This window comes from Pseudomonas sp. NFACC32-1 (assembly GCF_900101215.1).
Taxonomy (GTDB): domain Bacteria; phylum Pseudomonadota; class Gammaproteobacteria; order Pseudomonadales; family Pseudomonadaceae; genus Aquipseudomonas.
Genome location: NZ_FMUL01000012.1, coordinates 111095 through 167451, shown reverse-complemented (window position 1 = coordinate 167451; position 56357 = coordinate 111095). Strand labels below are relative to the sequence as shown.

The window sequence follows — 56357 nt, the reverse complement described above, 5'->3', positions numbered from 1 at the left end:
GACGAACTGGGGCTGGATGCGCAGCAGACGGCGCTGGTCATGAGCCGTCCGCCGCTGCGGGTGCTGGTGGACGGGCGCCTGCGGGTGCCGCTGGACGCGCCTTTCTTCAAGGCCGGTCCGGCGCTGGTCGCCACCTGCATGGCGGTTGAAGAACAGTATGCCAATGGCCCTGAGTGCATGATCGTGGCGGGGGATGACGGCCAGGTCGATCTGCATCGCCTGCTCAAGGCACTGGCGGCCCGTGGCGTCAATGAAGTGCTGGTGGAGGCCGGTCCGCGCCTGGCGGGGGCATTTGCCCGGCAAGGGTTGGTGGACGAATTCCAGATTTTCATCGCCGGCAAGTTCCTGGGCTCTTCGGCGCGACCGTTGCTGGACTGGCCGCTGGCGCAGATGAAGGACGCTGCGGAACTGAAAATCACCGAAATCCGTGCCGTGGGCGATGACTGGCGAGTCATCGCCATTCCCGTTCCGCTGGCCAGCGTATAATTGCCGGCCTTCGCTCAAGCGGCGGCCTGTTCTCGAGGAGGACTCCATGTTTACCGGCATCATCGAATCCATCGGCAGCATCCGCGCACTCACCCCCAAGGGCGGTGATGTGCGGGTCTACGTCGAAACCGGCAAGCTCGACCTGAGCGACGTCAAGCTGGGCGACAGCATCGCCGTGAACGGCGTGTGCCTGACGGCCGTCGAACTGCCGGGCAACGGTTTCATGGCCGATGTCAGTCGCGAGACGCTCGACTGCACCGCCATGAACGACCTCAAGAGCGGCAGCCCGGTCAACCTGGAAAAGGCCCTGACTCCCACCACGCGACTGGGCGGGCATCTGGTCAGCGGTCATGTGGATGGCGTCGGCGAAGTGGTTTCCCGCACCGATAACGCCCGGGCGGTGGAGTTTCGCATCCGCGCCCCGAAAGAACTGGCCAAGTACATTGCCCATAAAGGCTCGATCACCGTCGACGGCACCAGCCTGACGGTCAACGCGGTGGATGGCGCCGAGTTCCTGCTGACGATCATTCCCCATACCTTGAGCGAAACCATCATGGCCTCGTATCGGCCGGGGCGCCGGGTCAACCTGGAAGTCGACCTGCTGGCCCGTTACCTGGAGCGCCTGCTGCTGGGGGACAAGGCCGCGGAGTCGGGCTCCTCGCAAAAGCCTGGCAACATCACTGAAAGTTTTCTGGCCGCCAACGGCTACCTCAAATCCTGACCCAAGGGGGTGCCGCGTGGCGCTCAATAGCATCGAAGAACTGGTTGAAGACATCCGCCAAGGCAAGATGGTCATCCTCATGGATGACGAAGACCGCGAGAACGAAGGCGACCTGATCATGGCCGCCGAGTGCTGCAAGGCCGAGCACATCAACTTCATGGCCAAGCATGCCCGTGGGCTTATCTGCATGCCGATGACCCGCGAGCGCTGCGAACTGCTGAAGCTGCCACTGATGGCGCCGCGCAATGGCTCCGGCTTCGGCACCAAGTTCACCGTCTCCATCGAGGCCGCCGAAGGCGTGACCACCGGCATTTCCGCCGCGGACCGTGCGCGTACCGTGCAGGCCGCCGCCGCAAAGGACGCCAAGGCCGAAGACATCGTCAGCCCCGGTCACATCTTCCCGCTGATGGCCCAGGCCGGCGGCACCCTGGCCCGCGCCGGCCACACCGAAGCGGCTTGCGACCTGGCGCGCATGGCCGGTTTCGAGCCTGCCGGGGTGATCTGCGAAGTGATGAACGACGACGGCACCATGTCCCGTCGCGCGGAACTGGAAGCCTTCGCCGCCGAACACAACATCAAGATCGGCACCATCGCCGACCTGATCCACTACCGGATGATCCACGAACGTACCGTTCAGCGGATCGCCGAGCAGCCGCTGGACAGCGAGCTGGGCCATTTCAACCTGGTGACCTACCGCGACTCGGTGGAGGGTGACGTGCACATGGCGCTGACCCTGGGCACCGTGTGCGCCGAAGAGCCGACCCTGGTCCGGGTGCACAACATGGACCCGCTGCGCGACCTGCTGATGGTCAAGCAGCCTGGCCGCTGGAGCCTGCGCGCCGCCATGGCCGCGGTGGCCGAGGCCGGCAGCGGCGTGGTGCTGCTGCTCGGACATCCCCTCGACGGTGACGTGCTGCTGGCCCACATCCGTGAAACCGCCGATCAGACCGCCGTGAAAAAACCGACCACCTACAGCATCGTCGGTGCCGGTTCGCAGATCCTTCGCGACTTGGGCGTGCGTAAAATGCGCCTGATGAGTGCGCCGATGAAGTTCAATGCGATATCCGGTTTCGATCTGGAAGTTGTAGAATACGTGCCCTCCGAATAAAGGCCCGGAGATTTCAGCATTGTTGTTCAGGCTTGTCGGATTATTGTGGCGAGGGGATTCATCCCCGCTGGACTGCGCAGCAGTCCCAGAAAAAGGGGCCGCTTCGCAGCCCAGCGGGGAACCCCCTCGCCACAAACGTGACGCAAGCGAGCGGCAATGGCGGGATCTGCGGTGCTGTAATTCGAAGCTAATATCACTGAAAGAGCGCGTATAGAACGCGCTCTGGCTCTTTAAGAGATCTGACGAATGACCCTGAAGACCATCGAAGGTACCTTCATCGCCCCCAAAGGCCGCTACGCTCTGGTAGTGGGCCGTTTCAACAGCTTCGTGGTCGAGAGCCTGGTTGACGGTGCGGTCGATGCCCTGGTTCGCCACGGCGTGAGCGAAAGCGACATCACCATCATCCGTGCCCCTGGCGCCTTCGAAATTCCGCTGGTTGCGCAGAAAGTCGCTCAAAAGGGCGAGTTTGCGGCAATCATCGCCCTCGGCGCGGTCATTCGCGGCGGTACTCCGCACTTCGAATACGTGGCCGGCGAGTGCACCAAGGGCCTGGCCCAGGTCTCCATGGAGTTCGGCGTGCCGGTCGCCTTCGGCGTGCTGACCGTTGATTCCATCGAGCAAGCCATCGAGCGTTCCGGCACCAAGGCCGGTAACAAAGGTGCCGAAGCTGCCCTGTCCGCCCTGGAAATGGTCAGCCTGCTGGCGCAGTTGGAGGCCAAGTGATTAGCGACGAAAGCGATCGTTTCAACCCGCGCGATCCCAAGCCGGCCGATGCCGGCAAGCCGTCGAAAAGCGCCAAGCGTCGCGAAGCCCGTCAGCTCGCGACCCAGGCCTTGTATCAATGGCACATGGCCCGGCAATCGTTGAACGAGATCGAAGCTCAGTTTCGGGTCGATAACGATTTCAGCGATGTCGACGGTGCGTATTTCCGCGAGATCCTGCACGGCGTCCCGGCTCACAAGACCGAGATCGACAAGGCCCTGGCCCCTTGCCTGGACCTGACCATCGAAGAGCTGGATCCGGTTGAGCTGGCGGTATTGCGGCTGTCCACCTGGGAACTGATGCACCGCGTCGATGTACCCTATCGTGTGGTGATCAACGAGGGGATCGAGCTGGCGAAGGTCTTCGGTTCCACCGATGGCCACAAATTTGTCAACGGCGTACTCGACAAGCTCGCACCGCGTCTGCGCGAAGCCGAAGTGAAGGCGTTCAAGCGCTGAATGGGTGAGTTTGAGCTGATCCGCAGCTACTTCGCCGCCGCGCCTTGTGCGCAGGGCGGCGAGGGCGTTGCGCTGGGGATCGGCGACGATTGTGCCTTGCTGGCGGTCCCTGCCGGGGAACAGTTGGCCGTTTCCACCGACACCCTCGTGGCCGGTGTGCATTTTCCCGACCCTTGCGATCCCTATCTGCTGGGCCAGCGCTCGCTGGCCGTGGCCGTCAGTGACCTGGCTGCCATGGGGGCGACCCCGCTGGCCTTTACCCTTGCCTTGACCTTGCCGACGGTGACCGCCGATTGGTTGCAGGCCTATGCCCGCGGCTTGAACCAGATGGCCCAGGCCTGCGGTGTCGGGTTGGTGGGCGGGGATACCACCCGAGGGCCGCTGAGCCTGACCATGACCGTGTTCGGCCGCGTGCCGACCGGCCAGGCCCTGACTCGAAGCGGCGCGCGCCCCGGCGACTGGCTGTGTGTCGGTGGTGAACTGGGTAACGCTGCCGGCGCGCTGCCCCTGGTGCTCGGCCAGCGAGCAGCCGAACCGGCGGTCGCCGAGCCATTGCTGGCGCAGTACTGGTCGCCACGGCCCCAGGTCGACCTGGGCCTGGCGTTGCGAGGCCTGGCGAGTGCGGCGATGGACATTTCCGATGGACTGCTGGCCGACTGCGGGCATATCGCATTGGCGTCCGGCGTCGCATTAAAGGTTGAACGGGACCGCCTGCCGTTGTCCAAGGCTTTGCTGGCATTGCTTGGGCGTGCCCAGGCCGAACAGGCCGCGCTGAGTGGTGGGGACGACTATGTGCTGCTCTTCACCCTACCGCCTGTCCGATTGTCGCAATTGCAGGCGCAAGGTTGGCCCGTCCACGTGGTCGGCCGTGTCGAAGCAGGGCAGGGCGTCAGCCTGGTCGACCCGGACGGACGCGACATCACCCCGCAAATCCGGGGTTATCAACATTTTCGGGAGACACCGTGACAGATCATCCCAACCAGGTCCCGGCTGAATTCGTACCCCCGTCGGTCTGGCGCAATCCCTGGCATTTCGTGGCGTTTGGCTTCGGTTCCGGCACGTTGCCCAAGGCCCCGGGCACCTGGGGCTCGCTGGTTGCGCTACCCTTCATACCGTTGTGGCAGATGTTGCCGGACTGGGGCTACTGGCTGGCGCTGGGCATCACCATGCTGTTCGGCTTCTGGTTGTGTGGCAAGGTCGCGGACGACCTGCGGGTGCACGATCATGAAGGTATCGTCTGGGACGAAATGGTCGGCATGTGGATCACCCTGTGGCTGGTGCCGGAGGGCTGGTACTGGTTGTTGACGGGGTTTTTGGTGTTCCGCTTCTTCGATATCCTCAAGCCATGGCCGATTCGCTGGGTCGACCGTCACGTACACGGCGGTGTCGGTATCATGCTTGACGATGTGTTGGCGGGTGTTTTCGCCTGGTTGGCAATGCAGGGGTTGGTGTGGTGTTTCACCTGAGGGATTCAGGCATGGGCGTAAGCCGCGCACTGTTGCTGTTGCTGTGTCTAGGAGCTGGCCTTGGCATCCGGGTGGCCGACTCGGCGCCGCTGCCCGACAAGGTCCGTGCCGCCAGCGAGGAATGGTCCGACTACACCCAGGCTGATGGCAAGGGCATGGCTTGGGACATCCTGCGGGAAGTGTTCGAGCCCGAAGGCGTCCGGTTGGAGATCCGCAGCGTGCCCTACACCCGTTCGATCGGGTTGGTGCAGCGCGGCGAGGCCGACGTGCAGGTCGGCGCGTACCTCGATGAGTCCGAGGGCGTGCTGTACCCGAAGTGGCATTACGATGTCGATCACATCTATGCCCTGGGGTTGGCCTCCAAGCCAACGCCGACCCTGGCGACCATAGGCAATTATCGCCTGGTGTGGATGCGCGGGTACGAATACAACAACTACCTGCCCAATATCCGGCGCTTCAATGAAATCCACCGCTCCGTGGGCATCCTGCCGATGTTGCTGCATGATCGGGCCGACTTCTACATCGACGCCTTGATGGAAATCGAGGATGTACTGTCCAAGGCCGATAACCCCCAGCAGTACAAGCTCTCGCCGCTGATCAACCTGCCGTTGTACCTGGGCTTCGCCAACACCGAAAACGGAAAGGCGTTGAGCGCGCTGTTCGACCGCCGCATGGAGATCCTGGTCAGGAGCGGCCAGTTGAAACCGATTTTCGAGCGTTGGAAACAACCTTATCCTTTCGACGCACACGGCAAGCCGCCGAAACCGTGATCAACCTTTTCGATGGTAATGGCCGATAATTCAGCCTAAGCGTCCATCGGAAGCTGCTGTTACAATGCCCCCCTCTGCGAATCTCCAGTACTAGATCAGGAGCACACCGGTGCCTGTCGTTTTTGTTGCCGCTTCCAAGCTGCCAACGCCCTTTGCGCAATTCACCATGCATGGTTTCCTCGATGAAGCCACCGGTCGCGAACACGTCGTGCTGAGCCTGGGTGATGTTGCCGATGGTGCGCCGGTGCTTGGTCGCCTTCACTCCGAATGCCTGACGGGCGATGCCCTGTTCAGCCAGCGCTGCGACTGCGGTTCGCAACTCGAAGCCGCGCTGCAGGCCATCGCCCGGGAAGGCCGCGGCGTGCTGTTGTACCTGCGCCAGGAAGGGCGCGGCATTGGCCTGTTGAACAAGATCCGCGCCTATGAATTGCAGGATGGTGGCGCCGATACCGTGGAAGCCAACGAGCGCCTCGGGTTCGCCGCCGACCTGCGCGACTACAGCATCTGCCAGCCCATGCTCGAACACCTGGGCATCAAGTCCCTGCGGTTGATGACCAACAACCCGCGCAAGGTCAAGGCGCTGACCGACATGGGCATCGTGGTGGCCGAGCGTGTGCCGCTGCACACCGGCCACAATCCTCACAACAAGCTCTACCTGGCGACCAAGGCCAGCAAGCTCGACCATATGATGGGCAACGAGCACCAGGGCGAGGTCGACCGCGCGTGACGCGGGGTCAGGTCCGCAGGCGGCTGGCCGTCAGTTGGTGGAAATACCTGGCGCTGGCCTTGCTGCCGCTGTTCGTGATCAACGCGGTGTTTGGTCAGGGCGAGGCGATCCTGCCGGTGCTGGCGATGCCGCTGTTCATCGCCGGCGTGGCCTCGATGTTCGTCAGCCTGCGATTCTTCGGCGCGTACAAGCTTGCCCTGATTGCCACGCAGAAGTCTCTCGACACCCCTGAAGAGCCCCAGGCCTGGATCGAGCTGGCGGCCCGCCGCCGTGCCGCTTTCCTGGCCGCCGGCTTGCCGGCCTGGATCGGTGCGCTGGCGGTGTTCGTCGGCCTGGAGGCCGTGCCGTTGATGCTGCTGGCCTTGTCTACTGCGGTGCTGTTCTACCTGTATCGCCTACCGCGCCAACTCGGCTGATGGGCCGCTGGCTGGCGGTCTTGCTGCTGGTCGCCAGCGCCTCGACTGCCGCGGCCCCGCGGGTGGTCAGCCTGGCGCCGTCAATGTCGGAAATCGTCGTTGAGCTGGACTCCGCCGACCTGCTGGTGGGGGTGCTGGATGGCGGTGAGCGTCCGCCCGTGCTGAAGGATCTGCCTTCCGTAGGACGTTACGGGCAGCTGGATATGGAGCGGTTGCTCAGCCTGCGGCCCGATCTGCTCCTGCTCTGGCCCGGCAGCGTCGGCAAGGCGCAACGCGAGCAGCTCAAACGCCTGGCTATCCCGGTCTATGTGGCCGAGCCCCACAACCTCGACCAACTCATCGGTCAGATCGAAGACATTGCCGCGCGGCTCGGCCGTCCCGAACGAGGGCAGCAGCGAGCGGCGCTGTTGCGCGAGCGTCTCGAGGCGTTGCGCCGCCGCTATCGGCGCGCTGAGCCATTGCCGGTGTTCTACCAGGTCTGGGATCGGCCGCTGTACACCGTCGGCGGTGGGCAGGTCATCAGCGATGCCCTGGCGGTTTGCGGGGCGCGTAACGTCTTTGCCGACCTGACCCTGCCGGCGCCGCAGGTCAGCGTGGAATCGGTTTTGCAGCGCGATCCCCAGGTCATCCTGGCCACCGAACAGGCCCAGCTCGACGCGTGGAAAGCCTGGCCGCAGCTGGCGGCGGTGAAGCAGGGGCGCTTGTTGCGGGTCAGTGACAAGGGCCTGGAGCGGCCCAGTGGGCAGATGATCGAGGCGACGGCGGGGTTGTGCGGGTTGATCGCGCCAGACCGTTAGAGCGCGGTGCGCCCTTGGCGAGCATGCCCGCTCTTGCATGGGCGTTTTGCAATGCATGGCATGTTGGATTTTTTGCCAGCCCCAGGTCCGTGGGAGCTTGCTCGCGAAAGGGGCGCTGCCGGCACTGAAGATCGTGGATCAGAGTGACGGTGTCCAAGTCACCCCGAACAACCAGGCCCGACCTTCCTCCCGATACCCATACTGCCCACCTTCATGGCTGTACAACGCCCGGCTGTAAGCCTTGTCCAGCAGGTTATCCACCTTCATCTCCAACTTCACTTCCCGGGTCAGTGCCCAGCTGCCGCGCAGCCCGAGCAGGGTATAGCCGCCGAGGGTGTTGCGGTTGCCTTCGTCGTCATAGCTGCTGCTGACCGCTTGCCAGGTGGCACCCAGGCCCAGTCGGTCGAATTGCCGGTCCAGGTCCAGGCTCAAGGTCCGGCGGGCGCGACGGGCCAGGGTGTGGCCGCTGTCCCGGTCCCGTGGGTCGATCACCGCCAGGCCCAGGTTGCTTTGCCAGCCGTGAAAGTCCTGCAGGAGTGCCATTTCAAACCCGTCGATGCGCGCCGAGGCGACGTTCTGGGGACGTGAGTCGCTGCCAAAAATGATCGCGTCTTGCAGGTCGGTACGGTACAGCGAGGCCTCCAGGCGGGTGTTATCGGCCAATTGGCTACGCCATTGCAGCTCGTAGCTTCTGGCGGTCTCGGGCTTGAGGTCCGGGTTGCTGAATTGTGGGTAGTAGAGATCATTGAAGGTCGGCGCGCGAAAGCTTTCGCTGTAGGTCAGCAGCAGGTCGTTGCGCGGGTCAACCGGCAGGGTGGCGGTAGCGCTCCAACTGTTCTGGCCGCCGAATTGCTGGTTCTGGTCGCGGCGCAGGCCCAGTTCGGTGGAAAAGGTTTCAGCCTGGAAACGATGCTGGATAAACGCCGCGCGGTTCCAGCGGCTGTCTTCGTCGAACGGTGTGCTGCTGTTGACCCGGTCCTGGTACCAGTCGCCTCCCAGGATCAGGCTGTTGCGAGCATCCAGCGCCAGGTCGTTCTGCCAGGTCAGCGAGTCACGGTAGGTATTGAATACTTCCCGGACATCGCTGAGCTTGTCGAAGGTCTTCTCGCGGTTCTCGCTGTGACCCAGTTCCAGGCGGGATTTCCAGGCGTCGTTGATCCGGCCATCCACGTAACTGCTGAAACTGCTCACGGCAAAATCGCTGTAGGGCTGCTGGAGCAGTGATTCGAATGCAGTCGGGTCGAAGCGGCCGAACGGGTTGTCGAACTCGTTCTTGCCGCGGTTATCCAGCAGGTTCAGGCCGACTTCCACGTTCTCGTCGATGACATGGCTCAAGCTCAGGCTCAAGGACTGGTTGCGATTGGCGTCACGGTCCCGGTCGCTGCCATAGGAGTCATGGGTGCGATTGGCCCCGGCGGTTTCAGTCAGGCTGGCGCCGAGGTTGACGCGGGTCCGCTCGTCCCCACCGGACAGGCCCAGGCTGCGCTCCCAGGTCCGGTGGCTACCGGCCCCCAGGTGCAGGCGCGGTTGCAGGCCGGGTTCATTGCCGCGTCGGGTGAAGATCTGGATCACCCCGCCCACCGCGTCGGCGCCGTAGATCACCGAGCGCGAGCCGCGCAGCACTTCTACCCGTTCGATCTGGTTGATGTCCAGGCGCTGCAGGTTGCTGTCGCCGGAGGTGGCATTGCCGATGCGCTGGCCATCCACCAGCACCAGGCTTTGGGCCGACTTGGTGCCGCGAATGTAGATGCCCGGCAGGCTGCCGCGCCCACCCTGGGGCGCCACCTGCACGCCGGGCACACGGCTGAGCAGGTCGGTGACACTGGCCGGTTGCAGGCGGTCGATATCGTCGCGGGTGAAGACTGTGTTGGCAGCGCTGCTGTCATTGCGCGCCTCGACCTGGCGGTTGGCGCTGATGACCACGTCCGGCAGTTTCAGGGCCTGCTCGCGTTCGAAGGTGTCGGCCAGCAGTTCGGGGGTTGGCAGTAGGGTCAGGGTGAGGGCGAGGCGGAGTTTCATGGGTGTTCCGGATATTTCTGGTCTGCACAAACCCTTGTGGGAGCGAGCTTGCTCGCGATGACGGAAGATCAGTCAAGCCATCCATTGGCTGACACACCGCTATCGCGAGCAAGCTCGCTCCCACAGGGAGTTTGTGTTGGCTGAACTTACAGGCCCAGCAGCTGTAGCCGCTGGCGCACCGACGCCTCGATCCCGGCCTCGTCCAGCCCGCACTCAGCCAGCATCTGCGCAGGCTTGGCATGTTCGACGTAGATGTCCGGCAGGCCCAGGTGCAGCACGGGCTTGAGGATATTCTCCCGGGCCAGGAATTCGCTGACCGCCGCGCCGGCGCCGCCCATGATGGCGTTTTCTTCGATGGTCACCAGCAATTCGTGATGACTGGCCATCTCGCGCACCAGGGCTTCGTCCAGGGGTTTGACGAAACGCATGTCCACCACCGTGGCATCCAGGGTCTGTGCCACTTTCATGGCTTCGGCCAGTTGGACGCCGAACACCAGCAGGGCGGTCTGCCTGCCCTGGCGACGAATCACGCCCTTGCCGATCTCGATGGGCTCCAGGTCGGTTTCGATGGTCGCGTTCGGGCCGCTGCCACGAGGGTAGCGTACCGCTGCGGGGCCATCGAACAGGTGGCCGGTGGTGAGCATCTTGCGCAGCTCGTTTTCATCGCTCGGCGTCATGACCAGCATGCCGGGGATGCAGCGCAGGTACGAAAGATCGAAGCTGCCGGCGTGGGTGGGGCCGTCTTCGCCCACCAGGCCCGCGCGATCGATGGCGAACAGCACGTCCAGGTTCTGCACCGCGACGTCGTGCACCAGTTGGTCATAGCCGCGTTGCAGGAACGTCGAATAGATCGCGACCACCGGCTTGGCCCCTTCGCAGGCCATGCCGGCGGCGAGGGTCACGGCGTGCTGCTCGGCGATCGCCACGTCGAAATAACGCTGTGGATAACGTTCGCTGAACGCCACCAGGTCCGAACCTTCCTTCATCGCCGGGGTGATACCCAGCAGGCGCGGATCGGCTGCCGCCATGTCGCACAGCCACTGGCCGAACACGGCGGAATACTTCGGACCGCCGGCCTTTTTCGGCGCGGCAGCCGGTGCATCCAGCGGTTCGAGCTTGGTGATGGCGTGGTAGCCGATGGGGTCGACTTCCGCCGGGGCGAAGCCTTTGCCTTTCTTGGTCACCACGTGCAGGAACTGCGGCCCCTTGAGGTCGCGCATGTTGCGCAGGGTGGCGATCAGCGTGGGCAGGTCATGGCCGTCGATGGGGCCGATGTAGTTCCAGCCCAGCTCTTCGAACAGCGTGCCGGGCACCAGCATGCCCTTGGCGTATTCCTCGGTGCGACGGGCGATTTCCCAGGCGCCGGGCAGGCGCGACAGGACCTTCTTGCTGCCTTCGCGCATGCTGGCGTAGGTGCGGCTGGAGAGGATTTTCGCCAGGTAGTTGGACAGCCCGCCCACGTTGCGCGAGATCGACATGTCATTGTCGTTGAGGATCACCAGCATGTTGGCGTCGACTTCCGGCGCATGGTTCAGCGCCTCGAAAGCCATGCCCGCCGTCAGCGCGCCGTCGCCGATCACGGCAATGGCCTTGCGCTCGCTGTTCTGCAGGCGGGCGGCAATCGCCATGCCCAGGGCAGCGCTGATGGAGGTGCTGGAATGACCGACCCCGAAGGTGTCGTACTCGCTTTCGGAGCGCCGTGGGAACGCGGCGATGCCGCCTTTCTGGCGAAGCGTGCTCATGCGCTCGCGGCGACCGGTGAGGATCTTGTGCGGGTAAGCCTGATGGCCGACGTCCCACACCAGTCGGTCGTCTGGCGTGTCGAAGACGTAGTGCAGCGCGATGGTCAGCTCGATGACGCCCAGGCCGGCACCGAAGTGCCCGCCGGTCTGGCCGACCGTATAAAGCAGCTCCAGACGCAGCTCATCGGCCAGGGTTTCCAGCTCGGCTTCACCTAACCGACGCAGGCCGTCCGGCGTGGCAGCGCGGTCCAGCAGGGGCGTGGTCGGGCGTTTGCGGGGAATCTCTTGGAACGTCGTGGGCATCAGGCGAATCGTTATAGGTATAAAAGAGGCGGCAGTTTACCTCATGCATCGCCAACTGCCCACGCGTTGGCCGGAACTTGGCTACCTGTGATCAGCTGCGACGCTCGACGATATATCGCGCCAGATCGCGCAGCGGCTCGGCCGCCGCGGCAAACGGTCGCAACGCGGCCAGGGCCTGGTCGCGCAGTTCCAGGGCGTAGGCCTTGGCCACATCAAGGCCGAGCAGGGCCGGATAGGTGGGTTTGTCCCGGGCGATATCGGCGCCCTGGCGTTTGCCCAGGGTCTGGGTATCGCTTTCCACATCGAGGATGTCGTCCTGCACCTGGAATGCCAGGCCGATTGCCCGGGCATAGACCTGCAAGGCCTGCAACTGCTGCGGGGTGGCCCGGCCGCTGGCGAGGGCGCCGAGCCGGACGCTGGCTTCGATCAGTGCGCCGGTCTTGTGCCGGTGCATCTGTTCCAGGGCATTCTGGTCGAGTTTGAGTCCCACCGAGCCGAGGTCGATGGCCTGGCCTCCCACCATCCCGGCGGGCCCTGCCGCGTGCGCCAGGGTACTGACCATGTCCAGGCGGGTCTGCGCCGGGCAATCGCTCAGGGCCGGGTCCAGCAGGGCGCTGAATGCCAGGCTCTGCAAGCCATCGCCGGCCAGGATCGCGCAGGCTTCGTCGTACTGCTTGTGAGTGGTCGGCTGGCCGCGACGCAGGTCGTCGTCGTCCATGGCCGGCAGGTCGTCATGGACCAGGGAATACGCGTGGATCAGTTCCACCGCGCACGCCGCGCCGTTGGCCTGCTCGGCCTGGCCGCCCAGTGCCTCGCAGGCGGCATAGGCCAGCAACGGACGCACGCGCTTGCCACCGTTCATCACGCTGTAGCGCATGGCTTCATACAGGCGGGCCAGCTCGGGGCTCGGGGCGTTGAACAACGTCTCCAGCGCAGCATTGACCCGGGCCTGACTGCTGGCCTGATACGCGCCGATCATTCAGGCTGTTCCGCGTCGAAGGGCTCTTCGGCCAATTCCCCGTCGCGTTCGAGCAGCAACTGCACTTTCTGCTCGGCCTGGGCCAGCGCCGCCTGGCAGTCGCGAGTCAAGCCGATACCTTGCTCGAAGGCGGTCAGCGAGTCCTCCAGCGACAATTCGCCGTTCTCCAGCCGTTCGACCAGCGTTTGCAGGTCGGCCAGGGATTGTTCGAAGTCCAATGCAGCTTTTTTGCGGGCCATGGCGGCTATTCCGGTTGACTGTTAAACCGGCGCGACACTAGCAGACATGGGGGTTCGGGGCAAATCAGGACAGGGCTGGAGGGGGAGTGTTCCTCTGTGGCGTGTCTTTGCCGCAGCAACATCCGCTTACCACAAACACAGTCTCACGCAGCTAGATAATTGATTCGGTACCGAGTACTGCGTCCACCTCCCGGTAATCGCTCCAGACAGCCTTTTTCCAGCAACTTCGCCAGGTGTCGGGTTGCGGTTGCCTTGGAAACCTTGGCCACGGCCTGGTACTGCGCTGCGCTGATACCGTGCTCAAAACCTTGTTCACCACCATCGAGCGACCGGTTCAGCACTTTGGTCTGTTCTGGGGTGAGTCCCGAGGCGCGGTGAACCTGCCAGAATCGAGCCTTGCCCAACACGCTTTCGATCTGGGCCATGGCTTTGTGCAAGCTGCGCGACAGGGTCCGCAAAAACCAGGTAAGCCAATCGGTGATATCCAGCGTGGCTTTCTGAGCGCTTTCAAGTGCTCGGTAGTAGCCAGCGCGGTCATCAAGAATGCTCACGGACATGGCGTAGAAACGGATCGCCTGGGCTTCGCCCTGGGCCAGTGCGAGATCGGTGAGGGTGCGTGTCAGGCGCCCGTTGCCATCGTCAAACGGATGCAGGGTGACAAACCAGAAGTGGGCGATACCGGCGCGCAACAAAGGATCGAGTCCGGATTGATGACGGCTGGCCTCAAACCAGTCGAGGAAGGTTTGCAGTTGCTGTTCGAGACCTTGGCGAGGCGGGGCCTCGAAATGAACAGTGGGACGGTCCAATCTGCCCGAGACCACTTGCATTGGCTTGTCTCCCCGCAGCGAACCTACGCGAATGTGCTGATGGGCCAGGTCGCTCGCCTGTTCAGGGAATAGCCACTCGTGCCATTCAAGCAGCCGCTCGACGGTCAGGGGCTGGCCGAAGTGTCGGGTAGCATCCAGCAAAAGGTTCGCCAGGCCCTCACTGCGCGGGCTGACCGGAGTGTCACTGGCCCGCTCCAGGCCCAGGCGTCGGGCCAGAGACGACCGCACCGAGCCCACATTCAATTGCTCCCCCTTCAATGGCCGATGAGGTCACGATGTTCTGCAACAACGCATCCAATTCGTTCTGGGCGTTGAGCGACGCGGTGACAGCGCCGGTCATGCCGAGCAGTTGACCTTGGGTTTGCACGCATTCGCGTAGCAGAGCCGCCAATGTTTCGGGCTGCCAGTGAAAGTTGGGCCAGTCGGGCTGTTGCCAGATCCAATAGGGTTCCATGAGCCTGTCCATACCGGGGATGAGCCGAATAATAACGTTATTCGGCTCATTTCTTGAGCCGAATAACTTCGCTAATCGGCTCACGCTCTCCCCAAGACGTGATTTCCCACACAGAATCACGCGTTCCCCGATTGTGAATAATGCGCCGAATCGCTAACCTTCGCGCCATCTACAGCCCCCGTATGGCGGGCTCCTGACGAAACCTGAAAAAAGATAATCAATGCGCCGAGGAAGGGCGCCAGGTTGCGTTGCGCATGGCAGGAGGCATACATGCGTTTTCTTTCATTGCTGATCGCGCTGATGGCCGCATCGTTGGTGTGGGCGGAGCCTGCGGCCGAGATGTCGGAGCCGGTGGGCGGCTGGCGCTTCAACGGTCTGCTCGATCGCACTGAAAACCCGCAGGTGGCCTATCCCACGCCGCCCATCGACCGGGGCGTGCAGCGTAATCGCACGATGATCGAAGGCCGGCTCAAGGACATCGGCACGGCCCGACAACCCCACAGCCTGGCGGTCAACGGCAATCCACTGAATCTCTATACCGACGATGAGGGGCGTTTTGGCCGGCCCTACGCGTTCGGTGCTGGCTCCAACAGCGTCGAGGTGCGCAGCTCAGAAGGCAAGTCCCTCAAGCGCGTGCAGTTCTATGAAGCCAACAACCTGCGAACGCCGGCGCAGATTCGCGTAGTGCTGGGCTGGGACGATCCCAAGGCCGAGCTGGATCTGCATATCGTCACACCCGACGGCCAGCATGCCTTCTTCGGTCGCCCGGCACTGACCAATGGCGGCGGCCTCGACCCGGATGGCGTCGATGGCCCCGGCCCCGAGATGTTCACCATGACCGCGCCGATGCACGGCACGTACCTGGTCTACGTCAACTATTGGGGTAACTACGGCAGCGGCGGCTACAACTTCGACGAAACCAGCAACCAGAACGAGGTGATCACTTCCCAGATCAACCTGGTGCTCAACGAAAACACTGTCGATGAAAAACGCGAGACCTTCGTCGTGCCCTTGCGCGCCATCGGCGACCTGCTGCTGGTCAAGACTTTCAACTATTAAGTATCCCGCTCCACGGATGAATAGGCCCTTGTGAATATGAGCGACAACACTGCTTCCCCGACCACGCCGACACCTGTCGCTAAACCTGCGCGCCGCTGGCCGGCGATGCTGATCGGGCTGTGCCTGGTTGCCGGTGTGGCTGCCGGGCTGGGCTGGTTCATGAACAAGCCCAAGGCGCCGCCCATGGCGCTGGCATTGGAAAAGCTCGGCCTGAGTCGCCCCGATGGCTTGCTCGAGGCCCACTCCCTGAGCCAGTTGCCCAAGGATCTGCTGGCGGTGCCATTTCTCAAGGCCACGCTCACCGAGGACTTCGTCTTCTATTACCAGGCCCATGCCGACCGCCTCGGGCTGATTGGCAGCCTGCGCCGGATCATCTACGAGCATGACCTCAAGTTGCAGGACAGCCTGATCGAGGAACTGTTCGACCAGCCGGCCGACGTGGCCCTGTGGCGTGGTGCCGATGGTCGCCTCAAGGATTTCCTGCTGGTGATGGATCGCGGCGGATTGGCCAAGGTCCTGGAGCCCCTGGCGAAAGTCGCGCTGGACGACACGCAGTTGAGCAAGCTCAGCGACCTGAAGGTCGGTGGCGATGAGGTCGCGCTTTATCAACTCAGCTACAACGCCAGCAAATCACTGGTCTTCGCGTCCCATGGCGACAAACTGGTGGTGCTGTCCAACCCGACGAAGCTCTATGACCCGGCCAACGGGCCCTCGCAGGAGCGCGGCAGTGTCTCGACGACCGCCCTGGCAGCCTTGCTCAGTGGCGAAAAACTCTTTCCGGAAGCCTTCGGCCTGCCGCCCAGGGCGCCTGAGGTCAAGCAACGCATCGCGGTCAATGCCAGCGTCCTCGCCATGGGTTACCAGCGTTTCATCCCGAATTTCGCCGGGGTGCGTTTCGACATGGACGACAAGGGCTGGCACAGCTTCCTGGCCCTGGATGAGCTGGAGAACCAGCCGGACTTCGACTTCAAGCCAATCTGGCAAGCCATGCCCATGGGCGCCAGCGCCTGCGTGTCCTTGCCCCTGGCGGCCGAACAACAGAAGCCGCTGCTGGTGAAACTCGGCGCCGATGAAAAAGCCGCCCAGGCCATGACCGAACACATGGCCGGCGCGGCGGGCCTGTGCTGGTACGCCGATTCGCGGCTGTACACACCGCTGCTGGTAGCGAGCCTGAACGCGGACGACGGCAAGCTCGACGCCGACCTGGGCGGCCTGTTCGGCTCGATGGTGGGCGCCTATGAAAACAATGTCGCCGAGCACGCGTTCCCGGTCGTGGAGAAGCAGGAAGGCCCAATGCATCACTGGCAACGCCAGGTGAGTTCCAACTTCGGCCCCTACCTGGCCAAGGACTCGCTGCAGCCCGAATCCATCACCGGCAAGGCCTTCATGCGGGTCAGCCTGGCGCGTCACGGCTCCACCCTGCTGTTTTCCCTGGACGACAAGCTGGTGGACAAGGCCCTCGGCACGCTCGACAAGCGCTTCCCGCCCATGGCCGACGTCTTGCCCAAGGATGTGCTGATGCCTGTCTACTTCGGCCCGGACGCCATGGCGCAACTGATGCAGCGTGAAACCCTGGACAGCCTGCCCCAGGACATGGAACCGGTGTTCTACAACGCCGCGCAGACCTACCTGATCCCGAAACTGCGCACCCTCGGCGGTTATGGCAAGTACGCCCTGACGCTGCCCGAAGGCAGCGAGCCGGACGGCCACTGGCAATGGCTGCCGCTGGAATGGAAAGCGCTGTGATCGGACTGCTCCGCAATCGCCATTGGGTGCTGACGCTCGCGTTGCTGCTGGGCGGACCGGCGTTCGCCGTCGAGACGCCGCCCCTGGATGTCCAGCAATCCCAGGTCTTTCGTGCCTGGTTCGTGCGCATCGCCCAGGAACAGCTCAGTCGTGGCCCGAGTCCGCGCTGGTACCAGCAGGACTGTGCCGGCCTGGTGCGTTTCGCCGCCAACGAAGCGCTCAAGGTCCATAACGAAAAATGGCTGCGCAGCAACGGCATGTCCAACCGCTACCTGCCGCCGGAGCTCGAGCTGAGCGACGCCCAGCGACGCCTGGCCCAGCAGTGGCAGCAGGGTGGCGGCAAGGTCGGGCCCTACGTCAACGCTATCAAGCTGATCCAGTTCAACAGTCGCCTCGTGGGCCGTGACGTGACTCAGGCCCGCCCCGGCGATTTGATGTTCTTCGATCAGGGCGACGACCAGCACCTGATGATCTGGATGGGCCGCTACATCGCCTATCACACCGGCACCACTACCCCTACCGACAACGGCATGCGCTCCGCAAGCCTGCAACAACTCATGAACTGGAAGGACACCCGATGGATACCCGACGCAGCCAACCCCAACTTCATCGGCGTCTATCGACTCAACTTTCTCTCCCAATGACCGGTGCCCGCATGCTGCGCTTGTGTTCGAAACTGCCCCTGCTGTTTGCCCTGTTGCTGGCCCCTGTCGTCAATGCCGAAGACACCGTGGAGCCCAGCGGCTACACACCCGTGGCCGGTGAAAGCTTTTTCCTGCTGGCCGACAGCAGTTTCGCCAGCGACGAGCAGGCCATGGTTCGCCTCGAAGCGCCGGGCCGCGATTATCGCCGGTTCCGCATGGAGCCCTACGGCGGCGCCGACATCCGGGTCTATCGCATCGAAAAACCCCTGGACTTCCTCAAGCGCCAGAAAAACCTGCACCGGGTGGTCAGCGACGGTCAGTTCAAGGGCGAAGGCCTGTCCAATACCCTCGCGTACCTGTGGGACAACTGGTATCGCAAGTCACGTCGGGTGATGCAGCGGGCGTTCTCCTACGAGTCCCGCCAACAGGTCACCGAAGAAGTGCCCGAGCTGAAAATGGGCGATGCGATGGTCGCGCCGACGCCTTACGAGGCCTCGCCGCAATTCGCCTTGATCCCGGGCCTGCCGGTGGTCAGCCAGTTCCGTTACCCGCTGTGGCAGGCCAAGCCGATCCAGCCGCCGGCAGGCGTCAATCTGGCCGGTTCTTCCAGTGAGTTCGTCAGCGTCGCGCCGGGCAACGTCTATATTCCCCTGGGGCAGCTCAAGCCTGGCCTGTATCTGGTGGAGGCGCTGATCGGCAAATATCGCGCGACCACCATGGTCTTCGTTTCCAACACCGTGGCGGTGAGCAAGATCGCCGGCGACGAACTGCTGGTCTGGGCCGCGCGCAAGCATGAAGGTCGTTCGGTGCCCAAGGTCAACGTGCTCTGGACCGATGGCCTGGGCGTGATGAGCAGCGGTGCCACCGATGAAGACGGCTTGCTGCGTCTCAAGCACGTCAGCCCCGAGCGTTCCTTCGTCATTGGCGAAGACGAGGAGGGCGGCGTATTCGTCTCCGAGAACTTCTACTACGACAGCGAAATCTACGACACCAAGCTCTACGCCTTCACCGACCGGCCGCTGTATCGCCCTGGAGACTGGGTGTCGCTGAAGATCGTCGGCCGCGAATTCAAGAATGCCCGTGATTCGGTGCAGCCGGCGGCGGCTGACGTCAACGTCAGCGTGCTGGATGCCACCGGCACCGCGTTGCAGACCCTGGCCCTGAAGCTGGACGCCAAGGCCGGTACCCAGGGACGCTTCCAGTTGCCGGAAAACGCCGTGGCCGGTGGTTACGAGCTGCGTTTGAGCTACAAGGACCAGCTCTACAGCAGCGCCTTTCGCGTGGCCGAGTACATCAAGCCGCATTTCGAAATCGCCTTGAACCTCGACAAGCAGGATTACCGCACGGGCGAGCCGGTCAAGGGCAAGCTGGTGCTGTTGTATCCGGACGGCAAGCCGGTGGCCGACGCTACCGTGAGCCTGAGCCTGCGGGCCCAGCAATTGTCGATGGTGGACAACGAGCTGCAATACCTGGGGCAGTTCCCGGTGGAGCTGACCAGCAGCGAAGTGACCACCGATGAGCAGGGCGTCGCGACCCTCGACCTGCCGGCCGCCGACAAACCGAGTCGCTACACCCTGACGGTATTCGCCAGCGATGGCGCGGCCTATCGGGTCAAGACCACCAAGGAAATCCTCATCGACCGTGGCGCGGCGAACTTTCGCCTGAGCGCCCCCCAGCGCTTCAGTGCGGCGGGGGAGAAGGTCGCTTTCAGCTATGTCAACGAAGGCGGCAACGAGCCGAGCAAAGCCGTGACGCCGGCCGGCTACGCCTGGGTGAGACTGGAAGACCAGAGCACGGGCGAAGGCAAGCTGACGGCCAAGGACAAGGGCTTCAGCCTGGCCTTCGAGCGGCCCGGTACCTATAACCTCACGCTCAAGGATGACCATGGTCGAGTCATTGGCGCCACCGGGCATTCGGTGACCGGCGAAGGCGTCAAGGCGGTACCGGGTACCGTGGAGATTGTCCTCGACAAACCCGAGTACAAGGCTGGAGACGAAGCGCTGGCGCTGATCACCTTCCCTGAGCCGGTCACTGACGCACTGTTGTCCCTGGAGCGGGACAAGGTCGAGGCCACGGCGCTGCTGTCGAAGGGAGGCGACTGGCTGAAAATGGAAAGCCTCAGCCCCACCCAATACCGCGCGCGCATCCCGGTCAAGGACGCCTTCGCGCCGAACATGACCTTCTCGGTCCTGTACACCAAGGGCGGCCAATACAGCTTCCAGAATGCTGGCATCAAGGTGGTCGCGCCACAGATCGACGTCGCCGTCACCACCGACAAGGCCACTTACCGGCCCGGTGACACGGTGACCGTCGACCTGAGCACCCAGTTCGCCGGCAAGGCGATACCGGCCCACCTGACGGTCAGCGTCGTGGACGAAATGGTCTATGCCCTGCAACCGGAGGTGGCCCCGACCATCGACCAGTTCTTCTATCACCCGCGGCGCAACAACGTACGCACCAGCGCCAGCCTCTCGTTCATCAGCTACGACGTCGCGTTGCCGGGCAGCCCCGGCGCACCGGGCAAGGCCAACCGCAGCGAGCGTGGTGTCAAGGTGCTGGAGCGACCACGTCGCGAGGACGTGGATACCGCCGCCTGGCAGCCGGAACTGGTAACCGATGCCAACGGCAAGGCCCGTTTCACCTTCAAGATGCCGGACTCGCTGACGCGCTGGCGCATCACCGCGCGTGCCATTTCCGACGACGGCCAAGTGGGACAGAAAAAGCAGTTCATCGCTTCACAAAAGCCGCTGTACCTGAAGTGGAGCGGTCCGACCCGGTTCCGCAACGGCGACAAGCCGCAGTTGGGCCTGTTCGCTTTCAGCCAGTCGGAAAAGCCGCTGAAGGCCGAGTTGCTGATCCGCTACGCAGGCACTGAACAACGCGTGGTGGCCGAGCTGAAACACGGCATCAACTATGTCGCGCTGCCGGCGCTGGCGTTGAGCAACGGCGACCTGGACGTGCAGTTGCAGTTGAACGGTGAAACCCAGGACGCCCTGGCCGTTCGCCTGAACGCCAGCGGCAATGGCTGGCAAGTCACCCAGAACCAGCGCCTCGACGTGGCCACGGGGGATACCCCACTGGCATTGCCAGCAGATGCCAGCGATATCCGCCTGCGCCTGGACGACAGCCCGCAAGCGCTGTTCCGTTCGGCCCTGGACGACCTGTTGAGCTACCCGTACGGCGGCGTCGAGCAGACTGCCAGCCGTCTGCTGCCGTTGAGCATCGCTTACCCGACCCTGGCCGCGGATTCGCAGACCCGCGACCGCTTGCGCCTGGTCATGCAGAACAGCCGTCTGCGCCTGGTGCAGATGGCCGGTCCTTCGGCGAGCTTTACTTGGTGGGGCCAGGAAGGGGAGCCGGATGCCTTCCTGACCGCCTACGCCTATTACGCCGACTGGCACGCCAGCAAGGTCCTGGACCTGAACCTGCCGCCGGAACACTGGCAGCGGGTGCTGGAGGTCTACGCCAAGCAGGCGGGCAACACTGCGCTGTTGCAGCGTGCGTTGATCCTGTCGTTCGCTCGGCAGATGCAATTGCCGGTGAACACCTTGCTCAGCGGCTTGATGGAAGACCTGGCGAAGGCAGGCGAGGGCAGCGCCGGGAGCGTGATGGAGGATGGCGCGGACAGCCTGATCATGAGCGCCCCGGATTCGGCCCTCGGATTGGCCAGTGCCCGTGTACTGACCGCCTCCCTGGCCCGCCAGGCGAAGGTGCCGCTGCCGGACGCCTTCAACCGTCAGCTGGCCGCTGCCCAGCAGCAACTGGATGTCAGCTCGCAGCCGTTCGTCGAGGCGCTGCTGGCGTCGTTGCAAGCCTTCGATCAGGCACGCTCCGCCGCCCTGCTGGAACGCCTGCTGCCGCAACAGTCGACCCTGGAACGGGCCCTGGCCTTGACCTGGCTGCAACGCAGCATCGAACAGGCTGCGCCGGCCGTGGCATTGACCCCAGGCGAGGGTTGGAAAGCCCGACAAGGCGCCACCGGGGAAACCTACTGGCAGTGGCAAGGCGCCCAAGTCCCGACCGTGCTGACCCTCAGCGGCGCCCAGGAGCGTCCATTGCAGGCCGCGCTGAGCTTCCAGAGCCAGCAACCGCCGATGGCACCGATGGCGGTGTCCATCACCCGTCGCCTGTCGCGCCTGGTGCCGGGTGTCGATGCCTACACCTTCACCCTCGAATCCGTGGGCAGCAAGCCGTTGTCCAGCGACGGCCTCTATCTGGATGAGGTGATCATCAACAGCAAGGCGCCGACCCCGCTGCGCTACGGCATGCTCGAAGTACCGCTGCCACCGGGTGCCGATGTGGAGCGCACCACCTGGGGCATCCAGTTGCTGGGCAAGGCTGGCAGCGAGCCGACTTCGCTGGAAAAGGCCCGCTTCGAACCCGGCCAGATGGCCTACGCGGTGCCGGTGGATGCCCTCAGTGGCGAACTGCGCCTGCGGCATCTGGTGCGCTTCTCCCAGAAGGGCCAGTTCAACCTGCCGCCGGTGCGCTTCACCCAGGTCTATGCACCGCAGAATCAGGCTTGGGAAAAGAAACCGGCGCTTGGTCAGGTCACGGTCGACTGACATGCGCGGCCTGCTGGTTGGGTGGCTGTTGTGCTTGATTCCTGCGCTGGCGACAGCGCAGGACGAGCCACTGCGCCTGGCCTTCGACGGCCAGCTGCTGCGGGTGGGCCAGGGCCAGGTGCTGGACCGCCAGCCGTTGCCCGATTCCCTGCAGGCACCACTGGGCAGCCTGTGGAAGCTGTTCGTCTACGCCTGGCTGGTGGACACCCATGCACAGGAACCGGCCTACGAGTGCCGCGGCCAGTCCAAGGAAGAAGTGTATTGCTGCAGCGCCGGGAAGAGCATCGGTCGCGACCAGGCCCTGGTGAAGTCCTGTGGGCTGTATTTCGAGCCGCAGCGGCTCGGGCTGGGGGCCACGGACTGGCGAGACTACTGGCAGGCTCGCCAGGCGCCGTCCTGGCTGCTGGACCTGCCCGCCCTGCAACCGCAAAAGCAGGTGCCCGTCGTCGAGCTGCTCGAGGCGCTGGCCACGTTGCCGGCCCAGGACCAGGCCCGTCGGGTGCTGCTGGATGTGGTGCTCAACGCCTCGGATGGCCGGCTTGTCGGTCAATTGGGCAGTCGCCTGCGGGTCAAGACCTGGAGTTGGCTCGGCGAGCAGGGGCCGGCATCGCGCCAGGGTGGCTTCGCCGGTTGGCTGGCCGATGGGACGCCCGTATGGGCCGGGGGGCGGGGCACCAGCCAGCAGGTCCTGAAGGTGTTCGGTGACGGGCTGGCCGCGGCGCTGCCGGTGCGTTGGCCGGCCGAAACGGGACGTTGCGTGGAAGTGGGCCTGTTTGCCCGCTACCCGTTGCAGCGTGTCATGTCGGGTGATCGGCCGGTCGCGCCGGGTCAATTGCGCGGTGATTACCGCGTCGAGTTCGCCAACGGCAACCAGTTGGATATCCATAGCGACGGCGAGCTGTTCCTGACGCCCGGCAAGCTGGTGGCGCGGCTGGACCGGGAGGAATACGTCGCCCGGGTCCTGCAGCGCGAAGCCAAGGCCGAACCCTCCGAAGCGGCCAAGGCCCTGGCCGTGGCGATTCGCACCTACCTGTTGCAGAACGCCCAGCGCAACGGCGATTGCCTGAGCATCGACGACAGCAGCCATCGGCAACGGGTCGCCCCGCGCCCGGCGACGGCCGAAACCCGGTCGATCGCCGCCTGGACCAACGACCTGGTCCTGGCCGGCACCGATGTGACCTATCACTCCGACCAGCCAGGTCCGGACAAGCTGTCCTGGCAGCAGGCGGTGGAACAAGCCAGCGCCGGGCAGCGCTACGACGCGATCCTGCTGCATGCCTATCCACGCGCCAGCCTCAGTCGCTGGGACAATCCGGTGGCGTCCTGCGAAGCGTTGCCGGCTGCCCAGCAATGGCTGCTCAAGCAGCGTCGAGGCTGGCGTCCTCGGCTGGAAAGCGAAGTGGGCTACAACGAAATCAGCGCTTTTGCAGTATGCCGTCTCGCCTTCGGCCGGCCTTATGTCGACCGCGAGCGCCAGCGCATCTACGTTCGGGGCGTGCTATCGCTCCAGGACCGCCTCGACCTGACTCATGAATACCTGCACCTGGCCTTCGAAGCTCATCCCAACGGCCAGGACGAAGACTATATCGAAGGGCTCGCCCGTCACCTCTTGCTGGAATAGACCATGACACTCCGTTATCCACAGGTCTTGCTGTTGCTCTGCGCCATGACCGCGTTGCCCCTGGCCGTTGCCGCTGACGGCATCAAACTCGACACCCCGGTCGGCGGCTGGCGCAGCGGCGCACCGGGCGGCGAGGATGAAAACTTCAGCCAGACCGTCAACTACCCGGCCTCGTCGGTCAATACGCCCCAGGGCCAGGCCGGCACGGCCCGCATTACCGGCCAGATCAAGGCCATGCCCAAGGACACGAGCGAGCCGGGCAAACTCATCGTCAACGGCGTGAGCCTGCCGTTGAAGCTCGATCCAGAGGGGCGCTTCGACCGGCCATTCTCGTTTCCCAACGGCACCAACAGCGTCGAAGTGCGCAGTCCCGATGGCCAGCATCGTCACCGCACCCAGTTCCTCAACACCAGTGGCGGCGCCACGCCGGCCAAGCTGCGGGTCTTGCTGACCTGGGACAGCGACGGCACCGACCTGGACCTGCACCTGCTCACGCCCGACGGTGCCCACATCTGGTACGGCGACCGGGTCGCCCCCAACGGTGCCGCGCTCGACGTCGACGTCACCACCGGCTACGGCCCGGAGATCTTCGCCATGCCGGCACCGATCAAGGGGCAGTACCAGGTCTACGTCAACTACTACGGCGGCGGTTATCGCAACGAGGAAAGCGATGAAGACGCAGAATCAGTCGAGCAGGCGAAACAAGCCCTGACCACGGCGCAGATCACCGTGATCACGGAAGAGGGCACGCCGAGCGAAAAAATGGAGACGTTCGTGGTCCCGATGCGGGCGCCGGGGGAGTTGACCCTGGTGAAAAGTTTTAGTTATCCGTGAGGAGAATTGGCCAACAGCTGTTGGACAATCGTGGGTGGTAGACAGGCAGGAGACTGTCACCGCCTGTCGCCTTCACTGAATTCCCAACCCCCCTTCCAGTCGATTCCAGAGAGCCCATAAAGAACCGAACCAGACGCCCCACCCCGCGAAAGGAGGCCATCCATGCGCATCCATCACCTGAACTGCGGCTGCATGTGCCCGGTGGGCGGGGCGTTGTTCGATGGCTACAGTCGTGGGCTGACGGCGTGCCTGGTGTGTCACTGCCTGTTGGTCGAAACAGACACCAACGGCCTGATCCTGGTGGACACCGGATTCGGCCAGCGGGATATCCAGACCCCCGAGCGGCTGAGCCGATTCTTTCGCACGTTCAACAACATCCGGTTCGAGCATCGGCTCACGGCGCTGGAACAGATCCGACGCCTGGGTTTCGACGCCCACGATGTGCGACACATTCTCTTGACTCACCTGGATTTCGACCACGCCGGCGGGCTCCAGGATTTTCCCCAGGCGCGGGTGCATGTGATGCGCGACGAGATGGCGGTGGCCCGCTCCGCGAACACCTGGATCAGTCGGCGTCGGTTCCAGGCCCGGCAGTGGCAGGGTGTGGACAGTTGGGAGTTCTACACCACGGAAGGCGACACCTGGTTTGGCTTCGACTCGGTGCGGGCGCTGATCGGGGCGGAAGAAGAGGATATTTTCCTGGTGCCGTTGCAGGGCCATACGGCTGGTCACGCCGGGATCGCCCTGCGCACCCCCGGCGGCTGGATGCTTCACGCCGGCGATGCGTATTTCTTCCACGATGAAGTCCATCAACCCGAACGCCATTGTCCGCCGGGCATGCGGTTTTATCAGTACATGATGGACACGGACCGTCCGGCACGCCTGCATAACCAGAGTCGTTTGCGGGAACTGGCGTTGTCCCGGGATCATCAACCTGTCGAGATCTTTTGCAGCCACGACGTCCGGGAGTGGGAACGAGCCGTGGCCCGAGCGCGCAAGCTGCGGGTCGACTCCAGTGCTATGCCGTCGGCCACGGGCAAGCAGTCAACCTGACGCTGGCCTGATGTTGCCGAACAGCTGCTTTCCCTTCGCCCACTTTCAGTGGGCTTTTTTCAGGTCCACCAATACCGGACCAGATGAAAGAAGATCGGTGCCGCGAAACACACCGAGTCCAGTCGGTCGAGCATGCCGCCGTGGCCTTCGATCATATGGCCCCAATCCTTCACCCCGCGGTCGCGCTTGATCGCCGACATCACGATGCCCCCGGCAAACCCCAGCAGGTTGATCAGCAAGGCGATGAGGAACGACTGCCAGGGGTTGAACGGCGTGATCCACCACAGCGCGCCGCCGATCAGCGAGGCCAGCAGGATGCCGCCGGCAAAGCCCTCCACGGTCTTCGAAGGCGACAGGTTCGGTGCGATCTTGCGCTTGCCGAACAACTTGCCGCACACGTACTGCAACACATCCGACAGCTGCACCACGATCACCAGGTACGCGATCAGCAACAGGTTGCGGCCCTCGAAACCGGCGATGTCCAGGGTCAGCAAGGCCGGGACGAAGGAGATGCAGAACACCGCGATCATCAATCCCCACTGCACCTTCGAAGCACGCTCCAGGAAGTGCGTACTGTCGCCGCCCAGGGACGCCAGGATCGGCAGCAGCAGGAACACATACACCGGGATGAAGATGGAGAACAATCCGTACCAGTCGTAGTAGATCAGCAGGTATTGCAGCGGCAGCGCCAGGTAGAACGCGGCCACCAGGGCCGGGTAATCGCTGCGTCGGGTGGGCGTCAGGGTCAGGAATTCCCGCAGGGCGTAGAACGACACTGCGTAGAACAGCAGGATGACCGCCGCATTGCCGAGCCAGAACGCGATGCCGATCACCAGCACCATGATCCACCAGGCATTGATCCGCGCGTTGAGGTTATCGATGACCGAGTTCGGTGCGCCCTTGGTCCGCAGTTTGAGGATGAAGCCGATCACGGACGCCAGCACCAGAATCGCGCCGATTCCGCCAAACAACATCAGGGTGTATCGATCCATGTCAGACGTGCTCCGGGGCCAGTGCCAGCAGTGCGGCGCGGCTGCGTTCAAGAAATTGCTCTTTGCTTTCGCCTTCTTCGATGCACAGCGGTGCACCGAAACTGGTGGTGCATAACAGGGGCAAAGGCAGCACCCGGCCCTTGGGCATGACACGGTTGAGGTTGGCGATCCATACCGGGATCACTTCGACCTCGGGATGGCTTTTCATCAGGTGATAGATCCCGCTCTTGAAGGGCAGCAGACCTTCGTCTGGGTTGCGCGTGCCCTCGGGGAAGATGATCAGCGAGTCGCCGTTGTGCAGGGCATCGAGCATCGGTTGCAGCGGGTTGTACCCGGGATCCTTGCGCTCCCGGTCCACCAGCACGCCATTGAACACCCGGTTGATGATGTAGCGGCGCAGCGGGCTGGTCTGCCAATAGTCGGCACCGGCCACCGGGCGAGTGAGCTTGCGCAGTGCCGGCGGCAGGGACGCCCAGAGCAGCACGAAATCGCCATGGCTGCTGTGGTTGGCGAAATAGATCCGCTGCACCGGCCGCGGCGCGCAACCGAGCCACAGGCTGCGGGCGCCCGTGACCATGCGGGCGGCGGAGGTGATGAGGTTGGCGACCACGGGTTCGAACATGAGGATTCCTTATCCTGAAAAGGCTAGCCAGGGACTGGCCAGGATGAAGCCCAGCGTCAAGACAACTTGTGCCCCCAGCAGGCGCGACTGTCGACGCAACAGCATCAACGCGCCTCGTTGGCGTTCGCTCCACAGGCGGCCGGCGCGTTCGGCCGGCTGCAGGCCCAGGGTGGTGAGGGCCTGATCCAGGGCGAAGGTGCGCTCGGCCAGCGAATGGGGGCTGTCGGCCATGCGCTGGAACAGATCGGCATCGAATGCCACGCGCAGCGCCCAGTATTTTTCCAGCAAGCCGAGGACGATCAATGTGGCACTCAACAGCAGCAACCATGGGTCGATCACGCCCACCAGCCATTGCCCGAACCCCAGCAGCGCCGCCAGCAGCGTCAGCCCGGTGGACAGCTGGTCCAGGGCGTGACCGCGGCGCAACAGGCTCGCGACGGTATGCAGTTCCATGTCGCTGATCATCGCTGGTGCTCCTCGGCCAGTTGCGTCAAAACCCGGCGGTGGGCCGGATGCAGTACGACGCCCGGGCGGGCCCGTTGGACTTGCCCGATGGCGTCATCGACACTCGCCGCCCGGCCACTGTGCAGCAGCCACGCGGCCACGGCGGTGGCGCTGCGTGAATAGCCCAGGGCGCAGCAGACCAGCACCGGCCCGTATGGGCGCAAGTTCTCGATCGCCTGCGCCGCTTCCAGGCATTGCCCGGCTGTCGGCACCGTCAAGTCGAGCACCGGCAATGAGCGGTAGGCGATGCCAGTGCTGTCCACGGACAGTTCGGCGCAGAGGTCGAGCACGCCGCTGAACGGGCTGCCCTTCAATTCCGCCGACGTAGGCACGCGCCCCAGCCAGACGCCATCCGTGACCTGATCCGGCTGCGGATGCTGGCGTGTCCACCAACGGGAATTGACCCAGGCGGCTGCCAGGTAGGGGGCCAGCATCCAGCGTACGGCGGGGTTCAGCCGGCCATCGGCACGCTTCTGGAACCCGTCGGCGCCGAACAGCAGGTAATTGAGCGCCACCCAAAGCAGCGCCACCGCCGGCCAGACCAGCCACAGCCAGGCGCCGGCGAAGGCAAACGCCGGAATGGACATCGCTGCCGCGCCCAAGGCATAACGCAAGGCCAGTCGCAGGCGTGCGCGGTCATGGCTCAGGCGCGCGCTTCGCAACGGGCTGGGCCGATCCAGCGGCCACAGCCAGACACACAGCCAGCCGGCCAGCGCGCCGGTGGGAACGTCGATGAAATGATGCTGGTAAGTGGTCAGCACCGACACGCCGATCAAGGCGAACCAGCCGTGCATCAGCCAGCGCCAGATGCCTTGCAGATGGCGCTGGTAGCAAACCCAGAGGATGACCAGCAACGCGATGTGCAGCGAGGGCGCCTGGTTGAATGGCTTGTCGAAACCGGCCAGCACGTCGAACAGCCAACCGAACACCCCATCCATCTCCGGTCGGGCGAAGGTGAAGCGCAGCGGCCAGAGCAGGAAGCAACTGACCGCGATCGCCTGGGCCGTGAGCAGGCGCAAGGCGTGTCGCTTGAGGGCCTCGCGGCTGTTGGGCAGCAGCAGGGACAAGCCATACAGCAGGTCGATCGACCAGTACGGCACGATGGTCCAGGCCATGAACGGCATGTGGCTTTCCCAGCCGAACACCAGGCTGCCGACATCGTCGCGCTGGGACGTGACCCAGGTGGCGAAGCCGTAGGTGCTGAAGAACAGCGGGGCCAGCAACAGCAGCCAGAACACCGCCGGCTTCAGCAGCGCCGGCTCCCGGGCGGGGGCGATGACAGCGCTCATCACTGCACTCGCTGGGCCAGCGAAACGCTGAAGATGCCCCACGCATCGACCCGCAGGGTGATCTTGCGAAAGCCTGCAGCCTCCACCAGTTGGTCCATTTCCGCCTGGCTGCGCCGACGCATCACCCACGCCTGCCCGGCGCGGTGGCTGGTGAGGGCGCGGGCAATGAGCTCCAGCTGCGGGTGCCACGGCTGGCCGGTGTAGATCAGGAACCCCCCCGGTTCCACCGCTTCGGCCAGGCCCGCGAGGGAGCCGCCGACCATCTGGTTATCGGCGAACAGCTCGTACAGGCCGGACACCACCGCGAGGGTCGGCTTGGGCTCCAGGGCTGCCAGGTCCTGGCGATCGAAAGCATCGCCTTTGACGAAACGGGCGATGTGCCCCAGGCCTTTTTCCTGGATCAATGCGCCGCCATCACGCACGTTGATGTCGCTGTAGTCCCGCAGCAGGATCGACTCCGGCAACGGGCTGACACCCTGCAGCGCTTCGAGAATGTAGCGGCCGTGGCCGGCGGCGATATCGACGATGCGCACTTCGCGCTGCTCTTCGCGCAGCTTGCCCATGGCCAGGCGCAACAGTTCCTCCACGTGCAGCTTGCGCTGGCGGATGCCACGCCAGCCGATGGAATCCAGGTAGTTCCGGTCGATCAGCCGCCCCAGCGCCGAAGTACCGGTGGCGCGGTTGCGGTAGACATAATCCAGGGTGCTGCCGGAGTCGAAACCGGTGTCGAAGCCCAGCTTCACGCCGGCTGACAGGGTGCTGCCCAGGCGCATGCTGGCGCGGGTCATGCGCCAGTACAGGTCGCGCGGCGAATTGTGCGGCAGCGGCATTGCCAGGGATTCGGCTTCGGCGCAGGTCGCGCCCAGGCGGTCGGCATCCAGCAGGGAAGGGCGCTCCAGGGGGCGTTCGAAATTCTGCAGGATAAAGCGCCGGGCGCTGGCAATGGCCGGTGCGCGGTGCTTCTCCCCCAGGGTGTCGTGAAAGAAACCCGGCAGGATGTGCTTCTCTTTCTGCAGGCTGCCCAGTCGCTCGAAGAACTGTTCCTGGGGTTTGCGGTGCACCACGAAGTCGGAACCGGAGATCAGCAACTGCGTCGGCACCTGGATCGCCTGGGCATCGGCCACCACCCGCTCGGCGGCTTCGTACAGGCCCAGCAGCACATTGACCGAGATGGCCTTGGTGATCAGCGGATCGCTGTCGTAGGACGCCACGCGTTGCGGGTCATGGCTGAGGAATTTCGCCTTGACGTAGCTGTTGACGAAGAAATTGCCGCGAAACCTGCGCATCAGCGCCAGGCCCGGACGGGCGAAAGGCACGTAGAGCTTCACCTTGAACGCCGGCGATGCCAGCACCAGCGAACGGATGCGCGGTGCATAGTCATGGACCCAGGTCGCGGCGATCACCGCGCCGACGCTTTGCGCCACCACGGCGATGTTCTGTTCATCGATCTGGTGCTGCGCGCCGATGTGGTCGCAGAACGTCTGTACATCCCGCGCACTGGTGGCAAAGCTCGGGCTGTCGCCCCGCTCGCCAGGGGACTGGCCATGGCCCCGGGCGTCCCAGGCAAAAAAGTCGAAGCCGGGCAGGTCCAGTTCGTCCACCAGGTGCGCGATGCGCCCGGAGTGTTCGTGGCCACGGTGAAACAGCAGCACGGCCTGGCGGGGTTCGCCCGGGGCCACGTCGACGGCCGGCCAGTGTCGGTAGAACAGCTCCACGCCGTCATGGGTGGTGAATGTCCGGTGTTGGGCTTCGCGCATTGCAAGATCCTTTATGCTGAGGGAGCGTTTTCCTTCACTTGGTCCAGGCCATGACGCACCCGGTTGACCAAGGTATAAACCAGCAGGGCGGCAACCACCGCCATCACACCATCGACCCAGGGAGCCCCGAGCCAACCCAGGGCGATGCCAGTCGCCAGCACGCCCAGCACGAAGGCCCGGTCACTCTTGCCCATCGGCCCGTCGTAGCGTCGCGAAGCCCCGACCATCGGCCCCAGCACACCGGCGTATTCGCTGAACAACGCCAACAGCGTGACCGACAACACGAGCAACAGGCTGGCATCGGGAATCAGGGCGAAAGGCAGGATCAGGGCAGCGTCGGCGATGATATCGCATAGCTCGTTGAGGTAGGCGCCCAGATGCGATTGTTGGCCGAACTCCCGGGCGAGCATGCCATCCACGGCGTTCAAGGCCATGCGCAGGAACATCCAGGCTGGCACCAATACGAACACCCAGGGGTGCTGGGCGAACCCGGCGACGATCGCGCCGACCAGCACTGAAACGGCACCTGCCAGCACGGTGACCTGGTTGGCGGTGACGCCCTTGTCGTAGAGCCGTTGGACCATGGGCCGCAGCAGGTTCTGGAAGGCGGGTTTGAGTTGGTAGATCGAGGGCATCGCGATGGTCTCGGGACGTTGGCGGACGTGATGAATGCAGGTGCGAGATTACGACAGGTCATGGCCTGGCTGGTGGTGTATTTCTCCAGATTGGGCTCAGGTCTACATCTTGCCGTGAAAGGCCTGGCTGGTATCGCGTGCCGGGGAGCAAGAGGGACCGTCCCCATGGCCGCCACGCTGGCCGTGGCGTCATAGCTGCCCGGCGACTTCGGCGATCAATTCCCTGAACCATTGCTGCGCCGGATGGGACTCGCTGCGCCTGTGCCAGATCAGGTCGAAGGTCATCGGCGGCAGCGTCACCGGTGGCGGGAACATCACCAGCTTATGGCTGCCGGCCGCGCTCATCGCCACTCTTCGCATCACCGTGGCGGTCAGCCGGGTACGGGCGATCAGCGAGGGGACGGCGAACATCTGCGGCAATGTCAGGGCGAGCTCCCGCTGTTTTCCTTGCTGGGCGAGAGCCTGGTCCACCACGCCGTACAAGTCTTGCTCGGGAGACACCAGGACATGGCGCAGCGCCAGGTAAGCCTTGAGGGTCATGGCGCGGCGGGCAACCGGATGGTCATGGGCCACGATGGTGACGAACTCGTCCCTGAGCACGGTTCGATTCAGGATCCTCGCCGCAGCCTGGGTCGGCGGCACGCCCACCGCCGCGTCGATCAGGCCGTTGTCCAGCATGTCGACGGTATGGTCGCGGTCGTTGAACGCATGGACATTCACCGAAACCCCCGGCGCCTGTTCGGCGAGGGCCTGCAACAGGGCGGGCAGGAGCACATAGGCCGGGTAGTCCGACAGGCCGAGCTTGAATACCGCGCGAGCCTCGGCAGGGTTGAACGCGGGGCGCTCCACCAGTGCCACCTGCAACTGATGCAACGCCTGGGCGATCGGCACCGCCAGTTCCCGGGCCCTGGGTGTCGGCAACAGACCGTCGGCGCTGCGGGCAAACAGCGGATCGCCCCACAGTTTGCGAAGCCTGGCCAGGGCCGCGCTCATCGCCGGCTGACTGACCCCCACCCGAGCCGCGGCCCGCGTAACGTTGCGCTCGGTCATCAGTGCGTCGAATGCCACCAGCAGGTTCAAATCGATGCCATGAAAATCCATGAATCAAATAAACATCTATATCGGTTATTTGTTAGACGGATCGTATCCCGCCCTCGCACTATCTTGCTACCCCACCTGGCCACAGCGAGAAACCGATGAACATCTCCAGCATCAGCCTTGCCGACCAACTGCGCGCCGAGCGCCTGGCGGTCGAAACGTTCTACCGCGCGTTCAGCGACAAACAACCGGATCTGGTCGACGAAGTGCTGGCCCCGCACTGGGACGACATCCCGTTGGCGTCGGGGCAGGCCCCCGGCCCTGAAGGCATCAAGACCATCATCCGCAGCGTTGTCCAGGCGTTCCCCGATGTGCGGATCGTTATCCACGACGTGGTCCAGGAGCCTGGAAAAATGGCCGTGCGCGCGCAAATCAGCGGCACCCATGACGGTGAGCTTTTCGGCATCGCCGCCACCGGCAGGCAAGTCAGTTTCCCCATCCATGAATTCCACCGCTTCCACGACGCGAAGCTGACGACGACATGGCACCTGGAAGACTGGTTCGGCGTGTTCATCCAGCTTGGCCGGTTCCCCACCCAGGCCTGAAGAGGAGTCTGCCAAATGAAGAGCGCTTTGATTCACGAGTTCGGTAGCCCGGATGTGCTGGTCGCTGGTGAAGCGACCCTGCGAACCCCTCAACCCGAGGAAGTCGTCGTCAGCGTCGAGGCCGCCAGCGTCAACCCGCTGGACGTCAAGATCATCGCCGGCTACATGCAGCCGATCTTTCCCGTGACGTTTCCCTATGCGCCAGGCACGGATTTCAGTGGCGTGATCGAATCGGTGGGCGAGCGGGTGAGGCACCTGAAGGCCGGCGACCGGGTCGTCGGCCGCACCACCCCCAGCCACGGTGGGGCCTTCGCGCAGCGGCTGGTCATCGCCGCCGCCGAGCTTTGCGTCATTCCCGCGTCGATGGGTTTCGAACAGGCCGCCGCCTTACCAACGGCCTATGGCACCGCCGCGCAGGCGCTGTTCGACGTCGGCAAGTTGCAGCCAGGGCAGCGGGTCCTGATCCATGCCGGGGCCGGGGGCGTGGGCAGCATGGCCATCCAGCTGGCCCAGCTTGCCGGCTGCCATGTGATCGCAACCGCATCGGCGAAGAACATCGAGCTGGTGAAAAGCCTGGGCGCCGACGAGGTCATCGACTACCGGAGCCAGACCCTTGAAGGTGTGCGGGATATCGACCTGGTGCTCGATACCCTGGGCGGCGAGACGCTCGAAGAGTCCTGGCAGGTGCTGCGCCCCGGGGGACACATCTCGACCTTGGTGGAGTTCAACATCCAGGGACGGGACGGTTGCACAGGCGAATTCGTCTTCTTCGCCAGCGCAGTGCCGTTCCTTCCCGAGGCGGTCAGGCAGTTCAGTGCGGGCCGGCTGCAAATCATCATCGATTCGAGCTTTACCTTGTCCGACACCCGCGCGGCGCTGGAGAAGGTCGCCACCGCCCACGCGCGGGGCAAAGTGCTGATTCGTCCGGGTACCTGAGCGGTCAGGCCTGGACCACCGTTTGTCGATGCATCGAGCGAAGGTCGTCGAGGTAGTCAGCCTCCAGGCCTTCCAGGGCAGCGCACCGCGTGACCAAGTCGCGGCGACGGACCTTGCCGGTGATCTGCGCCATGGCCATCAAGCCCTTGAGCACACCGGCCTCCTGGGCAAACCGCTGGACCCGTTCGAGGGTCGCCTCGGGTACGCCGGTCATCGACAGGTAGCGGGCAAAGCAATTGCGCGAGCCAGCCAGGAGCGTGAACACGTCATGCAGCGCGCGAAACTTGGTCGTGTCGCAGGCCAGGGGGTTGTCCAGCAGCGCTTCGAGGTGGCCGTAGAACCAGGGTTCCACCTTGAAGCCGTCCAGGAATGCCTGATGGCGCTGGCGGAATGAACGCTCGAGACTGTGTCGTGGCGGTGTCCACTCCAGGCAGAACATGCGGCGACTGCCCTCGTTCTGGAAGAACTGGTCGATCACTTCCTGGGGGTAGCGGTATTCGCACAGCACACTGGCGGCATTGTCATCGACGATGTCCCAGGTGCCGTCGGCATGGGCCTGGCGCAGCACGACAACGTGCTGGGCATGTGAGCTGCGGTATTCGGGACAGTGTGCAAAGTAATACACGTCCCCCGACAGGAAGGCGCAACCGTAGGCCTGGATCTGCTGGTGGATGACCGGCAGCAGCTCATCCAGGTGTTCGGCCTTGCGCTCATGAAAACGTACGCCCAGCAGCGCCAGGTCGTCGTCGGCGAAATAGCCGCTTTGCAGCGCGTACTTGGCTTTGTTCTGCACCACCATCTGCTGGAAGATATCGTCCACCGCCGGCAAGGCGTTGTAGAAGAGCCAGTCCACTTCTATGCCCAGGCGTTTCATGAACACAACGGCATGGCGCTGGAAGCAATTGAGGAAACGTCGGTCGTACAGGTGCACATCGTAGGCAAACGGTTGTTCTTCCATGACGGGCGATCCTCGCCTAGGCAGTCAGGTAGTGCTCCAGGAGGAGCCCGGCGACAGCTGCCGGGCTGCCCAGGAACTGGGGGGCCAGATGGTCGGTTTCGAACTCGATCTCAAAGGCATCCTCCAGGCGCGTCACCAGGAGCATCAGCTTCATCGAGTCCACCCCTGCTTCGAGAAAAGACAGCTGCGGGTCGACCTGGACGCTTTGGGGCGCCACTTCCTTCATCAGCGCGTAGACCTGCGCGAGCACGGTCTGTCGATCGGTTTCAAGCTCTGTGGAACTCATCGGATGCCTCCATCAATCAATCATGAGCGCGCCAGCGGAACGGGCTGCGCGGGGCGACGCAACTGGGCCAGTCCCAGCAGCCCGAGGGCGGTGACCAGGCCGGTGCCGATCATCAGCGCCGGGCCGGATGTCGGGCCCAAGACCGATGCGGAGGTCGCAAAGGTCAATAACAAAGGGCCGGTGGCCTGCATCGAATAGGCGCAGAACGTGCTGCGACTGCCCACCAATGCCGCCTGGCCATCGTTGTTCGCGCAGCGCATCAATTGGCTGCGAACGGCGATTCGCAGGTGGTTGGTGACGAATCCGACCAGGAACGCCCCGACCAGCGACAGCGGCACCAGGGGCGCCAGGACCATCAGCGCATCCACCACGATCAGGGCGCTGGCGAACAGCACCAGGCGGTGCTTGCCCAGGGGCAGCAGCGCGGCCAGGAAAGCCCCGATGCCCGCGACGCCGGACGCGATGCCGAAACTGGTGGGGCTCCAATGGTTAACTTGCTGGTAGACGACCGGCATCATGCTGTTGAAAGCGCCGATGTGCAGGGCGATCAACCCGAGGCAGGCCATCCAGCCGTAGGGCATTTCGAACGTATCGTCCTGGCTTTGCCTGGCCTGCCGAGGGGCAGGGCCCGGGGCCTCGACGATGACGCTGCGCCTCATCCGGCCGGCCAGCAACGCCGGGCTCAGGGCCGCCCCCGTCAACGCCACGGCCATCAGAAAGACCGAATCGTCGAGCAGGCCCAGCAGTGCGCCACCGGCCAACGATCCCGAGAAACCGCCGACCTGGATGGCGGTTTGCATATAGCGCGCGGCATCGTCCGCCGGTAGCCAGCCGGCGACGACCCGGCGGGTGTTCTCGATTTCCAGGGAGCTTGCCGTGAGGAAATCGACTGTCCCCACCAGCAAGGCGATCAACAGGAAGACACCCAGGGCCGAGGCCAGTCCGGACCAGGCGAAGAGTGCCGCAATGGCAAAGGCCGAGATACGCAACGCCACCAGCCAAGGGGCGTCGATGTTGGCCGCTCGTCCTCGACTCAGCAGATCCAGCGCGAAGGGAACGGCGACCGAGAGACACAGGACCACGCCAAGGGGGACGCTGGAACCGGAGAGCTTGAGCGACATCCAGATCACGCCGGTCAATACGGCCTGGTCGCAAGCCGTGGACAGCGCAACGACACCGTAGAACAGCAAGTTTCGCGACGACATGAATGAAACTCCGGTGGGGCCAACCGCGTGACGGGCGAGTGACCGGGGCGTGGACCGTCGAACGAGCGCCTCGAAGCAAACCCGCCCGCCACAGCCTTGATGATCGGCAGAGAGGGCGCGACGAGGACGCCTGAAAATACCCAGGCCCCGACATGCGGCGCAACTTGCGTTAGCAAAACTAAAGGCCACTGCAAAAACCTAACGCAACGCCACGAGGGTGTTTGCCGGTAGTAGGCTCTGACGACCGATGCCATCGGACGCAGGAGCGAGCGGCGTGGAAAGTGAAGGACTGCAAACACTGATTTCAAAGTTGAAAGGCAACCCGCGCAATGGGGTTGTGTTTCATCAACGTACGGAAATGGAACGTGTCCGGTTCGCTGACGTGTACCAGGAGGTTTCGCTGGTTTCGCGCCAGCTCGCCGAGGTAGGCCTTCAGGCGGGCATGCAGGTCGCGGTGATCGCCGAGAACGGCAAGGCGGCTTTTTTACTGGACCTCGCTTTATTGAATATCGGCTGCATCGCCTTGCAGATTCCCGAGAAAACCGCCCGCAGCGCCCTGGCCGACATCGGCCAGCAGAACATTGCCTTTGTGCTGGTCAGCGCCTTGTACCGCGACGAGGTGGACCCTGGCTCATGGGAGCCCGTTGGAACATTCCATGGCTTGAGGCTGTGTCGGAACCGGGCGTGTCCGAATGCCTTCGCTGCGGTTGCGGGGCCCACCATTTTCTCCTCCGGCACCAGCGGCAAAGAGAAGAAGATTCGCGTCAACAACGCCACCGTCCTGCTCAATGCCCGGCAGTTCTTCTCGGCCATCGACGCCCGGCCGGACGACAGTTTCCTGATCTTCCTGCCCCTGTCCAATTATCAGCAGAAGCTGTTGATCTACGGGTGCATCGATGCCGGCATCGACATCGTGCTCAGTGGCATGCAGACCGCCATGCAAGCCCTCAAGCAGACCTCCCCGAGCCTGTTCCTGGCCCCTCCGCTTTTTTATGACGCGATGTGGCGCCTGGCCGATGGCAATGGCCAGAAGCTGCGCGAACTGTTCGGCTCGAACATGCGACAGATGTGGAGCGGCATGGCTGCGTTGCCGCAGGCTGTGCTGGACGGATATCACACGGCGGGCCTGCCGCTTCTGGAAGCCTATGGCATGACCGAGTACGGCCCCATCGCCGTCAACACCCTCCAGCACAACCGACCGGGTTCGGTCGGTCGGGCACTGGTGCCGGGCAGCGTGACCCTGGAAAGCGACGGGGAGATTCTGCTCAGGTCGCATCGGCGGCTGACCTGCGGATACGTGGACCAGCCAGAAGAAGTCGCCAGGGCGGTGTATCGGGACGAAGTCGTCATTGCCACCGGCGACGTCGGCCGTATCGATGCCGACGGCTATATCTTCATTGAAGGCCGCAAGAACGACACGATCATCACATCAGGTGGCCAGAAAATTCACCCCACGGCCGTCGAGCAGTCATTCAACAGCCTGCCTGGCGTGCAGTACGCCGTGGCGCTGGGAGCCCGCCGTCCCCACCTGGGAATGTTGCTGGTGGTCGAACAGATCGATTCGAGCGCCCGGCAACTGATCGAAAAGACCATCGACGATTACAACGCCGGTGCCAGCGTACCGATCCGCAATTATTTCCTGTCCACCGAGCCGTTTACCGCCGAGAACGGTTTGCTGACCCGGAACCTGAAGCTGCAACGCAAGAACATATCGTCCCGATACGAAACTTGCGTATTCAACTGAGTCGCCACGCAAACATTGATCTTCCACACTGAGCAGGCAAGGAGATTTACCTTGGACGCGTTAAAAGAAGACTTCGGACTTAGCGATGAGGAAATTGCTTTCTTCTTCAAGAATGGATACGTAAAGCCGTTCAAGGTTTATGAACCGGAAGAGATGGAGCGGCAATGGCGAACGGTGCGGCTGCAGACACTGGACCGCAGCAACGCCGTGTATGCCGACAATACAATCTCCAACGCCGGCAACAATAACCTCGCCAACTATGACCGGCACCTGGATATCCCTTTCCTCGGCCAGCATGTCTGCAACCCCAGGATCGTGCACAAGGTGCGCAGCCTCATGGGCAAGGACCTGCTGTGCTGGCGCACCGAGTTCTTCTCCAAGTACCCCGGCGATGCGGGCACCGACTGGCACCAGGCCAATACCTTCGCCGGCGTGGCGGGGCGTCCCCATATCGTCTGGCCCGATGACTCGGGACGTCGCGGGACCCTGACCGCCTGGACCGCTTTCACCGACACGATGAAAGACACCGCCTGCATGGCGATTGTCCCCGGCACCCACAACATGATGCATTACGACGAAGAGAAGCGTCTGATCTTCAACCCCGAGAAGAACAACAACCTCGTCAAGGACGGCGTCCGTCGTGGGCTGTGGGGCTACGATTACCGCGACCTGCAAGTCGACCCGGACTGGAAGCCCGACGAGTCCAAGGCGGTCTACTTCGAGATGAAGGCCGGCGAGTGCGTGATCTTCTGGTCGACGGTGCTGCATTCCTCGCTTCCGCACCTGGGCCTGACCGACAAGATGCGCCTGGGATACTCCGCCCGCTACGTACCCCCGGAAGTCCTTATCCACCCCGATACCGACATGCTCCACGAGTTCGGTGGCGAGGTCAGCCTGGAGAATTACGGTGCTGTCGTGGTGTCGGGCGAGAACCGCTACACCCATAACCGTATCCGCGAAACGAACATGCTGGGCGAGCCGTTCATCCCTGCCTGATGACTCCAGGGCCGGAGCATCTGCGGCCCTGTTCCGTAAAAGGACGAATGCGCATGCGCATAATGATTGACGCTTGTTCCTACGCCCTGGGTGAAGTCGAACGTCCTTATCACGATGTGCCTGACTTCAAGGCTATGCTCGATCGCTTCGGCTATCCGGACGAGCCGGGGGTATTCGGCTGGGGAAGCTACTTCAAGACCGACGGCGATATATTCGACCTGGGCATCAGGTCCGCTCGCCAGACCCTGGCCCAGAGCCGCGTGTCTGCCGGCGATATCGACTTCGTCATGTTCTGCTCGACCTGCTTTCCCGGCAACGAGATCGAGTACATCAATTTCAACGTTCGGCTGTATGAAGGTCTCGAACTGAGAAAGGCCTTTCCCATCGGCGTCACCCTCAACAACTGCATCAGTTTCATGAGTGCCATCGTGATGGCTGAGAGCATGGTGCGCGCCGGTGTCTACAACAACATCCTGATCATCACCGCCGACAAGGTCTACGACGAGTCCATACGCTTCAACAACTTCGCCTTGCTCAGCGATTCGGCGGCCAGTTGCCTGGTCACCCGGTGCGATGGGCCGGGCCTGGAGATCGTGTCTTCGCGTTTCGGCGTCAGCCAGGATCCGATCACCTCCAACCACGGCAAGGACGAGCCCGAACTCTACGGGCGAATCCTGAATGAAGTCCTGGAGACTTCCGGGATCACCCTGGCCGATATCAGCAAAGTGTTCTGCAACAACATCTTCCGCCCCGTGACGCAGCTCAAGGAAACCCGCCTCGGGTTTTCGCGTCGCCAGCTGTACCTGGATAACGTGGCGCGCTGCGGGCACTGCTTCTCGGCAGACACGATGATCAACTACGTCGATTACGCCCGGCAGAACACTCCCGCCAAGGGCCAGAAATTCCTGTTCTCGATCGACGCGCCCAACCTGCGCGCCAATCTGCTTGCCCAATACACACCTCAACCGTGATTCAGCCAATCCCGCTCTCTGGAGGAACGCCCATGAACATGCCAACCCAGGAACTGCACACTCAGACCGACACCGGCCCGTTGTCCACGGTCCACTCCATTTGGGCGGAAGTGCTCAAGCACCCGGCGCAGACCGACCAGGCGGACTTCTTCGACGCCGGGGGCAACTCGATGCTGTTGATCGCGATACTGAACCTGATCCACGAACGGCTCGATCGCGAGATCAACCCGGCCGCGCTGGTCAACGGCATCACCCCGGCCAGGCTCGCTGAACTGGCCGCCTGAGCATGCCCAGGCCGACGCAGAGACCCACAGGGAAGGATTTCTTATGATCGAGTTCATTGATTCTCGCGGTGTGCCTGTGCGAGTGCAGGACGCCGACGAAGCAGACGAATTGGAGACTGCCCTGACAGGCATTCTTGGGATGGAGTTCGATCCACTTCCACTGTTGCAGCGGCGCGAAGTGCGTTGCCCGATTTCTCGGTTGATCGAAAGCGTCGTCAGGTTATCGAGCATGGAGGACCGGCAGATCCAGCAGGCCACGCTGCTGCTGGGCGGTCTCGATCCCGAGTGTTTGAACCCCCGCGAGCAGGGGCACCTGGCGGCCTGCAATCATTGGGTCAATCAGGACTACGAACTCGCCCATGCCTGCTGGCGCGAACTGCTGGCCCAGCATCCGCGGGATGTGGTGGCCTTGTTCAGCGTGCACATGCTGGAGTTCAACATGGGGTGGACCGAGCGGATGCGCGAAACGGTGCTCACCATAAGACCCTTCTGGGGGCCCGCGCATCCCTTGTATGGATACGTGCGCGGCATCGAAGCCTTTGCCCTGGTGGAAAACGGCGACTATGACGCCGCCAGTGTCGCGGCCGAATGCGCGCTGGCGATCAACCCCCGGGACATCTATGCGATCCATGCCGCCTGTCACGTCGGCTACGAGCGCGGGCAGTACGCCCAGACGCTGAAGTGGCTGGACGACACCGAGGACAACTGGGGCGACAACCTCTGCATGCGCATCCACCTGTGGTGGCATCACGCGCTGTTCAACCTCTATATGCAACGCCCGGAGGCGGTCCTGCAGACGTTCCATCAGAAAATCAGGATCAAGAACGACCCCGACGGGTACGAGGACCTGGACGCAGTCAGCCTGTTGTGGCGCTTGTCGCTGACGGGGGTGGATGTTTCCGAGCTGTGGCAGGAAGTGGCGCAATACTGGATGCCTTCCATCGATCAGTCGCAGTACTGGTTCAACGATGTGCATTCGATCATGGCGATGGCCAGCTCCAATCACCAGGTGCTGGTGCAGCGCATCCTGCGACGCATCGACTCCACGTATGCCAAGGTCCCGATGATCGCCAACGTGACACGCACCGTTTGCCGGGGGCTGATTGCCTTCCAGCAGGAGGACTACGACAGCGCCCTGGATCTGTTGAGCAAGATCCTGCCGGCGGTGCGGGCCATAGGCGGCAGCAATGCGCAGCGTGACCTGCTGGAGTTGACCACCATCGAGGCGGCCATACGGGCCCGGCAGTTCGACCGTGCCAGGCAGCTCATCCAACAAGGACGCAGCCTGCGTCATCCTTCGCCTTTTCGGACGTTCTTCGTCGACCGTCTGCAGGACGAGGAGCCGATCCACCTGCGCGCATGACCGAGCCGGAAAAGGCATTGCGCCCAAGGGTGCAATGCACTTTCTTCAGCGCTGCGGGGAAATGATTCCGTCGAGCAGGCGCTGCAGGTTCCCCGAAAGGATCAGGCGCGCATCGTGATCGCTGATGGCCTGGTCCGGATCGACAATGAAGGCGCGCAGTCGCTTGTTGATCGCCTCATGATTGTTGATGGGCCAGTCTGTCCCGAAGATGATCTTGTGATTGATCTCGCTTTCCAGCAGCGTGCTCAGCACCGGCGAACGGCCGCGGGCGTCGATCGCGTGCTGGGCACCACTCAAGTCCAGGTAGACGTTGGGGCGGTACTTGCACAGCTGGATGCACTGCACCTGGTCGTTGACTGCGCCGTGGGCGAGGATGAACGGGATGTTCCGGTAGCGACGGGCGGGCTCGTCCACCCACATGGCCTGGGCGGGAGCAAAGGACAGGGCGGGGGAGGTGGGGCCGATGTGCAGCAGTACGGGCAGGTGGTGGGCGTCACAGTATTCGTAGAACGGCGCGAGCGCCGGATCATCGGCCTGGTAGCCGCAGGGCGGGTAGAGCTTCATGCCGCTGAAGCCGTATTGCTCGATGCCGCGGATGAACAGGTCGAGCCCGTCTCGCCCCCAGCGTGGGTCCACGCCGGCGAAGACCGCGAAACGTCCGGCATGGCGCTGGAGAATGGCCCGGTGTTCCTGGAACATCTCGTCGATGGTCAGCTCGGTATCCGGCAAGGCGAAGGAGAAGTCCGGCAGCAGCAGGACGGAGCGGCTGATTCCGGCCCTGTCCATCGCCGCGATCTGGGCATCTCCCTGGTGATCGGCCAGTTCGCGCTGGAACTGATCGAGGATCCTCGTGCGGGAAACCGGGAATCCACTGGCCCGCAGCTTCACTTCGATATTGTCGGCCACCCCCTCCAGGAAACTCAGCGGTGTGAAGCGTGTGGAAGCGATATGGCTGTGGCCGTCGATGAGCGTCGGTTCGTCAGTGCCCCCGGGTGTGTCACTCATCGCCCACCTGCTGCTGGCGCAGGAAGCGGGCGTAGCGCTCCATCATCTGCCTGACGACGCCTTCGCTTTCGCGGTCGACGCCGAAAACGTAGCGGGGGAAATCCAGCTCCTTCTGCACCGCCCAGAGTTCATCATGCTGGTCGGGGGAAAAGAGTTGTGCCGGGTCGCCCACGGCGATCCAGCCGATGGGCACCGTGGCGCCTGGCTCCAGCACGGTCTTGATATGCACCACGCCGTTGATGCGCACCTCCGCGCCTTTGCCCAGGCGAGCGCCGTTGAAGACCGACGCACCGGTCGCGACGAACACCTCGTCGTCGATGCGGCAGCCGGTCAGATGGCAATGCGGGCCCACCATCACGTGATTGCCGATGTGGCAGTCGTCATGGGCGGTGCTGCGGATCACGGCGTTTTCCATGACGATGCAGTTTTCCCCGATCGTCAGCGCGCCACCTTCCGCGACGAGGACCGCACCGTGTCCGATCACCGTTCCGGCACCGATGGACACATTGCCTTCGAGCACGGCGCTCGATGCAATCCGCGCCGTGGGGGCGATTTTCTGGTTGAGTTTGGCTTTGCCAGGCATGCGCAGATTCCTTTGCGTTACTGTTTTTCTCCAGAGACGAAGAATACGCCGATCCCCGCCCAGCCGCCCGGGCTCTCGATGCTTTGGGTGATCACGGCCATCTCGCGCCGGGCCAGTTCGAGTTCGTCTTCTGGAATCACTTCCATCTTGTAGCCAAAGACCAGGTCGCAGAAAGCGCTCGCCCCGATCAGCGACGTGGATACCAGCAACATGCTGCAGCGGATATCGCCATAGCCGGCCTGTTCGAAATAGCTCGCCAGCTTGCTGCCGACGTGACGGTCGCCTCCGCGAGCGGCTTGGGCCCTGGCCACGCGGGCGAGGAACGACTGCAGCTCGGGCGGCTGGGGCGAGGCGCCGAACCAGCGGTCGTCAATGTCGCAGATGCACAGGCGCCCGCCGATGGCCAGGCTGCGGTGGATATTGCGCAAGGCGCTCAGGGGCTCCGACAGGTGCTGGAAAACCATGCGCGCATAGCTGAAATCGAACTGCCCCGGCTCGGTCAGGCTTTCGTCATACAGGTTGCATTGGCGCACCTGGGCTTCGTCGATGCCGGCACCGGCCAATTGCTTGCGCGTCTCGCTGATGCTGGTTTCATTGCAGTCCAGGGCCATCAACCGGCTGGGCTGGGCCCGAAGCGCAATCTGGGTGGTGATGATGCCCGGGCCGCAGCCGACATCCAGGACCCGTTGTCCCTGGGTCAGCCCGGCTTGCCTCAGATGATCGAACTCCAGGTCCAGCGCAATGCCGGCCTGGGATTTCAGGCGACGCAGGGAGTCTTCATTGTCGCGAAAGGTCCCCAGCTGATACGACTCGTCAACGATCAAAACCATGAGCATTCCCTTCCATTTTTTTCTGTAGCCAGACTATGTCGACCAGAGTGTCCTCCAGCCTTGCGATCCGAGGAATCCGTACACATTCGGAGAAACCCTGAGACTTGCACCCGCGGGCACTGGCGTGGTTCGGCCCCAGGATAATGGCCACCAGCGACTCGAAACCGGCCTCTCTCGCCGAGACCTCCAGGGCTTGCAGCAGTCGGATCCCGACCCCGCGGGCACGCATGTCCCGTCGTACATACACGGCGACTTCCGCCATGGTTTCGTCGTCGGGCCGCGCGGAAAAGGGTTTCAGGGCACCCCACGCGACCGTCTCGCCGTCACTCGACAAATAAACGAGAACGGCGAAACGTCGGTTCTTTCCGAAGTAGGTCAGGGCGAATTTTTCATGGGTGTGCTGGGGAACGTCACAATTGGCGAAAACCTTGTCGGCAATGGCCTGATTGTAGGTTTCCACCATGGAGGGCAAATCATCGGGAGTGGCCGGCCGAATCATCTGATAACTTCCTGTAGAACACGTTCAGCGTCGAATTTCCGCTCGCTCCCACCGCGCCGCCCAACAGAAAGGGGCTGTCGGAAAACCATGAGGCGTGGCGTTGCATATGGCTGTCCACCACACTGATCAGCGTGTGCACGCCTTGCTCTTTGCCCCTTGAGGCGCACGCGCTGGACAGCACATCGAAAACGCTGGAACTGGCATCCTCGTCTTCGCTGTGCAGCACCAGCTTCATGCTTCCGTCATAACCGGCGCGTTCGTGGAACCGAAAGTACACGGCCCAACCCGATGCAACGCCATCGCGGCGCGTGCAAGCATAAGCACCCCCCGGCCGGTGCGGATTGAATATCTCCGCGACACACTCCGCCGGGCTGGAAAAGCGCTGGGCGAGGACCCGTGTCCAGGCGTCGCTCCCCATGCTGTCGGTCAGGCATTTCAAGATTGCATCGGGGGCCATGGGGTGCGCGTGGTAAGCATCCGATCCAGTACTTTTCACGATGACGAGCCCCCTCACTCACCCAGTCTTGATGTCCGTTCGAGTCTACGCCCAAGCATGTCGCGCAAACGGCGCGTTAGATTTTTTAAAGCCACGCCAGTAACGCTTAACGAGCCTTGACGCCGTGGCGGATCGCTCAACAGGGCGCCGGTTGCAGGGACTTGCTGGCGGTATCGATGATGCGCCTTCCCACCAGGTCCTTGACCACCGAGTGGTTCATCCAGCCATGCCAGTAGAGCGGTTCGCGGTAACTGCTGTCCGGCATCAGGTCCACCAGTTGTCCTTCTTCGAGCAGCGGCGCGGCGACATCCGCGGGCATCAGCGTATAGCCCAGCCCCGCCAGGACCGCATCCTGGACCATGGGCAATGAAGGCAAGTAATGACAGGGGAACCGCTCGATCGAGACGCCGAGCAGTTCGCGAAGGAAGGCGGTGTGGCGCGTGTCATTGCGCCCCCGGGTGATCGCCGGCGCGTCGAGCAGCGAATGCGTGCCCATGCCGCGGGCCAGATAGCGGCGCATATAGTCGGGGGTGCTGACACATTTGTATTCCATGGCCCCCAACGGATGGACTTCAAACCCATCGAGGGGATCGGCGACCACCGACACGCACCCCTGGACATCCCCGCGCTTGAGAATGTTCAGGCTGGAGCAACGATCATCGGAAATGATTTCGACACAGACCTGTTCGGCCCGCATCAACTCGATCAACAGCGGGGCGAACCAGGTATTGAGCGAGTCGGGGTGTACACCGATGGCAATCTTGGAGTTCGTATTGCCTTTGCGCGACAGCAACCTCAGCACATCATGTTCGAGCGAACGCAGTGCCGAGACATGCTGCAACAAGGCCTGGCCGGCCGATGTGGGATGAATGGGTCTTTCGCGAATGACCAGGATGGTTGAAAGCGAGTTTTCCAGCGACTTTATTCGTTGCGAAATGGCACCGCTGGTGATGTTGAGCGCCGAGGCCGCGCGTTCAAAGCTCTTGTGTTCGATGACGCAGGCAAACGCTTCCAACTGTTGGCGATCCAGCATGACAACCTCCCTGTAAGCCACTGCGTTATCAGGCCAATAACGCAGGGTCATGAACATCCGTGTGCTCGTGGCTGACTGGCCACCCCACATACATTTTCATTGGCAGCGGCAATCCGAAAACGTCGGATCGTTTGAATAAGGAAGACTGTCATGGGGAACGCTGCCCCAGTTGATCAAATCACAAGCGCGCCCCATAGGGTGGGGCGTTGCGTTCGTATTTCCTGTTCGATACGAATCACGTCGCTTGCGCCTGAGCCGTCGGCATAGTCCGAACGGCTATATTGTTATGCGAACAAAATAGACCCATAACGCCCCTTGAGACAAGCCCTGGATCCAATCCATTCGGCGGGCCGAGTCATGGCTTTGCGGTGCTATCGGGCGTCAGCGAAAGGGGGCGCGGTGGGGGTGCCTGTCGGCCAGAGAATCGCCTGGGCGACGATGGTCCGCTCACCATTGAAAGTGACGGCCGGGCCACCATGCAGCGTATAGCCCATTTTCAACGCATCGCTGACCCGATGACAGAATGCGGCATCGTCGGGGCCTGTCAGCACCCGGTAGATGGGAAGCCCGTCGGGCGGTAGGTTCATGGTCATTCTCCTTGAGTACGACGGCAGCGAAATGCCCTCCGTCCGTTCGACGCCGCCGTGGGGAGCGTCCTGCACACCGTGAGGCAGTCTACTCGCCGTGGATCCGGGCAAACAACGGTCATGCCGCATCGGCCCGCCACCCGACACCGCTGCAATACCCAACCGACACCGCCTTGCGCCGTTGCCTACAACTACGCCAGAATCCGCCGGCTTGTGCGCCTGGGGTCGCGTCGGTAGCTTGGGACCTGTCACTGATTGTCAGTGATCGGGTTTAGTCGCCCGTTGTTGCTAAGTCGCTCAAGCGTCCTTCAGTCAGGGATCTCCCCATCCCTGCACTTGATGGTGGCTGTGCGCAGGGCGCCTTTGGGCGCGCCGATTTCTTAGCTCGTCGGTCGACTAACCTGCGTACAGCTGCCTCCCAATCGTTTAGTCGCGAGCGGGTTGTAGCCTTAACCAAACGAGAGCTAAGGCCATGGTCAAAATTACACCGAACCCCCCAGTCAACGACGAACACGTCTCCCGCGCCCAGACTGCCCGCAACAGGAAAATCGACGACGCAGCCACCCGAGCATTGGATTTCTACCTGAAACCCAAGCCCGACAAGGAAACGTCCGACACTCTCAACACCCTCTTTCGCATCGTTTCCGATGTCGATTCCGAATGCCTGCTGGCCAGCCTCAGCGAGAACCTGGCTTCGGCCAACGCCATGATCAGCGACCTGGCCTTCGACCTGGACGGGTCCAGGCGGCATGTGGCGTTGGGGATCCAGCAGGTGATCGAGTTGAGTGAACTGTTGGCCAATCGAGCGTTGGATATCGTTGAGGTGAGGTAGTCAGCGGACACGCTGCCCCGGATAGGAAAAAGGTCTTGCCACGGCAAGGCCTTTTTTTATGCCCGAATGCAACTCGTCCCGCCTGCCGTGAAAAACCCTAATGTGCAGGCAACGTCTTCGATCTAGCCATGAATTAACTTTCAGGAATATCCATCGCTGAAACGTATCAGCATCCAGGAAAAACTCTGAATATGCATAAATGCATTTTTTTGCTTGACCCCTTTGGGGAGCCTCTATAAGGTTGTTTTCACTGTATGCACATACAGTATTTATCAATCTTTATTCAGTTCAATCCATTCATGGACGAGGTAGTAGCTTATGAAAACCAACGCTGAAAAATTCGGTGTAACCCCCCATCAACCCAGCCTCTGGACCCGCGCCGATGCGTTGAAAGTCCGGGCGGATGATCCCACCACCACCCAGCCTCTGGTCAGCGCGGATTTCCCCGTATTGAGCGACGACGTGTTTATCTGGGACACCATGCCCCTGCGCGACCTGGACGGTAACGTGACGTCCGTCGACGGCTGGTCGGTGATCTTCACCCTGACGGCCGACCGTCATCCAAACGACCCGCAGTACCTGGACGAGAACGGTAACTACGACATCCTGCGCGATTGGAACGATCGTCACGGTCGGGCGAAGATGTACTTCTGGTTTTCCCGTACCGGCAAGGACTGGGAATTCGGTGGCCGTGTGATGGCCGAAGGCGTTTCGCCGACCGTTCGCGAATGGGCCGGTACGCCGATTCTGTTGAACGACCGCGGTGAAGTGGACCTGTATTACACCGCCGTCACCCCAGGCGCGACCATCGTCAAGGTGCGCGGTCGGGTCGTGACCACCGAACATGGTGTCAGCATGGTCGGCTTCGAGAAGGTCAAGCCGCTGTTCGAGGCCGACGGCAAGATGTACCAGACCGAAGCCCAGAACGCCTTCTGGGGTTTCCGCGACCCATGGCCTTTCCGCGACCCGAAAGATGGCAAGCTGTACATGCTGTTCGAGGGCAACGTGGCCGGTGAGCGCGGCTCGCACAAAGTGGGCGAGGCCGAAATCGGCGACGTGCCGCCGGGTTATGAAGAGGTCGGCAACTCGCGCTTCCAGACCGCCTGCGTCGGCATCGCCGTGGCCCGCGACGCGGACGGCGACGACTGGGAAATGCTGCCGCCCCTGCTGACCGCCGTGGGCGTCAACGACCAGACCGAACGCCCGCACTTCGTGTTCCAGGACGGCAAGTACTACCTGTTCACGATCAGCCACACCTTCACCTATGCCGACGGCGTGACCGGGCCGGATGGCGTATACGGCTTTGTCGCAGACTCCCTGTTCGGCCCCTACGTACCGCTCAACGGCTCCGGCCTGGTGCTGGGCAACCCGTCCTCCCAGCCATTCCAGACCTACTCGCACTATGTAATGCCAAACGGCCTGGTGACTTCCTTCATCGACAGCGTACCGACCGACGAAACCGGCACGCAGGTTCGCGTGGGTGGCACCGAGGCACCCACGGTGGGCTTGAAGATAAAAGGGCAGCAGACGTTTGTCGTGGCCGAGTACGACTATGGGTACATCCCGCCGATGCTTGACGTTACGCTCAAGTAATAGCAGCACAGGGGGTTCAGGCAGCGGGTTTGAGGTCGATGACAAAACCGTTGTGGATATGATCGAGATATCCCGCCTGATTCATTGCGATGTTGGTCGCAGGCCCCGTTGAACAACGAGTCGTAACCTTCTTCGCGACTGGCTGCAAGGATGCAGCCAGTCGCGAATGCATTTGCCTGCGACGTATGTACACAAGCCCCTCTGTGGGAGCGAGCTTGCTCGCGATAGCGGTGCATCCGCAACGTTCCGGCCAGCTGTTTATCGCGACTCCACGAGCCTGGCCAAGACCGACATCGCCTTGCGCCATCGCCTACAACTACGCCAGAATCCGCCGGCTTGTGCGTCTTGGGTCCCCTCGGTAGTTTGAATCCGTCACTGCTCATCAGTGATCGGGTTTCGCAGCCCGGACTCTATAGGCGCACAACGTCACCTTCGAAAACAGATCGCCCATGTCTGTGATTTCGTCAGAGGTGGCTGTGCGTGGGAGACCTTCGGGTCTGCCGGTCCCTAGAGTCCCGGTCTGCGAACCCGCGTACAGCTGCCACCCCATACTTCGTTTCGCAGCGAAGGGTGGTAGCTCCAACAGACTCTAGGAGCTTTACCATGGTCAAAATTACACCGAACCCGCCAGCTACAGACGAACATGAGTCCCGCGTTCAGTCTGCCCGCAACAAGAAACTGGATGACGCTGCCAACCGGGCTTTGGATTTCTATCTGAACCCTACGCCGAAGAAAGAAACGTCTGACAAGCCTGACACTATTTTCCGTATTGCGCCTGATGTTGATTCGGAGTGTCTGCTTGTCAATCTCAGTGAAAACCTGGCCTCGGCGAATGCGATGCTCAGTGATCTGGCGTTTGACCTGGAAGGGTCGCGACGGCATGTGGTGTTGGGGATTTTGCAGGTGGTGGAGTTGAGTGAGTTGTTGGCGAATCGGGTTTTGGATGTTGTTGAGGTGAGGTAGGGCGGGGCGTTCGTTGCCCTTCAGGCATAAAAAAGGTCTTGCGTGGCAAGACCTTTTTTATGCCTGAAGTTTGAGGGTAGCGGTCAATCTTCCACGAAATAATCGCTATCCAAATGCTTCACTTCGTAAACCTGTTTGACGTTACAACCCAGATTGTTCTCAACCATCAACCGCGCCAGCTCCAACCCATCGATCAAAACCACTTTGATATCCAGGCTCAGGGCGGCTTCGCGGGCGCCGTTGGAAAAGTCCGAAGTGGTAATGAACACACCCTTGCGAGCGCGTTGTCGGGTGAGGGCGCCGATGAACTTATCGATTTCCGGGCGGTGTACGGTGTTGGTCCAACGCTTGGCTTGAAGGTAGATAACGTCCAGGCCAAGCTTGTCTTCCTTGATGATTCCGTCGATGCCGTCGTCGTTGGTTTGTTGCGTCGCGCGTCCAGCTTCCTTGCGTGAACCGCCGTAACCCATGGCGATCATCAGATCGACCACCAGTTGCTCGAAAAAAGTTGGTGAAGCTGCACGCACCAGGACCAGCAGTTCATCCGCCAATGATTGCGTCAGCGCCTGATGTGCTGCGGCCAGCTGCTCGTCGGGGGTGGCTTGCTCGACCGGTTCGCTCTGCAAGGCTAACGCTGGGTCATCGGCGGGACTGGTCGTATGGAATGCGGCGAATTCAGGGTATTGCTTGAGCCACCTAACGGTAATACGTGCCGGCCCGCTGTTCAGCGCCTCTAGACCGCGTTCGGTGATTTGCACCAGTCCCTTCGCCGGAATGCTCAGCAGCCCCGCCTTATTCAGATAGGTGCGCGCCCAACCGACTCGATTGTTAATGACCGTTTGCTTGCCGGAAGGCAGGCGTTCACTGCGCTCCTCCTCGCTGAGCTGAAACTCATTGGCGATGCGTTCGCGAAGCTCGCTTAGCGCCAGCGGGGTACCGTCGGCAACGGTGGCCAGTGTCGGCCGCATGACGCTCTGAAAATCCGGAATGGGCATAAATGACTTCCTGTTCAATTGCCGAGGCGTAATGTCCAGCGTGCAAATCGTTCAGTGGTGTGCTCAAGCTGATGCCTTGCGCCCGCGCGTGGCTTTGGGGGCGCTGGCACGTTGGGCCTTGATACGCTCCAGCAGCACGCTGGCAGGTTCATCGTTGGGGTCTTGAGGGACCAGTTCCCCGCGGAACGCTTTGGTCAGGATGCTTTGGGTTAGGTGGTCGATGCGTTTTTTTGCTGAGGTGACTTTGGCTTCTAGTTGGTCGGCGAAGGCGAAGAGTTGTTCGACTAGGCGGACGATTTCAGTTTGTTCTTCACATGGCGGCAAAGCGACTGGCAGCCTTTTCACATCTGCTAAATTAATGCCTTTTTGCGCCACACCTCGGATTTTACCAGCCAGTAAACGCTGCCCAACGGGGCTTTGAAGAAGGCATGCTAAGAAGAATGGAAAAACTGACGGGAGTGTCGGAATCATTGCAACTTCACGGCTAATGTTGCAATCGCGCAGAGTTTCGGGAACAACGCCAACATTCCCTACGGAGCCGCGGATTGCCAGTAACACCTCGCCACCTTTAAGCCGAGTCCTTTGGTAGTTTTGCTCGATTTCAGGGGAGACTAGTTTCAGAGCCGACGTTTCGATGAAGAGATACTTTACGTCACCGCACCTAACAGTTGGTACCCCTTTACTGGCTGCATTACCAGTCTGAACAATTCCGTATGGGATCCCTCTCTCTGGCTCAACAAGCTGTTCCAAGGCGTATTTAGTCCAACATGAGGGTAGGGGCTCTCCCAGAAGTTCCTCGGCTCCTGCTAGCTCTTCCGCGCTAAGATTTTTCGATTTAAGATTCGGAACGACATTCTCGTAGTGATTATTTGTCTGACGATAGTGCTCGGTTAGCCGCCCTGAAGTGGCGGCGGCAAGAACGGACTGGCGGAAGCGTTTGATTAATGTAGGGATTGCGTCAATTCGAGCTTTAATAATGTCGACCTGAACTAAAAGTTGATCGAGCTTTTGGGCTGTGCGGGTTTGTTCGGGCAGCGGGGGGAGGAAGTATTCAGCATCCTTTAGAATTTTAAAGTGCCTAGCATACCCTTTGCCTTCAATCTGAAGGTTGCGTAAAAAAAAATATAAAAATCGCCCATTCACCTCGGAGTGTGGTTTGAGGATTTTTACACCGTCGGCACCGGGGATGAATGGAAAATCTATCCATTTTATCTCGCGAGTGTGATCGCCAAAAATTATCAATGGTTTTTCATCGCTTACTACCAAATTTGAATCATCTAGATAGCCTGAGATGAACGCTCGCCCTTGGTCCACAACTGGAAATTTACCTTTAGCTAACAGCTTAGTGGTTTTAACTTTTTTTCCAGAGGTAGAAATTTGTGTGAAAATCTCCTCGAAGCGGACAGGTAGCCAGTTAGCAGGGATGACTTTGCTCATGCCTTATCCTCGTTAGCAGAAAGCCCCATTACTTCAGCTAACAACAATTTCTGCGCTGCCACTTCATCGTCAGCGCCTAGAGCTTTCATCAGCTCTTCCAGTACATGCAGCGTTTCGGTCAGTTCGGCCATGGCTTCGCCAGCCAGTACTTCCGGAGCGGGTAGGTCGAGGGCGTCGAGGCTGTTGGCATCCTTAATCCAACTGATATCTAGGGAGTCGCCTCGCTCTTTGACCTGCTCGCGGCTAAATACACGGAAGCGGCTGATTACTCCGATTCCTTCGACATTTTCGGCGCGCGCGCCGTTGCCGTTGGCGTCCTCGCCATAGGAGTCTTCAAAGGATTTTAAGTGTTGCGCCCCAAACGGCGTGCGTTTGCCAAACCTAGGCATATTGCTACGTAGGTCATAGATCCACGTGCGCTGCGTGCAACCTTGATCCTGACGCGGATTGTCGGCAGTACCTTTCTGAAAAAACAGCACATTTGTCTTCACACCCGGAGCATAAAAAATGCCAATGGGCAGGCGCAGGATCGTGTGCAGGTTGCATTTGTCCATCAGGTCGCGGCGCACGTCTGTACCAACGCCGGCTTCGAACAATACGTTATCCGGTAGCACCACGGCGGCGCGGCCACCGGGTTTCAGGCCACGGTAAATGTGCTGAAGAAAGGCCAGCTGTTTGTTACTGGTTTTGTACGTCAGGTCGTCGCGAGTTGGGCCACCACCGCCCTTGGCTGTACCAAATGGCGGATTCGAGAGGATGACATCAACTTTGGGCAGATTGGCCCCGGTCTGGCCGAGGGCGTTACCGAGGTGCACCACGCCTTCTTCGTCGCCTTCCATGCCGTGCAGCAAAGTGTTCATCAGGGCCAAACGGCGGGTGCCGGGCACCAGTTCGATTCCGATGAAGGCGCGGTTACGTTGAAAACTGCGGGCTTTTTCGTCGAGGTCGTAGTGATCGTCGGTGTTGCCTTTGATATAGGCATCCGCAGCGATCAAGAAACCTGCGGTGCCGGCGGCAGGATCCTGGATAGTTTCGCCGGGCTGCGGCTTGATGCAGCGAATGATGCTGTCGATCAATGGGCGTGGGGTGAAGTACTGTCCTGCACCAGATTTGGTTTCGCTGGCGTTTTTCTCCAGCAGCCCTTCATAAAGATCACCAAGCCCATCGCGGCGGGCGCTGAACCAATCGATCCCGTCCAGGCTTTTGATCAACTGCTCCAGGTGACGAGGTTCTTTCAAGCGGGTCTGGGCGTCGGCATAAATCGCGGCGATCAGCGGGTCGCTGTTTTTGCCCAGGTCTAACAACATCTGGCGGTAATGATCGAGCAGGTTGAGCCCGGACTTGCTTGCCAGGTCAGGCCAGCGGGCGCCCTCGGGCAGTTTGTGGGTGAAGCTGTCGTTGTTCTGGACCTGTTCGAATTCCATCTTGATGAACAAAAGCAATACCAGCTCGGTGACGTAGTCGCTGTAGTTGATGCCGTCGTCGCGCAGTACGTCGCATAGGTTCCAGAGTTTCTGGACGATGTCGGAGTTGGTCATGGGAGCTCTCAGAAAGGATTCATGGCAGCGGGGAGATCGCAAAATTTTATTCAGCCGGGTACTTGCCAGAACGGATCGTTCTGCCAGTCCGGCGGGAAGCCCATGGCTGCCAGGTTGATATCGGCGAACTCATCTAACAACTCATACAAACGTCTATCCCAACTGGTATGTGGACTGACCTGGCGCATCAGTAAATTGAGGATACATAGCACCGTAAACATGCGGGCATGCTGTCCTGGACGTTGTAGATGTTGAGGCCAAGGAAAATTGACGGTTTTGGGCAGTTCAGGGCGGATACCCAGTTCCCGGTTCCACAGCCGCGCGTGATGCGCGCAAATATTGCGAATGGTCGTCAGGGTGTGCAGCCAGGATTGCAGCAATGGACCCGGCAACGCTAAGCGTCGGGCGATGGCCTTTTTGTCGGCATCGCGTGCCAAACCCTTGAACAAGTGCGAGAGTTCGCCAAGGGTAATTTCTTCCATTGCGGCCCAAGCGGGCATTAGGTCGGGTGTGTTGTAAGTCAGTGCGTAATGGCGTGCATAGCTTTCCTTGGTACGCAGGCTTTTGAGCTGCGCTTTGCGGGTATCAGTCGCTTGAGAAGCGTCGATGCGCCGGCATTCCCGCATATGGTCCTGGCGCGCCTTGTCCTGCTTGCTCTGAATGTTATCGAGCAGAGCCTGATGACGATAATCGCGCTGAAAGAAACGACTTTCCAGATACCAATGAGCGCCATAGTGCGGTCCCATATGGTTGCTGATGGCGGCTCGGGCCGCGACTTCAATACGTTCAATGGCATCAATGACTAACAGCCGCAAGCGTCGGTCAAAGTCGTATAGGCGAGTGAGCGATCGCAGCCGTGTACCGGGCTTAAAGCCGTGCTCGGCATCTTCAGAAATTTGGAAAGGGCGCATATAAGGCGTGAGGCGAAAGAAGCTAACGGCTTCGAGAAAGCAGTGCGCCTTGCCTTCGTCCAAGATAGTGAGCCCGCGTTGTTTGAGCAGGGCCAATTGCGCAGGAATATCAATGGCTGGCTTGCTGAAAAGCTTCATGCGGAAAAACTACCAAGCATAAAAAACCCGCTCAATTTGTGCGTAGCTGCCGGAGCAACCATAGGCATGGCGGGTGTGTTGCGTGAGAGGTTATGCACAGATGTTCCGTTTTGCAAGTTTTTTGGCGCCGCAGGGATGAGTGGAACAGTGGCTCCCTGCGTATCTGCGCGATTCCGCTGCTGCTTCGCGTGCCTGGGGGTAAGGACGCGTGGCCTCGGATCTGGGGCAGCGGATGATGACCACCGGAAAACCCTCGAGCAGTTCAGGCTCATCCAGCAGCCGACCAAAGATTATCGTTCAGTGCTTCCAGTACCAAATCCAGTTTCCCGCCCAGGTTGCGGTCCAGCCCCTTGAGTCCTCCATCGCCCCTAAAGGCATCATTGACCTGCTGCGGATCAATCACCACTTCGTGCACCAGTTGCTTGGCAAGACGCTCCAGCCAACGGCGTTGTACGGGTGTCCAAGGCTGCAAGGCGTAAATCCCCTGCATGGCATTGGCGACGCGTTGATCGAATGGCAGCAATGCTTCGCCAATGGCCGCCTGGCGGATGTAACCGATGATGCTGGCGGCGATTTCCTGATTGGTCTGATTGCGCCAGGCGCTTTTCAGGCTGGCTTCGCTGAAGCCGTTCTGATCGAGTAGCAGTCGTACTTCTCGCAGCTGTCCGCGCGTTAGATCTTTGGGACGGTTAACCACGACGCCAAGGGCCGCGGACTGATTAAGTTGTTTGTGGATGAACTCATGAAAGCTCTCCAGATAGTCCGCGGGTTTTTGGTATTGCCCATAGTTTTGCTCGCGGACCATCAACTTATCGGCATGGGGGGAGATGACTGGGTACTTTTCCGAACCCAACAGGGCGCTGACGGCGGCTAACTGGTCGATCAGTTGGCTATGTTGACGAACAAAATTAGCGGCTTGCTGCGGACCTAGTTCAT

The 56357-nt window shown here is 62.0% G+C and carries 54 protein-coding genes and 1 pseudogene (2 of these 55 running past the window's edge); 28 read left to right on the top strand and 27 right to left on the bottom strand.

All coding sequences use genetic code 11. From position 1 onward, the window contains the following. The 11 genes from ribD to BLP99_RS18720 form a co-directional block, all read left to right on the top strand. A protein-coding gene (ribD, locus tag BLP99_RS18770; protein ID WP_092181408.1) for a bifunctional diaminohydroxyphosphoribosylaminopyrimidine deaminase/5-amino-6-(5-phosphoribosylamino)uracil reductase RibD crosses the window boundary here: on the top strand, positions 1 to 486 show its end. It extends 648 nt beyond the left edge of the window; the window shows 486 of its 1134 coding nt (coding positions 649–1134); its start codon lies off the left edge, out of view; the stop codon is at positions 484 to 486. 46 nt (positions 487 to 532) lie between these two features. Continuing rightward, complete coding sequence (locus tag BLP99_RS18765; RefSeq protein ID WP_072395572.1) at positions 533 to 1207, top strand: riboflavin synthase; 675 nt, start codon at positions 533 to 535, stop codon at positions 1205 to 1207. A gap of 16 nt (positions 1208 to 1223) precedes the next feature. After that, positions 1224 to 2315, top strand: coding sequence for a bifunctional 3,4-dihydroxy-2-butanone-4-phosphate synthase/GTP cyclohydrolase II (gene ribBA, locus BLP99_RS18760; protein WP_072395574.1), 1092 nt, complete (start codon positions 1224 to 1226; stop codon positions 2313 to 2315). 246 nt (positions 2316 to 2561) lie between these two features. Further along, positions 2562 to 3038 (top strand): 6,7-dimethyl-8-ribityllumazine synthase, encoded by a 477-nt coding sequence (ribH, locus tag BLP99_RS18755; RefSeq protein WP_072395576.1) that lies wholly within the window; start codon positions 2562 to 2564, stop codon positions 3036 to 3038. Then, a complete protein-coding gene (gene nusB / locus BLP99_RS18750; RefSeq protein WP_072395578.1) occupies positions 3035 to 3535 on the top strand; it encodes a transcription antitermination factor NusB in 501 nt (166 codons plus the stop codon). Before ribH ends, nusB begins: the two co-directional genes overlap by 4 nt. Beyond that, a complete protein-coding gene (gene thiL, locus BLP99_RS18745) occupies positions 3536 to 4501 on the top strand; it encodes a thiamine-phosphate kinase (protein WP_072395580.1) in 966 nt (321 codons plus the stop codon). Then, a complete protein-coding gene (locus tag BLP99_RS18740) occupies positions 4498 to 5001 on the top strand; it encodes a phosphatidylglycerophosphatase A family protein (protein ID WP_072395583.1) in 504 nt (167 codons plus the stop codon). The genes thiL and BLP99_RS18740 overlap by 4 nt, the downstream gene beginning before the upstream one ends. 11 nt (positions 5002 to 5012) lie before the next feature. Continuing rightward, positions 5013 to 5771, top strand: coding sequence for a substrate-binding periplasmic protein (locus BLP99_RS18735; protein WP_072395585.1), 759 nt, complete (start codon positions 5013 to 5015; stop codon positions 5769 to 5771). Between the two features lie 109 nt (positions 5772 to 5880). Further along, on the top strand, positions 5881 to 6498 hold the full coding sequence (ribA, locus tag BLP99_RS18730) for a GTP cyclohydrolase II (protein WP_072395587.1): 618 nt from the start codon (positions 5881 to 5883) through the stop codon (positions 6496 to 6498). After that, complete coding sequence (locus tag BLP99_RS18725) at positions 6495 to 6914, top strand: MFS transporter (RefSeq protein ID WP_072395589.1); 420 nt, start codon at positions 6495 to 6497, stop codon at positions 6912 to 6914. The genes ribA and BLP99_RS18725 overlap by 4 nt, the downstream gene beginning before the upstream one ends. Then, on the top strand, positions 6914 to 7711 hold the full coding sequence (locus BLP99_RS18720) for a helical backbone metal receptor (protein ID WP_072395591.1): 798 nt from the start codon (positions 6914 to 6916) through the stop codon (positions 7709 to 7711). The genes BLP99_RS18725 and BLP99_RS18720 overlap by 1 nt, the downstream gene beginning before the upstream one ends. Positions 7712 to 7849: 138 nt before the next feature. Here the strand turns inward: BLP99_RS18720 and BLP99_RS18715 are convergent, their stop codons facing one another. The 5 genes and pseudogenes from BLP99_RS18715 to BLP99_RS18695 all read right to left on the bottom strand — a co-directional run bounded on the left by BLP99_RS18715 (position 7850) and on the right by BLP99_RS18695 (position 14274). After that, entirely contained in the window at positions 7850 to 9730 is a 1881-nt protein-coding gene (locus BLP99_RS18715; RefSeq protein ID WP_092181406.1) for a TonB-dependent receptor domain-containing protein, read from the bottom strand. Positions 9731 to 9876: 146 nt separating this feature from the next. Next, positions 9877 to 11775 carry a 1-deoxy-D-xylulose-5-phosphate synthase gene (gene dxs / locus BLP99_RS18710; protein ID WP_092181404.1) on the bottom strand — a complete coding sequence of 633 codons (1899 nt, stop codon included), beginning with the start codon at positions 11773 to 11775 and terminating at the stop codon, positions 9877 to 9879. Positions 11776 to 11866: 91 nt separating this feature from the next. Then, positions 11867 to 12754, bottom strand: a complete 888-nt coding sequence (gene ispA / locus BLP99_RS18705; RefSeq protein ID WP_072395597.1) for a (2E,6E)-farnesyl diphosphate synthase — start codon at positions 12752 to 12754, stop codon at positions 11867 to 11869. Continuing rightward, positions 12751 to 12993, bottom strand: a complete 243-nt coding sequence (locus tag BLP99_RS18700) for an exodeoxyribonuclease VII small subunit (protein ID WP_072395599.1) — start codon at positions 12991 to 12993, stop codon at positions 12751 to 12753. Before BLP99_RS18700 ends, ispA begins: the two co-directional genes overlap by 4 nt. Positions 12994 to 13136: 143 nt before the next feature. Beyond that, a pseudogene (locus tag BLP99_RS18695) lies at positions 13137 to 14274 on the bottom strand (Fic family protein). A 270-nt stretch (positions 14275 to 14544) separates the two neighbouring features. Between BLP99_RS18695 and BLP99_RS18690 the strand changes: the two are divergent. From BLP99_RS18690 to BLP99_RS18660, 7 genes are all read left to right on the top strand, one after another. Beyond that, positions 14545 to 15333 carry a YfaP family protein gene (locus tag BLP99_RS18690; protein WP_076406154.1) on the top strand — a complete coding sequence of 263 codons (789 nt, stop codon included), beginning with the start codon at positions 14545 to 14547 and terminating at the stop codon, positions 15331 to 15333. A gap of 36 nt (positions 15334 to 15369) precedes the next feature. Next, positions 15370 to 17079 (top strand): DUF2138 domain-containing protein, encoded by a 1710-nt coding sequence (locus BLP99_RS18685; RefSeq protein ID WP_072395605.1) that lies wholly within the window; start codon positions 15370 to 15372, stop codon positions 17077 to 17079. Beyond that, positions 17064 to 17723: a DUF1175 domain-containing protein gene (locus tag BLP99_RS18680; protein ID WP_072458873.1), complete on the top strand. Its 660-nt coding sequence runs from the start codon at positions 17064 to 17066 to the stop codon at positions 17721 to 17723. The genes BLP99_RS18685 and BLP99_RS18680 overlap by 16 nt, the downstream gene beginning before the upstream one ends. Continuing rightward, positions 17720 to 22288, top strand: coding sequence for an alpha-2-macroglobulin family protein (locus BLP99_RS18675; RefSeq protein WP_092181401.1), 4569 nt, complete (start codon positions 17720 to 17722; stop codon positions 22286 to 22288). Before BLP99_RS18680 ends, BLP99_RS18675 begins: the two co-directional genes overlap by 4 nt. A gap of 1 nt (position 22289) precedes the next feature. After that, positions 22290 to 23909 (top strand): DUF2300 domain-containing protein, encoded by a 1620-nt coding sequence (locus BLP99_RS18670; protein WP_092181398.1) that lies wholly within the window; start codon positions 22290 to 22292, stop codon positions 23907 to 23909. Positions 23910 to 23912: 3 nt separating this feature from the next. Next, a complete protein-coding gene (locus BLP99_RS18665; protein WP_072395630.1) occupies positions 23913 to 24743 on the top strand; it encodes a YfaP family protein in 831 nt (276 codons plus the stop codon). A 162-nt stretch (positions 24744 to 24905) separates the two neighbouring features. Further along, positions 24906 to 25796 (top strand): MBL fold metallo-hydrolase, encoded by an 891-nt coding sequence (locus BLP99_RS18660; RefSeq protein ID WP_072395632.1) that lies wholly within the window; start codon positions 24906 to 24908, stop codon positions 25794 to 25796. Positions 25797 to 25855: 59 nt separating this feature from the next. On the opposite strand, the gene BLP99_RS18655 is transcribed toward BLP99_RS18660, so the two are convergent. The 7 genes from BLP99_RS18655 to BLP99_RS18625 all read right to left on the bottom strand — a co-directional run bounded on the left by BLP99_RS18655 (position 25856) and on the right by BLP99_RS18625 (position 32696). Beyond that, positions 25856 to 26788 carry a phosphatidate cytidylyltransferase gene (locus tag BLP99_RS18655; RefSeq protein WP_072395634.1) on the bottom strand — a complete coding sequence of 311 codons (933 nt, stop codon included), beginning with the start codon at positions 26786 to 26788 and terminating at the stop codon, positions 25856 to 25858. Position 26789: 1 nt separating this feature from the next. Next, positions 26790 to 27410, bottom strand: coding sequence for a lysophospholipid acyltransferase family protein (locus tag BLP99_RS18650; protein WP_072395636.1), 621 nt, complete (start codon positions 27408 to 27410; stop codon positions 26790 to 26792). A gap of 9 nt (positions 27411 to 27419) precedes the next feature. After that, positions 27420 to 27875: a hypothetical protein gene (locus BLP99_RS18645; protein ID WP_072395638.1), complete on the bottom strand. Its 456-nt coding sequence runs from the start codon at positions 27873 to 27875 to the stop codon at positions 27420 to 27422. Continuing rightward, a complete protein-coding gene (locus BLP99_RS18640) occupies positions 27872 to 29203 on the bottom strand; it encodes a phosphatase PAP2/dual specificity phosphatase family protein (protein ID WP_092181395.1) in 1332 nt (443 codons plus the stop codon). Before BLP99_RS18640 ends, BLP99_RS18645 begins: the two co-directional genes overlap by 4 nt. After that, a complete protein-coding gene (locus BLP99_RS18635) occupies positions 29203 to 30960 on the bottom strand; it encodes a bifunctional alpha/beta hydrolase/class I SAM-dependent methyltransferase (RefSeq protein WP_092181392.1) in 1758 nt (585 codons plus the stop codon). Before BLP99_RS18635 ends, BLP99_RS18640 begins: the two co-directional genes overlap by 1 nt. Before the next feature lie 11 nt (positions 30961 to 30971). Then, the gene (locus BLP99_RS18630; protein WP_072431423.1) at positions 30972 to 31595 is read right to left on the bottom strand and encodes a CDP-alcohol phosphatidyltransferase family protein; all 624 of its coding nucleotides are present in this window, start codon (positions 31593 to 31595) and stop codon (positions 30972 to 30974) included. Between the two features lie 189 nt (positions 31596 to 31784). Beyond that, complete coding sequence (locus tag BLP99_RS18625; RefSeq protein WP_072431422.1) at positions 31785 to 32696, bottom strand: LysR family transcriptional regulator; 912 nt, start codon at positions 32694 to 32696, stop codon at positions 31785 to 31787. A 95-nt stretch (positions 32697 to 32791) separates the two neighbouring features. Between BLP99_RS18625 and BLP99_RS18620 the strand changes: the two genes are divergently transcribed. Continuing rightward, positions 32792 to 33238 (top strand): ester cyclase, encoded by a 447-nt coding sequence (locus tag BLP99_RS18620; protein ID WP_092181389.1) that lies wholly within the window; start codon positions 32792 to 32794, stop codon positions 33236 to 33238. 15 nt (positions 33239 to 33253) lie between these two features. Further along, a complete protein-coding gene (locus BLP99_RS18615) occupies positions 33254 to 34174 on the top strand; it encodes an NADP-dependent oxidoreductase (protein WP_072395659.1) in 921 nt (306 codons plus the stop codon). 4 nt (positions 34175 to 34178) lie between these two features. Here the strand turns inward: BLP99_RS18615 and BLP99_RS18610 are convergent, their stop codons facing one another. The 3 genes from BLP99_RS18610 to BLP99_RS18600 are packed head-to-tail and all read right to left on the bottom strand — an operon-like array spanning position 34179 to position 36623. After that, positions 34179 to 35132 (bottom strand): hypothetical protein, encoded by a 954-nt coding sequence (locus BLP99_RS18610; RefSeq protein WP_092181386.1) that lies wholly within the window; start codon positions 35130 to 35132, stop codon positions 34179 to 34181. 16 nt (positions 35133 to 35148) lie between these two features. Further along, positions 35149 to 35418 carry an acyl carrier protein gene (locus BLP99_RS18605; RefSeq protein ID WP_072395663.1) on the bottom strand — a complete coding sequence of 90 codons (270 nt, stop codon included), beginning with the start codon at positions 35416 to 35418 and terminating at the stop codon, positions 35149 to 35151. Positions 35419 to 35438: 20 nt separating this feature from the next. Next, entirely contained in the window at positions 35439 to 36623 is a 1185-nt protein-coding gene (locus BLP99_RS18600; RefSeq protein ID WP_092181383.1) for an MFS transporter, read from the bottom strand. 358 nt (positions 36624 to 36981) lie between these two features. On the opposite strand from BLP99_RS18600, the gene BLP99_RS18595 reads away from it, so the two are divergent. The 5 genes from BLP99_RS18595 to BLP99_RS18575 are packed head-to-tail and all read left to right on the top strand — an operon-like array spanning position 36982 to position 41981. After that, a complete protein-coding gene (locus BLP99_RS18595; RefSeq protein WP_168199074.1) occupies positions 36982 to 38367 on the top strand; it encodes an AMP-binding protein in 1386 nt (461 codons plus the stop codon). Positions 38368 to 38418: 51 nt separating this feature from the next. Next, a complete protein-coding gene (locus BLP99_RS18590; RefSeq protein ID WP_072431416.1) occupies positions 38419 to 39363 on the top strand; it encodes a chlorinating enzyme in 945 nt (314 codons plus the stop codon). 53 nt (positions 39364 to 39416) lie between these two features. Further along, entirely contained in the window at positions 39417 to 40334 is a 918-nt protein-coding gene (locus BLP99_RS18585) for a beta-ketoacyl-[acyl-carrier-protein] synthase family protein (RefSeq protein ID WP_072395680.1), read from the top strand. Between the two features lie 32 nt (positions 40335 to 40366). After that, on the top strand, positions 40367 to 40618 hold the full coding sequence (locus BLP99_RS18580) for an acyl carrier protein (protein WP_072395690.1): 252 nt from the start codon (positions 40367 to 40369) through the stop codon (positions 40616 to 40618). Between the two features lie 43 nt (positions 40619 to 40661). Next, positions 40662 to 41981 carry a tetratricopeptide repeat protein gene (locus BLP99_RS18575; RefSeq protein WP_072395699.1) on the top strand — a complete coding sequence of 440 codons (1320 nt, stop codon included), beginning with the start codon at positions 40662 to 40664 and terminating at the stop codon, positions 41979 to 41981. Positions 41982 to 42026: 45 nt separating this feature from the next. Here BLP99_RS18575 and BLP99_RS18570 read toward each other — a convergent pair whose 3' ends face one another. The 7 genes from BLP99_RS18570 to BLP99_RS18540 all read right to left on the bottom strand — a co-directional run bounded on the left by BLP99_RS18570 (position 42027) and on the right by BLP99_RS18540 (position 47014). Continuing rightward, a complete protein-coding gene (locus BLP99_RS18570; protein WP_072431414.1) occupies positions 42027 to 42986 on the bottom strand; it encodes an amidohydrolase family protein in 960 nt (319 codons plus the stop codon). Next, positions 42979 to 43569 carry a gamma carbonic anhydrase family protein gene (locus tag BLP99_RS18565; RefSeq protein ID WP_072431413.1) on the bottom strand — a complete coding sequence of 197 codons (591 nt, stop codon included), beginning with the start codon at positions 43567 to 43569 and terminating at the stop codon, positions 42979 to 42981. Before BLP99_RS18565 ends, BLP99_RS18570 begins: the two co-directional genes overlap by 8 nt. A 17-nt stretch (positions 43570 to 43586) precedes the next feature. Continuing rightward, positions 43587 to 44399, bottom strand: coding sequence for a class I SAM-dependent methyltransferase (locus BLP99_RS18560; RefSeq protein ID WP_072395706.1), 813 nt, complete (start codon positions 44397 to 44399; stop codon positions 43587 to 43589). Then, entirely contained in the window at positions 44383 to 44898 is a 516-nt protein-coding gene (locus BLP99_RS18555) for a GNAT family N-acetyltransferase (RefSeq protein WP_072395708.1), read from the bottom strand. The genes BLP99_RS18560 and BLP99_RS18555 overlap by 17 nt, the downstream gene beginning before the upstream one ends. Then, positions 44873 to 45355, bottom strand: coding sequence for a hypothetical protein (locus BLP99_RS18550; RefSeq protein WP_072395709.1), 483 nt, complete (start codon positions 45353 to 45355; stop codon positions 44873 to 44875). Before BLP99_RS18550 ends, BLP99_RS18555 begins: the two co-directional genes overlap by 26 nt. Positions 45356 to 45530: 175 nt before the next feature. After that, positions 45531 to 46427, bottom strand: a complete 897-nt coding sequence (gene argP, locus BLP99_RS18545; RefSeq protein WP_072396092.1) for an HTH-type transcriptional regulator ArgP — start codon at positions 46425 to 46427, stop codon at positions 45531 to 45533. A 371-nt stretch (positions 46428 to 46798) separates the two neighbouring features. Continuing rightward, the gene (locus tag BLP99_RS18540; protein WP_092181380.1) at positions 46799 to 47014 is read right to left on the bottom strand and encodes a DUF1737 domain-containing protein; all 216 of its coding nucleotides are present in this window, start codon (positions 47012 to 47014) and stop codon (positions 46799 to 46801) included. Between the two features lie 472 nt (positions 47015 to 47486). On the opposite strand from BLP99_RS18540, the gene BLP99_RS18535 reads away from it, so the two are divergent. From BLP99_RS18535 to BLP99_RS18525, 3 genes are all read left to right on the top strand, one after another. Further along, positions 47487 to 47846 (top strand): DUF6124 family protein, encoded by a 360-nt coding sequence (locus tag BLP99_RS18535; protein WP_072431409.1) that lies wholly within the window; start codon positions 47487 to 47489, stop codon positions 47844 to 47846. Between the two features lie 318 nt (positions 47847 to 48164). Continuing rightward, complete coding sequence (locus BLP99_RS18530) at positions 48165 to 49439, top strand: glycoside hydrolase family 68 protein (RefSeq protein WP_092181378.1); 1275 nt, start codon at positions 48165 to 48167, stop codon at positions 49437 to 49439. 603 nt (positions 49440 to 50042) lie between these two features. After that, positions 50043 to 50402, top strand: a complete 360-nt coding sequence (locus tag BLP99_RS18525; RefSeq protein WP_092181376.1) for a DUF6124 family protein — start codon at positions 50043 to 50045, stop codon at positions 50400 to 50402. Between the two features lie 83 nt (positions 50403 to 50485). Here the strand turns inward: BLP99_RS18525 and BLP99_RS18520 are convergent, their stop codons facing one another. From BLP99_RS18520 to hsdR, 5 genes are all read right to left on the bottom strand, one after another. Then, positions 50486 to 51397 (bottom strand): restriction endonuclease, encoded by a 912-nt coding sequence (locus BLP99_RS18520; RefSeq protein ID WP_092181373.1) that lies wholly within the window; start codon positions 51395 to 51397, stop codon positions 50486 to 50488. Between the two features lie 63 nt (positions 51398 to 51460). After that, positions 51461 to 52834 carry a restriction endonuclease subunit S gene (locus BLP99_RS18515; protein ID WP_143007963.1) on the bottom strand — a complete coding sequence of 458 codons (1374 nt, stop codon included), beginning with the start codon at positions 52832 to 52834 and terminating at the stop codon, positions 51461 to 51463. After that, complete coding sequence (locus BLP99_RS18510; RefSeq protein WP_092181370.1) at positions 52831 to 54372, bottom strand: class I SAM-dependent DNA methyltransferase; 1542 nt, start codon at positions 54370 to 54372, stop codon at positions 52831 to 52833. Before BLP99_RS18510 ends, BLP99_RS18515 begins: the two co-directional genes overlap by 4 nt. 50 nt (positions 54373 to 54422) lie before the next feature. Then, entirely contained in the window at positions 54423 to 55421 is a 999-nt protein-coding gene (locus BLP99_RS18505; protein ID WP_092181367.1) for an Abi family protein, read from the bottom strand. Between the two features lie 268 nt (positions 55422 to 55689). Then, a protein-coding gene (gene hsdR / locus BLP99_RS18500; RefSeq protein ID WP_092181364.1) for a type I restriction-modification system endonuclease crosses the window boundary here: on the bottom strand, positions 55690 to 56357 show its 3' end. It continues 2809 nt past the right edge of the window; only the last 668 of its 3477 coding nucleotides appear in the window; its start codon lies beyond the right edge, outside the window — the gene reads right to left on this strand; it ends in the stop codon at positions 55690 to 55692.

Excerpts from the sequence above, each read along its gene's own strand:
- BLP99_RS18765 (WP_072395572.1), top strand. The coding sequence starts at position 533 with ATGTTTACCGGCATCATCGAATCCATCGGCAGCATCCGCGCACTCACC.
- ribH (WP_072395576.1), top strand. The coding sequence starts at position 2,562 with ATGACCCTGAAGACCATCGAAGGTACCTTCATCGCCCCCAAAGGCCGC.
- thiL (WP_072395580.1), top strand. The coding sequence starts at position 3,536 with ATGGGTGAGTTTGAGCTGATCCGCAGCTACTTCGCCGCCGCGCCTTGT.
- BLP99_RS18735 (WP_072395585.1), top strand. The coding sequence starts at position 5,013 with ATGGGCGTAAGCCGCGCACTGTTGCTGTTGCTGTGTCTAGGAGCTGGC.
- BLP99_RS18720 (WP_072395591.1), top strand. The coding sequence starts at position 6,914 with ATGGGCCGCTGGCTGGCGGTCTTGCTGCTGGTCGCCAGCGCCTCGACT.
- BLP99_RS18715 (WP_092181406.1), bottom strand. The coding sequence starts at position 9,730 with ATGAAACTCCGCCTCGCCCTCACCCTGACCCTACTGCCAACCCCCGAA.
- dxs (WP_092181404.1), bottom strand. The coding sequence starts at position 11,775 with ATGCCCACGACGTTCCAAGAGATTCCCCGCAAACGCCCGACCACGCCC.
- ispA (WP_072395597.1), bottom strand. The coding sequence starts at position 12,754 with ATGATCGGCGCGTATCAGGCCAGCAGTCAGGCCCGGGTCAATGCTGCG.
- BLP99_RS18700 (WP_072395599.1), bottom strand. The coding sequence starts at position 12,993 with ATGGCCCGCAAAAAAGCTGCATTGGACTTCGAACAATCCCTGGCCGAC.
- BLP99_RS18690 (WP_076406154.1), top strand. The coding sequence starts at position 14,545 with ATGCGTTTTCTTTCATTGCTGATCGCGCTGATGGCCGCATCGTTGGTG.
- BLP99_RS18685 (WP_072395605.1), top strand. The coding sequence starts at position 15,370 with ATGAGCGACAACACTGCTTCCCCGACCACGCCGACACCTGTCGCTAAA.
- BLP99_RS18680 (WP_072458873.1), top strand. The coding sequence starts at position 17,064 with ATGGAAAGCGCTGTGATCGGACTGCTCCGCAATCGCCATTGGGTGCTG.
- BLP99_RS18675 (WP_092181401.1), top strand. The coding sequence starts at position 17,720 with ATGACCGGTGCCCGCATGCTGCGCTTGTGTTCGAAACTGCCCCTGCTG.
- BLP99_RS18670 (WP_092181398.1), top strand. The coding sequence starts at position 22,290 with ATGCGCGGCCTGCTGGTTGGGTGGCTGTTGTGCTTGATTCCTGCGCTG.
- BLP99_RS18665 (WP_072395630.1), top strand. The coding sequence starts at position 23,913 with ATGACACTCCGTTATCCACAGGTCTTGCTGTTGCTCTGCGCCATGACC.
- BLP99_RS18660 (WP_072395632.1), top strand. The coding sequence starts at position 24,906 with ATGCGCATCCATCACCTGAACTGCGGCTGCATGTGCCCGGTGGGCGGG.
- BLP99_RS18655 (WP_072395634.1), bottom strand. The coding sequence starts at position 26,788 with ATGGATCGATACACCCTGATGTTGTTTGGCGGAATCGGCGCGATTCTG.
- BLP99_RS18650 (WP_072395636.1), bottom strand. The coding sequence starts at position 27,410 with ATGTTCGAACCCGTGGTCGCCAACCTCATCACCTCCGCCGCCCGCATG.
- BLP99_RS18645 (WP_072395638.1), bottom strand. The coding sequence starts at position 27,875 with ATGATCAGCGACATGGAACTGCATACCGTCGCGAGCCTGTTGCGCCGC.
- BLP99_RS18640 (WP_092181395.1), bottom strand. The coding sequence starts at position 29,203 with ATGAGCGCTGTCATCGCCCCCGCCCGGGAGCCGGCGCTGCTGAAGCCG.
- BLP99_RS18635 (WP_092181392.1), bottom strand. The coding sequence starts at position 30,960 with ATGCGCGAAGCCCAACACCGGACATTCACCACCCATGACGGCGTGGAG.
- BLP99_RS18630 (WP_072431423.1), bottom strand. The coding sequence starts at position 31,595 with ATGCCCTCGATCTACCAACTCAAACCCGCCTTCCAGAACCTGCTGCGG.
- BLP99_RS18625 (WP_072431422.1), bottom strand. The coding sequence starts at position 32,696 with ATGGATTTTCATGGCATCGATTTGAACCTGCTGGTGGCATTCGACGCA.
- BLP99_RS18620 (WP_092181389.1), top strand. The coding sequence starts at position 32,792 with ATGAACATCTCCAGCATCAGCCTTGCCGACCAACTGCGCGCCGAGCGC.
- BLP99_RS18615 (WP_072395659.1), top strand. The coding sequence starts at position 33,254 with ATGAAGAGCGCTTTGATTCACGAGTTCGGTAGCCCGGATGTGCTGGTC.
- BLP99_RS18610 (WP_092181386.1), bottom strand. The coding sequence starts at position 35,132 with ATGGAAGAACAACCGTTTGCCTACGATGTGCACCTGTACGACCGACGT.
- BLP99_RS18605 (WP_072395663.1), bottom strand. The coding sequence starts at position 35,418 with ATGAGTTCCACAGAGCTTGAAACCGATCGACAGACCGTGCTCGCGCAG.
- BLP99_RS18600 (WP_092181383.1), bottom strand. The coding sequence starts at position 36,623 with ATGTCGTCGCGAAACTTGCTGTTCTACGGTGTCGTTGCGCTGTCCACG.
- BLP99_RS18595 (WP_168199074.1), top strand. The coding sequence starts at position 36,982 with ATGGAACGTGTCCGGTTCGCTGACGTGTACCAGGAGGTTTCGCTGGTT.
- BLP99_RS18585 (WP_072395680.1), top strand. The coding sequence starts at position 39,417 with ATGCGCATAATGATTGACGCTTGTTCCTACGCCCTGGGTGAAGTCGAA.
- BLP99_RS18580 (WP_072395690.1), top strand. The coding sequence starts at position 40,367 with ATGAACATGCCAACCCAGGAACTGCACACTCAGACCGACACCGGCCCG.
- BLP99_RS18575 (WP_072395699.1), top strand. The coding sequence starts at position 40,662 with ATGATCGAGTTCATTGATTCTCGCGGTGTGCCTGTGCGAGTGCAGGAC.
- BLP99_RS18570 (WP_072431414.1), bottom strand. The coding sequence starts at position 42,986 with ATGAGTGACACACCCGGGGGCACTGACGAACCGACGCTCATCGACGGC.
- BLP99_RS18565 (WP_072431413.1), bottom strand. The coding sequence starts at position 43,569 with ATGCCTGGCAAAGCCAAACTCAACCAGAAAATCGCCCCCACGGCGCGG.
- BLP99_RS18560 (WP_072395706.1), bottom strand. The coding sequence starts at position 44,399 with ATGGTTTTGATCGTTGACGAGTCGTATCAGCTGGGGACCTTTCGCGAC.
- BLP99_RS18555 (WP_072395708.1), bottom strand. The coding sequence starts at position 44,898 with ATGATTCGGCCGGCCACTCCCGATGATTTGCCCTCCATGGTGGAAACC.
- BLP99_RS18550 (WP_072395709.1), bottom strand. The coding sequence starts at position 45,355 with ATGGCCCCCGATGCAATCTTGAAATGCCTGACCGACAGCATGGGGAGC.
- argP (WP_072396092.1), bottom strand. The coding sequence starts at position 46,427 with ATGCTGGATCGCCAACAGTTGGAAGCGTTTGCCTGCGTCATCGAACAC.
- BLP99_RS18540 (WP_092181380.1), bottom strand. The coding sequence starts at position 47,014 with ATGAACCTACCGCCCGACGGGCTTCCCATCTACCGGGTGCTGACAGGC.
- BLP99_RS18535 (WP_072431409.1), top strand. The coding sequence starts at position 47,487 with ATGGTCAAAATTACACCGAACCCCCCAGTCAACGACGAACACGTCTCC.
- BLP99_RS18530 (WP_092181378.1), top strand. The coding sequence starts at position 48,165 with ATGAAAACCAACGCTGAAAAATTCGGTGTAACCCCCCATCAACCCAGC.
- BLP99_RS18525 (WP_092181376.1), top strand. The coding sequence starts at position 50,043 with ATGGTCAAAATTACACCGAACCCGCCAGCTACAGACGAACATGAGTCC.
- BLP99_RS18520 (WP_092181373.1), bottom strand. The coding sequence starts at position 51,397 with ATGCCCATTCCGGATTTTCAGAGCGTCATGCGGCCGACACTGGCCACC.
- BLP99_RS18515 (WP_143007963.1), bottom strand. The coding sequence starts at position 52,834 with ATGAGCAAAGTCATCCCTGCTAACTGGCTACCTGTCCGCTTCGAGGAG.
- BLP99_RS18510 (WP_092181370.1), bottom strand. The coding sequence starts at position 54,372 with ATGACCAACTCCGACATCGTCCAGAAACTCTGGAACCTATGCGACGTA.
- BLP99_RS18505 (WP_092181367.1), bottom strand. The coding sequence starts at position 55,421 with ATGAAGCTTTTCAGCAAGCCAGCCATTGATATTCCTGCGCAATTGGCC.